This window comes from Paludifilum halophilum (assembly GCF_002245355.1).
GTDB lineage: Bacteria > Bacillota > Bacilli > Thermoactinomycetales > DSM-45169 > Paludifilum > Paludifilum halophilum.
The window spans coordinates 1-57,671 of record NZ_NOWF01000013.1 but is presented as its reverse complement, the minus strand read 5'-3'; the positions used below and the strand labels follow the sequence as shown (position 1 = coordinate 57,671).

Sequence of the window (57,671 nt, the reverse complement as noted above, 5' to 3'; positions counted from 1 at the left end):
ACGACAAAAAGTACGACAAAGCGGCGGATAAAGCGCTGAAGGACTTCGAAGAGCAATTGAAACAGGCTCCCGCCCAAGAGGGAGAAGAGAAGAAGGATCCTGAAGAGGTTTTGAAGGAGAGCGGGATTAAAAAGGACGAGCTTCGAACCTTTTTGAAGAATAACAACAAAGTATCCGATTACTTTGAAGATAAAGTGAAGGAAAAGGATCTCAAAAAGGAATATGAGAAATCGGACGCTTACCAATCGATCACTCTGAACCACGTGCTGATTTCCACGAAGGATCCTCAAACTCAAGAGGAAAAACGATCGGACAAAGAAGCGAAAAAGCGAGCCGAAAAGGTGCAGCAACAGCTGGAGGACGGGGCTAAATTCAAGGAAGTGGCCAAAAAATATTCCGATGACCCCGGATCCAAGGACGGGGCCGGAGAGATCGAGGGAAGCCCGGACCAGTGGGATCCGGCTTTCGCCGAAGCCGCTCAGGACCTTCCTTTGGATGAGATCAGCGATCCGATCAAGTCCCAGTTTGGTTACCATGTGATGAAAGTGAAGGAACGGGGCAAACAGCCGTACGATGAAGTAAAGGATCAAATCAAAGAGAAAAAGATTCAGGAGATGTATCAGAAATTTATCGAAGACGAAGTTGAAGTGAAAAAGATGGACCTCCCCGGAGACGAGGATGAAAAGAAATCCGAGGAAAAATAGGGAGGGATGGGCAGGGGAAAACCCCTGCCCTTTTGTTTTTGAGAGAGGGCCTTCGGAATAATTAAATGGAAGTGGATGAATACTATGGGCGTACCATCGGCAGACATGAATATCGGCCTGATCCGACGAGGAAAACATCTTGAAAGAGAGGCATCAAGACCTATGAAAGCAACGGGAATCGTCCGCCGCATCGACGATCTCGGACGGGTCGTTATTCCCAAGGAGATTCGCCGAACGCTCCGCATCCGGGAAGGAGACCCTCTGGAGATATTCGTCGATCGCGATGGTGAAGTCATTTTAAAGAAGTATTCGCCTATTGGTGAATTGGGCGATTTTGCGAAGGAATACGCTGAATCCCTATATGAGAGTTTGCAACACGTCACGATGATCTGTGATCGGGATACGGTGATCGCGGTAGCCGGCGCTTCCAAGAGGGAGTATCTGGACAAACCCGTGGGCGGGATCGTGGAAACCTGTATGGATCAACGAAAGCCTCATCAGGAGACTTCTCCCACTCGAGCGGAATTGATCCGGGATATGGCTGAACCCTATGAGTCCTTTATTATCGTTCCCATTAACGCCGGCGGAGACCCGATCGGGGCCGTCATCCTTCTCTCCAAAAAAGAAGGCACCAAAATGGGGGATCTGGAACTGAAAATGGCGAACACAGCCGCCGCCTTTTTGGGTAAACAGATGGAGCAGTGATGGGCCTAGTCAAAATGGATCATGGTTCTGAAGGATCAAGCAGGCATGAAAGCCTGCTTTTTTCCGTGGCGATAGTCAAGATGCGGTTGGCAGTGTATACTAGAAACGTTGATCGGCTCCTTTTTCCTCAGGGACGATGCGAAACCGGGAGGCATCCGATCCCGTTGGCCAAAAAAGGAGTCGAATGGTTTTCATCCGGAGAAAGGAGCGCGTGATGACCGAAGGAAAACAATCCTTTGTCAAAGGGGCCGCAATCCTGGGGGCGGCGGCATTTTTCACCAAGCTCCTGGGTGCGGTCTATAAAATTCCCTACCAAAATATCACGGGGAACGAAGGAATGTTTGTTTATCAGCAGGTGTATCCGTTGTACAGCACGCTCCTAACGGTGGCCACGGCGGGTTTTCCCGTCGCCGTTTCCAAATTGGTTTCCGAAAAGTTAGCGGGAGGGGATATCCAGGGAGCCCGGCGGTTGTTTCGGGTAACGGCGTTGAGCCTGAGCCTTACCGGATTTCTCTTTTTTATTCTTCTGTTTTTTGGGGCTCCCATTCTCGCCGAGTGGATGGGAAACCGGGAGTTGTTGACTCTTCCGATCCGGGCGGTTTCCTTTGCCTTGTTGATCGTACCTCTGATATCAGCCATCCGGGGATACTTCCAGGGGCATCAAAATATGACTCCAACGGCGGTGTCCCAGGTCGCCGAACAAGGAATTCGGGTGGCGACCATCCTTTTCCTGGCCTGGTGGTTGATGAGTTCCGGGGCTGGGGTGGTTTATGCCGGGACCGGAGCGGTTTTCGGCGCTTTCACCGGAGCCGCGGGGGGACTGGCGGTTTTGCTGTTTTACTGGAGGAGGAACCGGGAAGCCCGTCAACAGTGGATGAACCGGGTTCCCTCCGGGCATGCCTCTTCCGAACCGGAATCTGTCCGCCGGATCCTTCGCCAACTGGCGGCTTTATCGATCCCGATCGGCCTCGGCTCTTTGGTTTTACCCTTATTGTCCCTGGCGGACTCTTTTACAGTGGCCAACTTGTTGGAAGCGAGCGGATGGTCTCAATCGGCGGCGGTAGAGGGAAAAGGGGTGTATGACCGAGGACAGCCCTTGATCCAGTTTGCTTCCTTTTTTGCCACCGCCTTGTCTCTGTCGATCGTTCCCGCTGTCGCAGAAGCACAATTCCGGCGGAATGAACGGGTGACGGTGGACCGGTCCTCGCTGGCGCTTCGGTTGACGCTATTGCTGGGGTTGCCGGCCTCCCTCGGTTTGGCGATCATCGCTTTACCGACGAATGTCATGCTGTACAAGGATAGCTCCGGTTCTGTCGCTTTGGCCATTCTGGCGTTTACTTCCTTGTTTTCCACTCTGGGTATGACATCTTCCGGCATCCTGCAGGGAATCGGGCAAGTGGTCCTTCCCGCCCGCAATCTACTGATCGGGGTCGGGGTCAAGCTGGGACTTAACGCGATCCTGATTCCCCTGATGGATATCCGGGGAGCGGCTTTGGCGACTGTAGGGGGATATGCCATCGCAACTCTGCTTAACCTGATCGCCCTCCGGTCCCGAATGGGCATGTTGTTCAACATTCGGCGGACAGGCCTTCCCTTGCTGGGGGCTAATCTTTTGATGGCGGGAGGGGTTGCTATCACGCTTCGGGGGATTTTTTGGATCACCGAAGATTGGGAGTCCCTGCGGGCGGCGATGACTGTCGCCTCTTTGGCCGGTGTAGCGGCAGGTGCGGCGATCTATTCCGTCGCCTTGTTCCGTATGGGGGTGCTTACCCGGTCGGAACTGGAGAAGGTGCCTAAAGTGGGGGAGAAGTTGATTCCGGTATTGGATAAACTTCATTTGTTGAAAGGATAAGGTGCCGGCACAAGCTTGTATCGAGGAGGGAGACCATGACGGCCACCATTACTGTCGTCGGGCTTGGTCCCGGCAGGGAGGAAAATTTGTCTCTGGGAACTTACCGTCTGTTGACGGGAGGGTCCCGAATTTGGATGCGAACGGAGAAACATCCGGTCGTCCAATGGTTGAAAAGGGAAGGAGTGGATTTTGAAACCTTTGACGCTTTTTATGAAAAACATACCGACTTTCCCGCCGTCTACCGGGAAATCACGGATACTCTACTGGCGGAAGCGGAACGGGGCGGGGATCTCATCTATGCGGTTCCCGGTCATCCTTCAGTGGCGGAAGAGACGGTCCGCCGGTTGCTTGTAGACGCCGGAGAACGGGGGATCGATGTTCAAATCCAGGGCGGGGGCAGTTTTCTCGATCCTTTGTTCGCCAGTCTGGGGGTCGACCCTATCGAAGGGTTTCTTCTCCTGGACGGAACCGGGTTGGACTCCGCACAGATCGACCCCCGGTACCATCTGGTCATCGCTCAGGTATACGATCGGATGGTGGCCTCCGAGGTGAAACTTTCCCTGATGGAGGTTTTTCCCGATGATTATCCGGTTACGGTGATGACGGCGGCGGGGGTGCCGGGGCAGGAGCGGACGGAATCCCTTCCCCTGTACGAATTGGATCGGGAGGAGCGGTTCACCGACTTAAGCTCGGTTTATGTTTCCCCGGCGAAAGAGGACCGTCTGTTGCGCCGCCGCTTTGAGACGCTGAAAGCGATTATCGCTCGCTTGCGGGCTCCCGACGGCTGTCCTTGGGACCGGAAGCAGACGCACAATACCCTGCGTCCCTATCTGCTGGAGGAGTCCTACGAATTCCTGGAGGCCGTGGCGGAGGGTGATCCTGAGGCGATGGCGGACGAGCTGGGGGATGTCCTCCTTCAAGTGTTGCTCCATTCCCAGATCGGAAAAGAGCAAGGGGAATTCGACATCTCCGATGTGATCGGTCATTTGTCGGATAAGTTGATCCGCCGCCATCCCCATGTTTTCGGTGAGGAGGTTATTAAAAACGCGGCTGAAGTCGCGCAAAAGTGGGAAGAAGTGAAGCAGCGGGAACGAAAGAGGGATTCCCGGGAAGCGGATTCTCTTTTGGATGGGGTTCCCTCGGAATTCCCGGCGCTTTTGCGTTCCCATAAACTCCAAAAAAAGGCGGCCAAAGCCGGCTTTGACTGGGAGAACCCCGATGGAGCCCGACGCAAATTGCAAGAGGAACTGGGGGAATTGTTTGCCGCCTCCCGAGAGGAACGGGAAGGGGAGATGGGGGATCTTCTCTTTTCGGCAGTCAACCTGGCCCGCCTGTTCGATGTGGATCCGGAACAGGCTCTACTCGCCGCTTGCCGCAAGTTTACGCGCCGATTCCGGGGAGTGGAGGAATCGGCCCGGAAAGCGGGCGGGCAAGTACAGGACTTCCCCCTGGAACAGCTGGACCGATGGTGGGAAGAGGCTAAGAGGGAGGAGGCCGAGGGATAAATTGTTTGTCCAAGAAGGATTTTGATCTTCCGCCCAGAAAAGTATCTCCACACAGGAATGAAGGAGGCGATCTGAACATGAATAAAAACGATCTGATTACCCGTGTTTCCAAGAATAGCGGGATGACCAAAAAAGATGTGGAAAAAGTGGTGAACGGTTTTTTGGATGAAGTGACCACGGCCTTGGGGTCCGGCGAAAAAGTCCAGTTGATCGGGTTTGGCACCTTTGAAACCCGCAGGCGTTCCAGCCGAAGCGGGCGCAACCCTCAGACCGGGGCTACCATCGAAATTCCGGCTTCCAACGTGCCTGCCTTTAAAGCGGGAAGCCGACTCAAAGAAGCGGTCAAATAAATGCGTCTGGATAAGTTTTTAAAAAGTTCCCGGCTGGTGAAGCGCCGAACGTTGGCCAAAGAAGTATGCGACCAGGGCCGGGTTCAGGTGAATGGCCGAACCGCCAAGGCAGGCACTGTGGTTTCGGTGGGTGACGAACTGACGGTCCGGTTTGGCCAGAACACCGTAACGGCGCGGGTGGAGTCCCTCAAAGAGACGACCCGGAAAGCCGATGCCGGCCAGATGTATACGCTGCTGAATGAAGGCGGCGGCGACCGAACCGACGATGTTCTTCCTTAGAAGCATTGTGAAAAAAAGTCTCCTGTTCGGGAGGATGGGGTTCCACACGGAGTGCCTTTGGCTCGTCAGAACAACGAAACGGAGTGTGGAACCCCACCCCGACCCACCAAGGATGTGCTAAAATCACAACGCCTCTAGGGCGTGTGGTGGTAGGCCGGCGCAGATCCTATGCGTTTTTTGCAAGAGATCGGAGACGGTCTACCAGCCCGATCACCCCTATCGAGGGACAGAGTTTCCCGAAGGGGCATCTGTACCGCTCCGGCGGTTCTAAATCTTGTCCTCCGTCATATCATGTACCGAAAGGGGGTACATGCACCATGGTGGAGGATGTGGTTCAGTCGGGCGGGAGCCACGAAGTGGTCATGGTTGGTCGCAACGCCCTGGACGTGACGGGTGTGATCGGTGTGGAGAGCTTTGACAGCGAAGAATTCCTGTTGCAGACGGAATGCGGTTTTCTGGGGATACGGGGGAATAACTTACACCTGAAAAGTCTGGATTTGGAGCAGGGGCGCGTGGCGATCGAGGGTGAGCTCTATGAGATGAGCTACCTGGATGACGGGGCGCCCCGCGGGGAGAAGTCGAAAAACTTTTTCGGCCGGTTGTTCCGTTGACCCTGCATACCCAGTGGGTAACGATGGGCTTGATGCTCGGTTCCGGATGGCTGATGGGCTTTCTCTTGGATACTTATCGGGTGTTTCGCCACCGCTTTCGCCTCAGGGGGTGGGTCGTTTCTTTTGTCGACCTCCTCTACTGGACAGTGGCGGCGGGGTTGGTGTTCGGCCTGTTGATGTGGAGTAACTGGGGAGAGCTCCGTTTCTACATCTTCGTTGCCGTTCTTCTGGGACTCCTCGCTTACTACGCGTGGTTCAGCCGGGGGATGATCCGGGGGATCCAATGGCTGCTTCAGGTGGTGGAGCAGATTCTCCAGCTCGTATGGCGCGTGTTTTATGTGGTATTATGGGTTCCTGTCGCCGGAATCGTTTCCCTGCTCCGTCAGCTGCTTCTTTTTTTCCTCCGTATCTTGCGGTCGTTACTCCGTTTTCCCCTCCGACTGCTGTCTCCTTTGGGCCGGCTTTTCCAACCGATTGTGCGGCGGGTAGCCGATTGGTTCCGACCTGTCACCCGTCCCTTGCGCCGCATGGTCGTCCGCATTCGCCGCTGGTTTCACAGCGATAAGTAACGTTTGGCTTCAGTCGTTGACAAAAGAAAGAGATCAAAGGATGATGGGAATGGTTGACAGAGGAGTACCCACCAATGTTGTGGAAATCCGTCCGTCCTCCCCCTCGTCTCAATCGGGTCAAGATTCATCACACCGCCCCTTGCCTCCGCATGTCAAACGCCGCCGCCGGATCTGGCTGATCATGATGATCGCTTTTTTTGTCTGGGGCGGCTCCGAGTTGTGGACCCAAGCCCAGAGGATCGAGGCCGAAGAAGCGGCGTTGAAGGAGCAAAAAGAAGAGGTAGCTTCCTTAAAGGCGAAGCAGGATTCGCTGAAAAAGGAAATCAATCGGTTGCACGACGAACAGTATCTGATGGATCTGGCCCGGAAGATGGGTTACCAGAAGCCGGGAGAAGAGGTATACCATACTCCTTAAAAAAGGCGGTGTCCGGCTGTGGAAGACAGCCCGGACATCGCCTTTTTCGGATACCAACCGAGCCTCCCCGGGAACCTGTGTAGCTTCGTACGGTCCTGTATTCATAAGGTTTATCAATGTTTGACAGGGACTTTTCATCCGATGATCACCTGTTCCCGCGGATACCGGAAATTTTCCGGAGGGCGATCCGGCCGAAGAAGGAAGAGAAGGGAAAGAATTCCGATCCGGCCGATAAACATCAATAAAATGATCATCAGTTTCCCCGGTGCGGTCAAATCGCCGGTGATACCCATGGATAGTCCCGTCGTCCCAAAAGCGGAAGAGACTTCGAAGATCAGTTCCATCAGGGTGTGGCGGGGGCCTTCCATAGTCAAGAGTAATAGCAGGGAGGTGGAAACGAGCAAGATGGCCGTGACAAACACCACGGAAGCCTTTTGGACGTCCTCTTGGATCAGCTCCCGCCGGAAGAGGCGAATGTGTTTCTGTCCCCGGGCGTAAGAAAACAGCGACAGCACGATTACAGCCAGTGTAGTGGTGCGGATTCCTCCTCCCACGCTGGAGGGACTGGCACCGACGAACATCAAAAAGGACAGGGCCAGTTGCGTCGGTGTGGTATACTCTCCGACATCCATGGTAGACAGTCCTGCGCTGCGGGTGGTGGCAGAGTTGAAGAAGGAATAAAAAAAAGATTGGTGCCAGCTCATATCCGCATAAAAATGTTGCCGTTCCAGAAGCCAGATCATAACAAGCCCCAGGAGCATCAGGGTGAAGAAAGTCGTAACCGTGATTTTCGTGAACAGAGAAAAGCGGAAGCGGGAGCGGTTTTGACTGCGGATCCATTCTCGGGCCTCGATCAGTACCGGAAATCCGATTGCTCCGGCGGTCATCAGGATCATATGAAGAATCTGGACAAAATAATCGTCGGCAAAGTCGGCCAAAGAATTGCCGAAGATGTCGAAGCCGGCGTTCGTGAAGGCGGACAACGAGGCAAAGGCTCCGTAGTAAAAGGCATCCCATCCGTAATCTTCTGTGATGTAGAAATAAGTACCCAACAGTAGAGCCCCTACCATTTCAATTAACAAGGTGAGGAGCAGAATATCCCGTGCCAGTCGTACCAGTCCGGCCAAGTCGGACCGGTTTTGATCGATCATGATCATTCGCCGCCGCTGGATCCCGATGCGTCTGCCGGTGGCCATCCAGAGGAAGGTGCCCAGACTCATAAACCCGATTCCGCCAAACTGAATCATGGCCATCAGCATCACTACTCCGAAGGGGCTGTAGGTTTCCGCGGTATTAACGGTAGTCAACCCGGTGACACTGATCGCACTGACCGCTGTGAACAGGGAATCCAGATAGCTGAGCTCCACGCCGGGCCGATGGGCGGCGGGAATCATGAGCAGGAAACTGGAGACCAGGCAGGCGATCAAATAGGTGAGTACAATCAATTGCACCGGGGTTATTTTCCATAGGTTGAACTTCATATTCACTCGACGGCTCCCTTGATAAAATCAACCTATATTGTAATACAGGTTCGGCGGAATAAAAATAGGAAGGAATCGGTTGTACCCTGACGAATGGAATGGGAAAGGAATCCTTTCTTATCATTGGCGGCTTTGGCTTGGTTTCCGGTCTCGGTGTTCGCCTGACACTCCCGATTCAGATGCCGGCGCTTAGAAGACTGGTGATTGATCACATCCTTGGTGAGTCGGGGTGGGGTTCCACACTCCGTTTCGTTCGAGCCAAAGGCACTCCGTGTGGAATCCCACCCTCCCGAACAGGGGATTTTTTTACCGGACTTCTAGTTTTTCCGGAGAGTAGCCAATCATCCCGAGCCGGATGTTTACTGTAGGGTCGCGGGAATCGTAAAACGCCGGGGAGGTTGTACAGATGCTGAAACGGGTGCTGGGTATGGGTTTAGTCTGTGTGTTGACCTTTAGTCTCATCGGATCAGGGAGTGTGGATGGTTCGGACAAAAAGGCGAAAAAGCCCAAGGTGCAAACGGGTTTGGAAGTGTTGCTGGAGCATCCGGAGCGATTGGATGGGAAAAAAGTGGGGTTGATTACGAATCCCACCGGGATGACTCGGGATTACCGTCACGGTTTGGACGCCATGCTGGATGCGGGAATCGATGTTACCGAAGTATACGGCCCGGAGCACGGCGTCCGGGGGACGGAGCAGGCTGGGGAAACTCCGGGTTCCTACGTGGATCCCCGCACCGGGCTTCCCTTTGTCAACCTGTACGGGAAAAAACCCGAGGAGATGGTTCCCCTCTTTGACGGGGTGGATGTTCTGGTCTTCGATATCCAGGATGTCGGAACCCGGTTTTATACCTATATCTATACCATGGCTTACGCGATGGAAGCGGCGGCGGAAGCGAACAAGCCCTTCATCGTGCTGGATCGACCCAATCCCCTCGGCGGGGAGAAAGTGGAGGGACCGGTGCTGAATCCCGATTATGTCTCCTTTGTCGGTCTGTATCCCATTCCCCAGCGGCACGGGATGACGGTCGGTGAGTTGGCAACCATGTTTAACGGGGAATTCCTGGCGGGGGACGGCGGGGAACAGGCGGATTTGCAGGTCATTCGCATGAAGGGATGGAAACGGCACGATTTATATGAAGAAACCGGGTTGCCCTGGGTCCTTCCTTCCCCCAACATGCCCACCCCGCAGACGGCCCGAGTCTATCCGGGAACCGGAATGATTGAGGGGACGAACCTGTCCGAAGGCAGAGGCACGACGAAGCCCTTTGAGCTGATCGGGGCTCCATACATCCGGGGTTGGGAATTGATGGAGGCCCTTAATGAAGCCGGACTTCCGGGTGTTTCCTTCCGGGAAGCCTATTTCAATCCCACTTTTTCCAAGTACGAGGGGGAGAATGTCGGAGGGGTTCAATTGCACATCGAGGATCCCGAGCGCTTTTCCCCCATTCTGACGGGAATCACCATCATTCAGGAAGTGAAGAGGCTGTATCCGGAGGACTTCGCCTGGCGGAAAGACGGAGATTCCTACTGGATCGACAAGTTAACCGGCTCGGACCGGATCCGCACTCAGATCGACGAGGGGATTCCGGCCCGGGAAATCACCGCGGGATGGCAAAAGGAGCTTAAGGATTTCCGCCAAGTGCGGAAAGAATATCTGCTTTACCAGGGAAAACGGTCAAAATAAAATCTCGCAAAAAAATCTCGATCGATTCCTTGACACAGCCGCAAATAGTTTTGTATAATTTATCTTGTGGCTGACGCGGGGTGGAGCAGTTCGGTAGCTCGTCGGGCTCATAACCCGAAGGTCACAGGTTCGAATCCTGTCCCCGCAACCAAAAACAAGTGAGGGTAAGGGTTCCTCATTGACGGGAACATCCCCCCGTTTTCTACGGACTCTTACCCTTTTAAATTGTGGCGGCGTAGCTCAACTGGTTAGAGCGTACGGTTCATACCCGTGAGGTTGGGGGTTCGAGACCCTCCGCCGCTACCAGAGTGAAGGCGAGGTTAAGACCCTTATCGACAAGGGAATTCCATTCGCCTTTTTTCTTTTTCGGGGTGGGGAATCGGGCGGACTTGAGCGACCGGGTTTGGGGAATCCTAACCTGGGATCAGGGAATGGGGCGTGGGAGTGGTTTTGTGGACGTGACCATAAAGAAAATCAAATTTACGACGATCAATAAGACGTACACGGAAAAGGTACGGGACTGGCACGGACGTCATTGTTTCGCCACTCAGTATCCCAACCCGGACGGCAAGCGCATTTTCCTGACCTATTATTTCGTCAAGAAAGGATATACAATCTCCAAGGTTTTTCACCGGAACGGAGATTTTTTATACTACTACTGCGACGTGATGGAAATGCGCCAAGTCGGCCGCCTGCGCTATGTAATGGTGGACTTGCTGTTGGATCTGATCGTCTATCCCGACGGTCGCTATCACCTGATCGACGTGGATGAGTTTGCCGCGGCGATTGAAAAAGGACAGTTGAAAAAAAAGCAGCAGGTTTACACCCTGCGCACCTTGGATAAGATGATCCGTCTGGTAATGAACCGTTCTTTCATTCCCAAGTATCTGCAGGAAGCGACGATGTTCCCCCTGACGGATTCCTCCCGACGCAAACCGTGATTCCCGGTCGGGGCATCCAGTCGAAGGTGCGGAGGCCGGTTCTTCACTGCCTGATGTCTTAACTACCGCCGTCGTTCGGCGGTCTTTTTTTGTCTCTCCAAGAGAGGGTTTCGTGTATTCTTTTCAAAAGTTTTGTCGAAGGGAGATCCGATTCATGGCCAGTCGACAAAGAGGGACATGGTTTTGCCGGTGGGAAAAGGTGGTAATTGGCGAACGTTTGTTTGTATTTTCTGGCGAAAAAAATTTTTTATACATACTATAGGCCGAAAGGTCATTTTTCCGCGGTAAATTGTCGGAAAGTTTTTCTCGATCACCAGCAATTGTGACAAACTTATCGGCACCTCCCCGTTATAATGAACCCCACATGATGGACAAGGGGTGGTTGCAAGATGAACATGCGGATGTCTCAGTTGGGTTCAGCGCTTTATCGGCCTTTTGGAAAGCTCCTTCCCGATCGTTCCGAACAACGACGCTGGTTGAACCGGATGGTGAACTACTGGAATCTGCCCGTGTTGGTCATGGGCTTTCTCCTGGGACGGGCGATGATTTTGGATACTCTCGCCCCCTTTGCCGTGGCGTATATGGGGGTGGTTCTCCATTTGTACCGCAGGCAGTGGCCGGCGACGATGCTCGCACTGGTGCTGGGTGCGGCTACTTTGGGGCTAAACCATGCCGCATGGGTGAGCGGATCGCTCATTCTTCTGTTACTGGTTCAAAAAAGTTTTTTCTGGATAGGAAAGGGACAGCTCAATTTTGTCCCTTTCGTGGTGGCGGTCACCAGCGCAGGGGTCCGCCTGATCCGGCTATATCTGGAAGGTTGGTCGGCCTATTCGGGAGTGATGGCCGGTGTAGAGGTTCTCCTTTCTTTCATCTTAACCTTGATCTTCGTCCAGTCCCTTCCCCTGTTTACGGTGCGCCGAAAGCAGTTTTCACTCCGCCATGAGGAGATCATCTGTCTGGTGATCTTGGCCGGATCTGTGGTGACCGGGACCCTGGGATGGACCGTGGCCGATTTGTCGGTGGTTCATATTGTTTCCCGCTACCTGATCATGGTGCTGGCGTTGGCGGGAGGCGGGATGCTGGGGGCCTCTGTCGGAGTCGTCACAGGAATGATCCTCAGCTTGTCCGATCCGAAGGCGGTTCTGCAGATCAGTCTGCTCGCCTTTGCCGGACTCCTGGCGGGGCTGTTTCGGGAAGGGAAGCGCTGGGGAGTAGCCATCGGGTTTGTATTGGGAACCTGTATCCTTTCCTTGTATGGCGGAGGTACGATGGAGGTATGGACATCGCTTCGGGAGTCCATCTTAGCGATGCTCCTCTTCCTGCTGACGCCGGCTTCCCTGATCAAAACAGTGGGGCGATTTATTCCGGGGGCGGCGGAGAATGATTCGGCCCAACAGGAATACGTCCGTCGACTCCGGGATGCCACTGCGGCCAAAGTGGATCAGTTTACCGAACTGTTCGCCGAACTGGCAAAGAGTTTTCGGGAAGACTCCACTCGGAATCAACAAAGCGATGAAAGCCATATGAGTCATTTTATCGGGGGAGTCATGGAGAAGACCTGCAAAACTTGTCCGCTGTACAGGCAGTGCTGGGAGAAGAATTTTGTCTCCACTTACAGTGGAATGACTGACCTGATGGCGTTGGTGGAGATGAAGGGGACACAGGGGCCGTTGAAAGTACCCAAGGATTGGTCGGATCACTGTATTCGAGCGGAGAAAGTACTCTCGCTGATCCGGGAAGGGTATGATTCTTATGAACAAGACCTCGTCTGGAGGGAACGGCTTAAGGAGTCGCGGCGACTAGTATCGGAGCAGCTGGATGGGGTTTCCGAAGTCATGGACGACTTGGCCAGGGAGATCCGCAACGAAACCCAAGTGATGGCGGCCCAAGAGGGGCAGATCCATCAGGCCTTGGAGGATCTGGGGCTGTCTATTCAGCGGGTGGAAGTGATGAACCTGGAAGAGGGCAAAGTGGAGATTGAGGTGACCATGCCCCACAGCGATGCGATGGATGAGTGCAATAAGCTGGTGGCACCGCTGTTGACGGAGATCGTAGGGGAACCGATCGCCGTTCATCGCAAAATGGTTCAGGGGAGAGCCTCTGGAGCAGTGGTTACCCTGGGGTCGGCCCAGCGGTTTGAGATTAAAACGGGGGTCGCCGGTGCCGCCAAGGGGGGACAATGGCTGTCGGGTGACAGTTATTGCTATATGAATCTGGGGACCGGAAAATACGCCATTGCTGTCAGCGATGGAATGGGAAACGGAACCCGGGCCCAAGAGGAGTCCAATGCAGCATTGTCCCTCTTGCGGCGGCTTTTGATCGCCGGCATGAATGAGGAGAAGGCGGTGCAGACGATTAATTCCATTCTCAGTCTGCGGTCGACAGACGAAATGTTCGCCACGATCGATCTGGCGATGGTGGATCTGAATTCCGCCCATTCCCGCTTTCTTAAAATCGGATCCACCCCGGGATTTGTCAAGCGGGGAAGACGGGTGGAGATGGTATCCGCCGGCAATCCGCCTCTGGGCATTTTAAGGGATATCGATGTGGAAACCGTGGACTTGCAGTTGCAACCCGGTGATCTGTTGGTGATGGTAACCGACGGAATCTATGACGCACCGCGCCACGCCTCCAACAAAGAGGCCTGCATGAAACGGCTCATCTCCGAGATCGATACCCGGGATCCCCAAGGGTTCGCCGATTGCCTGCTGGAAAAGGTGATTCGGCATCACGACGGAGAGATTAGCGATGACATGACGGTCGTAGTGGCTAAAGTGGAACGGCATGTTCCGGAATGGGCCACGATTCGCGTACCGGGGATGGCCCGGGTGTCCCGGGAGCGTGTGGCGGGTTTGTGACAAATTCGAACTTCCGGAGACTGCCGTGTGCTAACGCTCGGACGAGCATCCGAAAGCGGTGCGGTCGTTGATGCCTTTGAAGGAAAATTGATTTTAAAAAAGAAACAGGCTAAAATACCCATTGAATGCATGTCGTTTTATATAAATGAAATGAACGTGAAATGCTTTGAAAAAAGGGCGAGCGGGGTATATTACCCGGGGAGGGGTCCCCCGGGTTTTATGCTGTGGGGATTGCCTCCCATCCGGAGATCCACCCCGTTACCCGTTGACAGGGGGCCCGATATGCTGGATCGAGTGCGTCATTCGATAGAAAAATACTCTCTGCTTCCCCGGGGTGTGACGGTTTTGACCGGGGTGTCCGGAGGGCCGGATTCCATGGCTCTCCTTCACGCGTTGTGGAAGTTGGCCCCGGAGCAGGATTGGCGGGTGGTCGCCATCCATGTCAATCACCTTCTCCGGGGAAAAGAGAGCGAGGAGGATGAGCGCTATGTCCGGTCACGGTGCCGGGAATGGGGGATCCCTTGTCAGGTGGAACGGGTGGATGTAACGGCCCGGGTGCGGGAGAAGGGCGGGAACCGGCAGGCGGTGGCCCGTGATCTCCGCTATGAAGCATTCCGCCGGGCGGTCATGAGCTATCGAGCGAAGCATCTGGCATTGGCCCACCAGGCCGACGACCAAGTGGAAACGATACTGATGCGCTTGATCCGGGGAGCGGCTCCCATGTCGATGGCGGGGATCCCCCGGAGCCGAAGCTGGAGAGGGATTCGGATCGTTCGCCCTCTCCTCGATGTCTTTCGGGAGGAGGTGGAGTCCTACTGTGACGAACACCGCCTCTCCCCCCGCTTGGACCAGAGCAATCGGAGCCGGCGATATACCCGCAATCGTGTCCGCCTGGATCTGATCCCCCAATTGCTGCAGTACAATCCCCGCGCCAAGGAGGCTTTGCTTCAGTTTACCCGGATCGCCGAAGACGAAGAGTCATTCTGGAAAGAGGTGGTTGGGGAAACGGCCGTTAAGGTGATTCTTTCCCGGAGTGAAGAGGAGATTGTACTGGATGCGGAAGCTTTGACCGCTCTGGATATTGCTTTACAAAGAAGGTTGATTAAACTAATATTAAATTGTCTTGTGGAAAATGAAACAACCGAAGCGAATCTCCATGCAGTCGAACAGGTTCGGCGATTGGCCGGGCAGTCGGACCCCTCCGCCCGGGTGAATCTTCCGGGAGGGGCGGGTGCTGAGCGGGAATACCGGTTGCTCAGGGTGTTTCGCACTTTTCCCGATCCCCCGGATCCTGTCCGTATTTCTCCCGGCTCTTATCCTCTCGCCGTCCCGGGGGAAACCGGAGATTTTCCCTTTTCGGGCTGCTTCCGCGCCCGAATCGAATCCCGTCCCATTCCGCCAGAGGAGTTCAACGGGCGGTATGCCGTTTTTGACGCCGACGTTTTGCGATTTCCGTTGCACATTCGATCTCGTCAGCCCGGTGACCGCTTACAGCCGAAGGGATTGGGCGGAACCAAAAAAGTAAAAGATATTCTCATCGACGCGAAGGTTCCCCGGCGGCTGAGGGAGGAGTTGCCTTTGGTGCTCTCCGGAGAGGAGATTGTTTGGATTCCCGGGGTTGTCCGGTCGGAAGCGGCATTAGTGACGAAGGACACCCGGCGTTTTTTGTATTTGGAGTGGAAAGCGGATTCCCCGAAGGAATCGGTTTTTCCGATTCCTCCTCCCTCTCAGAGCGGAGAACCGTGAGTGCCGCTTCATCGGATCGACGATACATAATACCCGTGTTCAGGAGGTACCCCATGCACGAAGACATCCAAGAGGTTCTGATATCCGAAACGGAAATCCAAACGAAAGTGAAGGAGTTGGGTACCCGCCTTACACAGGATTATCGGGATCTCAACCCGCTGTGCATCTGTGTTTTGAAAGGGGCCGCTCCCTTCATGGCCGACTTGGTCCGCCGGATCGATATTCCGCTGGAGATGGACTTCATGGCGGTGTCCAGTTACGGCGCCTCCACCCGTTCCTCGGGTGTGGTACGGATTATAAAGGATTTGGATGCCTCGGTGGAGGGACGCCATGTACTGGTGGTGGAGGACATCATCGACTCCGGGCTTACGCTGAATTACCTGTTGGAGCTGTTGCGGCAACGGAATGCCGCATCGACCAAAGTGGTTACACTGTTGGATAAGCCCAATCGGCGAACGACCGGCTTGAAGCCCGATTACAGCGGTTTTACTGTTCCGGATGCTTTTGTCGTCGGTTATGGTTTGGATTATGCGGAGAAGTACCGAAACCTTCCCTATATCGGAGTTTTGAAGAAAGAAGTGTACGCGGATCCGAATCAGTTGTGACCCCTTACGGCCTGTGGTAAAATGATGAAAGTGGTATTTTTGAGAGGAGGTCAAGGATGAAAAGCATTTTCCGGAATTCCGGATTGTATATAATTCTCATCCTTGTCACCGTCGGGATTGTAAATGTTTTATACAACCAAGGGACGGAGACGGAGCAGATAAACTATACCCAATACCAGCAACAGCTGGCGAAGGGGAATATCGAATCGGTGACGGTACGCCCCGAGGGAAATACGTATTACATCGAAGGGACATATAAAGGAAAAGAAGACAAGACCTTCGTCACCCACGGTCCTTACGCGGAGGGCAGCACTGTCGTGCAGGATTTGCAGAAGGCGGGTGTGAAGACGACGTTTGAGAAAGCCAAAGGGGATTCGCTCTGGCTTACCTTTTTGACGTCGATCATACCCCTGGTGCTGATCGTGTTCCTCTTCTTCATCTTGCTCAATCAAGCACAAGGCGGCGGCAGCCGTGTCATGAACTTCGGCAAGAACAAAGCCAAGATGTACAACGAAGAGAAGAAAAAGGTCACCTTTGACGAGGTGGCCGGGGCGGATGAAGAGAAGGCGGAACTGGTGGAAGTGGTGGACTTCCTCAAGGATCCCCGCAAGTTCTCCGCGGTCGGTGCCCGGATCCCGAAGGGGGTCCTGCTCGTCGGACCTCCGGGAACGGGTAAAACCCTCCTGGGTCGAGCGGTTGCCGGGGAAGCAGGCGTTCCTTTCTTCAGTATCAGCGGTTCTGACTTCGTGGAGATGTTTGTCGGGGTCGGCGCTTCCCGGGTGCGTGATTTGTTTGAACAGGCGAAGAAAAACGCTCCCTGCATTATTTTCATCGATGAGATCGACGCCGTGGGACGGCAGCGGGGTGCCGGTCTGGGCGGCGGCCATGACGAAAGAGAGCAGACGCTTAACCAGCTCCTGGTGGAGATGGACGGCTTTGGGGCCAATGAGGGGATTATTATCATGGCGGCGACCAACCGCCCCGACATTCTCGACCCGGCGCTGTTGCGTCCCGGCCGTTTCGACCGGCAGATCACCGTCAATCGCCCCGACGTAAAGGGGCGGGAAGCGGTGCTGAAGGTTCATTCCCGCAACAAGCCTCTGTCTGACGATGTCAAGATGAGAGTCATCGCCCAGCGAACCACTGGGTTCACCGGGGCCGATCTTGAAAATCTCCTGAATGAAGCGGCCCTGTTGGCGGCCCGGCGGAACAAAAAGCGGATTTCCATGGCGGAGGTCGAAGAAGCGATTGATCGCGTCATCGCCGGACCGGAGAAGAAAAGCCGTGTCATCAGCGAGAAAGAAAAGAAAACGATCGCCTACCACGAGGGTGGACACACGATTGTTGGTTACTATCTGAAACACGCCGACAAAGTGCATAAAGTGACGGTCGTCCCCCGGGGGCAGGCCGGCGGCTATGTCGTCATGCTGCCCCAGGAAGATCGCTTCCTGATGACCAAAAACGAACTCATCGATCGGATCACCGGCCTCCTCGGCGGCCGGGCGGCGGAGGAAGTCGTTTTCGGAGAGATCAGCACCGGTGCTCACAACGACTTTGAAAAGGCGACGGAAATCGTGCGTCGCATGATCACCGAATTCGGCATGAGCAAGAAGCTCGCCCCGATGCAGTTCGGACGCAGCCAAGGTCAGGTCTTCCTCGGCCGGGATCTGGGTCACGAGCAGAACTACTCCGATGCCATCGCCTATGAGATCGATCAGGAGATGCAGGAAATCATCAATGCCTGCTACGATAAGGCGAAACAGTTGCTGACGGAGAAGCGGGAACACCTGGAACTGGTGGCCCAGACATTGCTCACCAAGGAAACACTGGACGCTGATGAGATCAAACAGCTGTTGGAAAAGGGTAAGTTGGATGACCCTGCCGAGAACCGGGTTTCCGTCAATATCCAGGGCAAAGAGGAAGAACGGAAAGAAGATCCTCCCCAGGACCCGGATACAAATGTCGACGAGAAAACCGAGAAGGAAGAACGCGATCTTCCCGACGATGATTCTGCCGACAAGAAAGATGATGAATCCCGCTGATACAGCGGATAAAAGGGATGCCGATCGCGGCATCCCTTTTTTTGAGATGGGAGGGATTCACTTGACCGCGAAGACGATTCCCAGCGATATTGAAATTGCACAGAAGGCCCGGAAAAAGCCGATCACGGAGATCGCCGGCCAACTGGGACTGAAGGAAGAGGATTTGGAGCTGTACGGCCGCTATAAAGCGAAAATCAATCTGAACAGCTGGGACTGCTTGAAAAAGCGCCCGGATGGGAAATTGGTCCTGGTGACGGCGATCAATCCGACCCCGGCGGGAGAGGGAAAGTCCACGGTGACGGTCGGGTTGGGTCAGGCCCTGAATCGGTTGGGTCAAAAAGCTTCTGTCGCCCTGCGAGAGCCCTCTCTGGGGCCCAATATGGGGATCAAAGGGGGCGCTGCCGGAGGCGGTTACTCCCAAGTGGTCCCGATGGAGGATATCAATCTTCATTTCACCGGTGATTTTCATGCCATCACCTCGGCTCACAATGCCATTGCCGCCCTGATCGACAATCACATCCACCGGGAAAACGAGTTGAATATCGATCCCCGCCGGATCGTCTGGAAACGGGTGATCGACCTGAACGACCGGGCTCTGCGGCATATCACGGTCGGTTTAGGTGGTCTCGCTCACGGGATGCCCCGGGAGGACGGCTTCGACATCACGGTCGCTTCGGAATTGATGGCGATTCTCTGTCTGGCCAAGGATCTGGACGACCTGAAGGAGCGGATCGGGCGTATCGTCGTCGCTTACCGGTTTGACCGTTCGCCGGTCACCGTCGCCGATCTCAGGGCTCAGGGAGCGGCCGCACTTCTTCTGAAGGATGCGATTCAGCCCAACCTGGTTCAGACCCTGGAGAATACCCCGGCTTTGATTCACGGCGGCCCCTTCGCCAATATCGCCCACGGGTGCAATACTCTGACCGCGACCCGCTTGGCCCTGAAACTGTCTGATTACACCGTAACCGAGGCGGGTTTCGGAGCCGACTTGGGGGCGGAGAAATTTATCCACATCAAAAGCCGCGTTGGAGAATTGAAACCGGATATGGCGGTGATCGTGGCTACCGTCCGCGCGTTGAAAATGCACGGAGGCGTCCCCAAAGATGAGCTGAAACAGCCTAACACGACAGCCCTCCGTCAGGGAATCGCCAACCTGGAGCACCACCTGGAAACGATGAAGAAATTCGGGTTGCCCCATGTGGTCGCTGTCAACCGTTTCCCTACGGATACGGAAGAAGAGTTGGAGCTTTTGCAGTCCTGGTGCGAAGAGAAAGGCGTCCCCTGCGCTCTGACGGAAGTCTGGGGAGAAGGGGGCGCCGGAGGCGAGGACCTGGCGGAGGAAGTCGTCCGCTTGGCGGAATCAAAAACCCCTGAGCACCGTTTTCTCTATGAACGGGACCAACCGATCCGGGCCAAGATAGCGGCGATTGCGGAAAAGGTGTATGGCGCCGACCGGGTGGCCTACTCCGCCAAGGCGGAAAAACAGATCGCCGAATGCGAGGCCAACGGCTGGGATGAACTGCCGATCTGCATAGCCAAAACCCAGTACTCCCTCTCCGACGACCCCGCCCTGTTGGGCCGTCCCGAGGGATTTACCCTCCATGTCCGGGAGATCCACCCCTCCATCGGCGCCGGCTTCCTGGTCGCCCTCACCGGCGATGTCATGACCATGCCCGGCCTGCCCCGCCACCCCGCCGCTCTCGATATGGACGTCGACGCCGAGGGACAGGTGTACGGGCTGTTTTAGCGATGGGATAGGGTCACCCCTGGCCACCACTCCAAAGACGGCGGATTGCTGTATGCAGTCCGCCGTCTTTTTTATGGGTCTAATTCGCGGAAGGAAAATGATGATGATCGGAGTACGGATGTCATCGTTTTTTGGCGGATAAATGGACCATTAGTACTAATTTTTATCCTCTTTTACTGTTTTCCGTATTCAAGGCAACAGTATGTCCTCTACGGGGTAATCACCCATTAGAAGCGTTTTTGATTTCGTGGTGAGGACCCTTTTTTCTCATGGATCCGGGGAGACCCGGGGAATGATCCACCACAGGCGGAGGAGATGGTTTTCCGAGGTGGCATCTACCAACTCCGTATATTAAAAACACTCTTTTACAAATTGACTTGTCGAAACACGGTTTCTCCTCCGTCGCTTTTGTTTTTTCATTCAAGGTCTTTAACACAAGAAGACAGAAATCCGGCTGGAAATAATGACTTTTCCATAATGCTTTTGGGAGGTAGGAATCGATGAAAGTTCATGTTGATGGTTTGGTTCAATACGAGCTTTTATTTCATTGCTTAGATCTCGAAGAGCCGTTGATCCAAGGTTTGTCCTCCATTTTGGAATTGGATATAGATATAGAGGAATTCCAACAGTTAAAAAGACAGGGCTGGAAAGAAGGGGGATATTATTTAACTCGTCATCCGGAAAATCCTGATCAATTTTTTCTAGTTGATTTTGGTAATAATAGTGAATTTGATTATGTCGTTGTCCGTTGTGAAGAACAGTATGGAGAGGCAGTGAAGAGGTTGATGTTAGATATTTATAATCAAGGAGAAGGTCCTGATTGGGATTTTGGTCGGAAGAAAAAGGATTTGAAAGATAAAATAGCAGGTCCATTTAGTTCTCTTCCTGAGCTTGTTCGGGAATATCAACTGAGGATTGATTATGTAAAAATATATGCCCCTATTAAGGGCGAGACTCGTTAAAATGTAGTTGAAAATGTAACAGCACTTGCACCTTGTGCATCCTGAAGGCCCAACCCGTTCAGTTGCATCAGAAACGGGAGACTGGCCCCGTACCATGCATCCATCGTCACCGTGACATCGGCTGTGGGTAGCCGGGTTCGGAGTTCTTGTAGCATTTCCAGCACGAGGTCATACTTTGTCTGGGAACTTTCGGGATCGACATACCGAAACGCAATTATTGCTGGGGATGTTTTCGTTTTTGTGGCTGGTGGATTTGGTTTTGAATGTTTGGTTTTATATCATCTTATCCAAGGCGTTGGGAGAAATCCATCAATTTTCTTCCTGGATGGGCTTTCTATCCTTATTGATGATCCTGTTCGCATTTCTTTTCTTAGCCGTCTTTTTCATGGTGTTTTTTTAGGAGGTGTTATCAGCGTTGAATGATGGAGAAGAGCGTATTCACCCTGCATTGTCTTTTTGGATCCGACCCAAGTTTACCATGGACATCCGATGTCGGAGAAACGATTGGAAAAATATAAAAAGGATTTCAAAAAAGGTGATGGTAATAAATGAAATTTAAAAAATCTTTACCCGTAGTTCGTTTGCAATTTTTGATAATTTACCCAGGATGGACAGTAACTTACAATAAATTTATTGAATTGAATCCACTTCAACTGAGCCCAGACGATGAAAATTGGTTACTTTTTACTCAAGATTTATTGCAGCTACACTGTGGAGAAGATTTACTATTAGATTTAGGCTGGTATCCCGAAGCAGATCCAAGTGGCCAATATCGTCTTGAATTAATAAAAAACACAAATTGGGAAAAACCACTCTTATCTTTTTCTTCAAGAGATAAAAGTGAGATTACAGAGCTAATCGAAAGAATTACTTGGGAATATTAGCAACGGGGTTACCAGAAGCGACCTGAAACGTTGTGATCTGGTCAGATTTCAGTCGTTGGAAAAAAGAATAAGCGAGAGACTGCCCGATCATCGAGCTGTGGCGGTGCAGAAAATGGGCCATCCGCTTAAAGTTCTGGGTAATGGCCGTCATTCGAATCTGGATCTGCATACGCCAAAGACGCCGACCTCGGGCACAGTCTAACCCATGCCATTCTTTCGCTTGGGCATAGAGATTCTCGACTCGTTTTAGTAAGTGATTCACATACACTGTCACCGGCTTCCAGTTCAGCTGCCGGACATAAATTGCGTGTTCTTCCGCCCACTGCCCGCCATCCGGAAAACCCCGATCAATTCCTTTTTGGATCCTACTCCAAAGACGACGGATTGCTGTATGCAGTCCGCCGTCTTTTTTAACGTCTGTTTGTTTCATGATATTTATTAATTCTATCATTAATAATTATTATGAATATTATCTTTAATACAATAGTTCAGATATGATAGAATCCTAGACAAGGAGGTGAATAGGATGAAAACACGTAAAATGTCCCGTATTCACATGAAAAAAGGGAAGGAAGGCGTTGTTCAGGCTGTAGTGGGAGCTGCTCACACTGTGCGCAATAAGTGATCTTTCAAAAGAGGGCGGTCTTGTTTTGGGACTGCCCTTTTTCTTCAACGATGCGATCGAATGGAATAAAGAAAAAAGGGAGTTGCTTTATGATTCAAATCCCTTATCAAGTAAACGATGGCGGTATCGTGGCCTTACTCCCCGATGGTCGGGTCGAATTTTTAAAGCCGGATATTCAGGAGACACTGGATACCATTAATGAGGGAAAGATCAACCCGTTTGACGTAAACTTTGACATTTCCATCATCGATGATCCGCTAGTCGATCTGGAACGCTTTCACTTAAGTGCACCTGCGATTGCCTTTATTGAAACCACAAACCTTTGCAATCTTCGCTGTAAACATTGCTATGCCGATTCCGCCGTGAAACGCCCCAATGAGATGTCTACCGAAATGATCCTGAAGCTCATCGATGAATTGGCCGATATGGGTGTATTGCAGGTGTTTTTAACCGGGGGCGAACTGTTTTCTCACCGGGATGCGACCACCATTATCCGACACGCTATGAGTAAACCCTTTTTGACTCAAATATTTACCAATGGTTTGTTGATTACGGAAGAAAAATTGGCGTCGATCCCCCCCGGAGCCTCTTTCTTTATCAGTTTTGACACCGCCGATCCCGAACGGACCATCCGGGGAGGGATGGATTTTCCCAAACTCCGGGAACGGTTCCACTGGATGAAAAAGTACGGCCACAGCCTTCGGACCGCGATCTCTGTTCATCGGTACAACATCCACGATGTGGAGGAAATTTTTGAATGGTGTGTTGAAAATGATTTTCCCCGCCCGCAGTGGCTGGAGACCCACCCCGTGGGGCGAGCTTTGTTGCATCCCGACCTGCTCCTCCAACCGAAAGATATTGATGAAGTTTTCGAGGTATACAAGCGCTGTATGGAACGCTTCAGTCAGGGGCCGGACGATGTAGACGAAATGGCCCCGAAAAACCAAGAGGATCAAGAGATGTATACGGTGCAGACCATCAATTTCACTCAACGGCTGGAACAAGCTACGAATCAGGAAAAATGCGGCCGTTCCTTTGTCTATATCAACAGTTCCGGCAATGTCTATCCCTGCAGTAACTGTATGAGTAACGGGATGTACAAAGCGGGAAATCTGCGGGAAGATTCCTTCCGAAACATCTGGAAGGACGGATTTGATGATTTCCGGTCCATTACTTTCGATGAGTTTGAAGTTTGCCAATCCTGTGAGGTATATCAATCGGATATTTGGTGTCAATTTCGGTGTCCGCCCCTGGCCCGGAATGTTTCCAAGGACTTGCGGGGTTGTGGGGCTACGGACTACATTCGGCAGTTCTTATTGAAAACCGACGCTTATTGGAAAGAACGGAAAGAAAAAAATATCAAATTAACGCTTGCCGGAAGAAAGGTGTGAACAGAATGCAAAAGAGCACCTTCCTACCTGATGTGGAGCTCAACTTGGGAAAACTGTTGGAACAGCATCCCGAGTTGCAGATTGACCGGGATGATTACAATATCAACGTTACCGCGAATTATGGGGATAAACTGGCGGCAGGGGAACTGTTCCGGCGTTATATCAATCATGATGGAGCCGGGAAACCTGCGCACCTCTACTTTCATGTTCCTTTGTGTTCTTACATTTGTCATTTTTGCAATTATGTCAAAAAACTTATCCCGAACGGCGACAATACCGATGCCGTTTTGGATCAATGGACGGACCTGCTGATCGAAGAGTCCAATCGGTATCTGAAGCACGTTTCCTGGTTGCCTCAGGCCCGGATCGAATCTTTTTACATAGGGGGTGGAACGGCTTCTCTGTTGCAAAGCCGTCATTTGGCTCGAATTCTGGATCACATTCGGGAGCATTATCGATTGACGGATGATTGCGAATTGTCGTTGGAGGGAAACCCGGACAACTATCAGGAGGATGAGCTGGAACAAGCGGTTGAGCTGGGATTCAACCGGTTCAGTATGGGTGTTCAATCCTTGCAGGATGAAGTCAATCAATTTGTGGGTCGCAAACACGACAGTGAAATGTCTTTACAGGCGATTCACAAGCTGTTGGATACCGAGAAACCCTTCAATGTGGACATTATGTTCGGTCTCCCTTATCAGACCCCCGAAACCGTCGAACGAGATCTCCGGACGCTTTGCAAACTCGGGGTCCCGACGATTACGATTTACCGGTTGCGGAATGCCGATCGGCAGAGCATGGGTATTGGAAACCGCGCCGTCTGGAATATCCCGAAGGTACGCAACCGTTTGGAACGCGAAGGATTCTTTCCGTCTTTAAATGAAACGTATCAAATGCGGGAAGCGGCTTTAAGGGTTTTATTGGAATTTGGCTATCATCCCAGTCCCTGCGGGTGGTGGAGTAAACCGGGAACGTATTCGGACGGTAACATACCGCAGGTTTCCCGTAACAAATGGCAGCGTTATGACACCATGATCGCTTACGGACCCGGCGCCTATGGATGGTTGACAGGCGGACGGGAGGAAGTGGTTCAAACCCATAACATTTCGGATATCGCGGCATATGTCAAACACATGGAAGAAAGCGATGAAGTCCCGTTATCCTTTGGCCGTCTGTTGACCGGACATGAAGCAGTGGCCTCCGCCCTCGGATTTAACTTCAAGTCCAATCAGCCGATCGAGCTGACACGCTATCGGGAACAATTCGGTATTGACCTGCTGGAGGATGCTCCGTATCAGGATGTGTTCACGGAGTTGCTGGACAAAGGCCTGATCGAAAAAACGGATGATGCCTTGATTCCCACTTTGGATGGGGAGGCGCTTCATGAGGAAATCATCAGTGTGTACATTCATCAGCGCGCGGGTTCATTTTCGGAGCCTTTGTGCCGGAGGTTTTAAATGAAGGAAGCATGGTTTTCCTTTGAAGTCGACCGAGTGAAGTATCGGGGCCGCTACCGGGGTCCCGAAGAGCCCACCGTTAGTTGTGTGATTGTTCCCTCGGGACAGATGGGGCGATTGGATGAAGATGGAGCGGCGGGAGAGACGACTCTCTACAGCCGCCTTTCTGTTCTTTTGACGGAAAAAAATATCGGTGTTGTTCAATTTGACTGCCCTTTGCGGGAAGATAACGGTGAACCGGCCGATGAAGAGCATGTAAGGCTTCGGAGTTGTTGCCTCAAGCAAGCCCTTCAAACCCTTCATCCCGAAGGGCCCCTTATTTACATCGGGATGTCGTTGGGAGCTGAAGTGCTTGTCCATGATCCGCCGAGTCCGGCCCTGGGGAGGGTGCTGATCGGATACGTGCTGGAGGAGCCATTTGAAACCCGCGAACCCGGCGGTTATACTCATTTGGTTTACGGATCCGAGGATTATATCGGATATGGGGAGGATTTATCCACGATCGTCTCAATCGCTCCGGAACAGTATGCACCTGAGACAGCCCGGCATTTCGAAGAATCCGGATTTTCGGGAACGGAAATCCATATCCTTCAGGGATACGGACATACCCTGGAGGAGGAAGAGGCTGTGGATATCCGTGCTGAACAATATATTCAACAACTTATTCTTGATATGTTAAAATAAACAATATTCGACCGATTGGGGGTTTTGAAATGCAGGGAAAAAGCGCCCAACGATTCAATCAAATGGCCTCGAACTTTCTCAACAGCGAAGTTCATCGTATGAGTCCGACGATCCGATTACTTCATGAATTCACCGGTGAATATACCGTTGATTCGGTCTGTGATGTTGCCTGCGGTGCAGGCCATTTGGCGATTTCTTTCCATGAACGGGCCCAGCGTCTGGTGGGAGTGGATCCTTCCCCCAATATGCTTTCCGCCTTTATCAATCAGGCCCGGGAAAAAGGGGTGGAGGCCGAAAGAATCGAGTCAAGTGCTGAACGAATTCCTTTACCCGACGATTCTTTTGATCTTGTCGTTTCCCGATTGGCTCCCCATCATTTCGAAGATATCGGACGAGCCGTGAAAGAGATGGGGCGATTGGCAAGACCCGGCGGGCGGGTCGCCGTTATTGATCTTGAAGGATATGAGAACCCGGACATCGATGAATTCAATCACACCTTGGAAGTTCTGCATGACCCGACTCATGTCCGCAGCTATCGGGCTTCCCAATGGAAACAATTCTTTGTGGATGCCGGCTTGGATATCCTTAAGGTTCAAAGCGGGCTCTACGAACGCCCCTCGGGGGTATCTGTCCGGCGGTGGTGTGAAATCGCTTCTTCCGGTGAAGAGGCGGAAAGGAAAATTCAGGAGGAGTTGCGGAAAGCTCCGAAACATTTTCTTGACGCCATGGGAATCGACGAGCGGGACGGGACGTTTTATATGCCGATCCGTACCGTCCTGATCATGGGACAGAAGTTGGGGAATTGACGATGCCGGTGATCCATATATACAGTCCGAAATCGAAAGCCCCCCAAGGTTTGTTGGCGAGGTTGTCCAACGAGATCTTGGACGAGCTTCAATTGCCTCCCAACCACGCGTGGATGCTCTGGCATCCAGTTTCGCCGGAAAATGCTTTTAAGCCGGGATGGGAAGGGGATCAACCGGCGCCGATTGTTGTGATGTATTGCAAAAGCCGATATACAGAAGAACAGGTGGTTCGAGTCATGAATATCGTCCAAAAGGTGCTTTCGGAGAAATGCTCTTGCGACCCCGATGAGATATTTATGACGGTCCAACGAGTTCATCCTTATCATCTTTTGGCTCGAGGGACCATCTGGAAAGGTTAAACGGAGGAGAAAAACGGGATGGAAACCATAACTGTATATCCCGTGGGAACCGTTGAGTCGCCACGGAAAGAGATGACTGATGATTACTGGGGAGACATCGTTTCTGTCATTCATATGGACTCAAAACAGTATACGGAAGAAGCGACGGCCGGTCTTGAATCCTTTTCCCATTTGGAAGTTGTGTTTTATATGAATCAGGTCTCTGAAAATCGGATACAGACGGGGGCCCGTCATCCCCGTAACCGAACCGACTGGCCCAAAACGGGAATTTTTGCTCAGCGGGCCAAGGCACGACCCAACCGCATCGGGGTGTCCCGTTGTCAACTGTTGCGGGTGGAAGGGCTTGCGTTAACCGTTAAGGCTTTGGATGCCATTCACGGAACCCCGGTTCTGGATGTCAAGCCGTATATGAAGGAGTTTGGTCCGGAAGGGCCCGTTCGGCAACCGGAGTGGTCCACCGAAGTGATGAAGCACTATTATCTGAAAGGCTCGAAGTCATGAGTGCTTCCACGTGGGCGGAACGGAAAGAAGTATTAAAGATCCCCTCTTATTTTCTGTATTTTGTCGGTACCAGCATCTCCTTTTTGGGGATGGGCATGCAGTTTATCGCGAACAGTTGGCTTGTTCTGGAAATGACGAATGCGAATATATCCGTAGCGATCCTTTTGATTTGTTCCTCGTTGCCTGGAATTGTGCTCTCTCCTTTATCTGGGGTTTTTATTGATCGTCTGGATCGGAGAGTTTTGGCTTCTTCCATGGATCTATTTCGGGCAATCGTGTTATTGGCGATTCCGATCATTTATTGGGCGGGTTTTCTGGAAGTCATACACCTGTACTTCATGGCCTTTTTTGTGGCGATCGGGGATCTGATCTTTCAGCCGACGGTGGTGGCCTTGATCCGGGAGGTTGTACCCAAGCGCCTCTTAATGACAGCAAACACGACCACACAAGTGACTGCCCAAGTCGGTTCCTTAGTCGGAACCGGTCTGGGTGGATTAATCGTCGCCTTTTCCTCTCCCATTTGGGTGATGGTGATCAATGCGGCCACTTTTCTTGTTTCAGCCGTCTGTATCATAAACATGCGTAAAACCCATCGCAGACGGTTAACCAAGGATCAGACCGCGAAACAAGCCTGGCTCCGTTATCGGGAAGACCTTTTGGACGGGATCCGATATATTCGAAACCATCGGTACATAGCCCTTCTGTATATTTTGTTGCTCACGTTCCCCCTTACCCTTCGTCTGATCAATGTGCTTCTTCCCTCTTTCACCAAAGAGGTTTTAAAAGTGGGAGCGGATGGATTCGGGTATATTGATGCGGCCTTTGCGACCGGGGCGGTGATCGGGGGCCTGTATCTGTCATCGGTGACACAAAAATGGGGAAAACGATTCACCATGCTTTTCGGAATGGGGGCTCTTGCGGGAAGCCTGATTATTTTTTCGATTTCCACCAATCTCATTGTAGCGATAGTCGGGTATCTGTTGATCGGGATCACTTTTCAGGTTCGCATCCTGTATTTAACCACGATTCAGCACCTGGTGGATCTCGATTTTCAGGGACGGGTTCATTCCGTATTTACGACCCTCGTCACTTTTTTCTCGTTGGGTGTCTATCTGTTGATGGGGGTTCTGAGTGAAGTGGTTTCTCAGCGTTGGCTTTATGCCTCCCAGGGGATCTTCATTTTGATTGTGACTCTCTTCAGTGTGGTTTCTTTGAAAACGGAATCACCGGAGGAGGAAGCGTCGGATGCCGAACAAGCCTAAACGCGTTCTTGTGATCGGTTTACGGAAGAATGTCCTGGAACAGGCGAAAGCCTTGGATTTGTATGTGATCCTGATCCACAAAAAAGAACGTCTGAAAGAACATCATCGATGGTTGGCGGATGAAGCGTACCCGTTGGATATCGAGGATGAAAAAACGCTCCTTTCCTTTGTGGAGACGATTCACCAAACCACCCCGGTTGAGGTTGTCCTTTCCTTTGCGGATGAAGCTCTTGTTTCGGCGGCCCGATGCCACGAACGGCTGGGCTTGAAGGGAAATTCGGTTCAAACCGTGGAGATATTAAAGGACAAGGGAAAGATGCGAACCCGACTCCGGCAAATCGGCTTCCCGTCTGTTCGGTTTCGGGTGGGTGGTACACAGGAGGACTTCTTTTCTTTTTTGAGGAGTCCTTTTCATCCCTTCATTGTAAAGCCGACGGACGGGGCAGGGAGTGATCAAGTCTACCAGGTCAGGGATGAAACCGAACGGAATGTCGTTTGGTCTCAGCTGGTCCGGAATGGCCGATCGGAGTTTCTGATGGAGGAATATTTGGACGGTCCGGAGATCAGTGTGGAGGCCTTTAGTTTTCACGGAAACCACCATATTTTGGCGATCACGGACAAAGTGATTTTTCCGAACTTTGTAGAACGAGGGCACGCCATGCCCAGTACGCTTTCTCCGAGGATGAAAAAAGAGGTGGTTCGGACCGTAACCTCCTTTTTAGACGGAGTGGATTTTATAGATGGGCCGTCCCACACTGAGTTAAAAATCACTTCCAAAGGATTGCGGATTCTGGAGTCTCATAATCGCATCGGAGGAGACAAGATCAATGAGTTGTATAAAATCGCGTATGGGGAGAACATGCTTGCCATGCTGTTCGCATGGGAAACAAGCCGGATGACTCCTTGGAAGACTCCCCCTCCTCCGGTGGGGGGAGCGGCGATTCGTTTTTTGTCGCCTCCGCCAGGGATCGTTCAAGAGATCCGGGGAGTTGAGAAGGTGAAAAAAGATCCGAATGTTTGTCTGGTGGAGATCAAAGTGGAGGAAGGGGAGGAAGTCCCGAGACTGAAGCATTCCTTTGACCGGATCGGCTGTGTGGTCGCCAAAGGAAAGGATACCGATGAAGCGGTTCAAAAGGCGGAAGAAATGGTCCGAAGCATCCAGATTCTTACTGCCGAACCATCACAGACTTCAAAAGAATCAAACCCCGGTTGAATTGAATTCCCACGGTCCCCCTGCTATGATGAAAGGGACTTGAGCATAAGCAGGTGGATATCCGATGTTGATGGTGATGGATGTCGGCAACACGCATATCGTGTTGGGACTGTACGAAGGGGAGGAGCTACTGTATCACTGGCGGGTCCATACCGACCGCAACTCGACGGAAGACGAATACGCGATGCGGTTGAAAAATCTGTTTCAACATGTGGGAATCGAGATGGCGGACATTGAGGGTCTGATCATCTGTTCTGTCGTGCCGCCGCTGACCCATGTGTTTAAACTGTTGGCCCGCAAGTATTTTCATGTGACTCCTCTGATTGTGGGTCCCGGAGTGAAAACGGGACTGAATATCCAGTATGAAAACCCGCGGGAAGTGGGGGCGGACCGAATCGCTAACGCCGTGGCGGCGATCGAGCGGTTCGGTCCTCCGGTGATCGTCGTCGACTTCGGAACGGCGACCACCTTTTGCTTTATCGATGAGAAGGGGCATTATCTGGGTGGGGCGATTACACCGGGGATCAGCATTTCCACCGAAGCGCTGTATCAACGGGCCTCCCAGTTAACCCGGATCGAAATCGTCAAACCGGAAAGCGTTGTCGGCCGCAATACCGTCAAATCCGTCCAGGCCGGGGTCTTCTACGGCTATGTCGGGGTGGTGGACGGAATTGTTTCCCGGATGAAGGAACAGATGTCCCAACCGCCGACGGTGGTAGCCACCGGCGGGCTGGCGGAACTGATCTGCGGCGAAGCCCGGACGATCGATGAAGTGGATCCGCTTTTGACACTGGCGGGGCTGAAATTGATTTATGAACGAAACCAAAAAGCGTGAGACAATCGTTAATGATCAAACACGCCCTAGAAGCGTTGTGACAAAGCTCCTGTTCGGGAGGGTGGGGTTCCACACGGAGTGCCTTTGGCTCGTCAGAACAACGAAACGGAGTGTGGAACCCCACCCCGACCCACCAAGGATGTGCTAAAAATCACAACGCTTCTAGGCTAGAAGCCTTGTCATTGAATGTTCGATTCGAGCGTTTACCCGAAATAGCGACTTTGCTGTCCGACTTTCACAATGCTTCTTAACGACCGATTGGCTCGTCTCGACAGAACCCCGACAAAGGGGTTCCTTTTTGTCGTTTCAGGGAAGAGTAGATAGGGAGGAAACAGGAGGGTTATCGGATGAGTCGAGATTATGCTGTACGTGCCACCGCCTTCGGTGGGAGCGTACTCGGGCTTGCCGCTGTCACAACGGATCTGGTGGGGGAGATGCAACAACGTCACCACACCTGGCCTGTGGTCAGCGCCGCCCTGGGACGCACCGCTTCCTTCGGGGCGATGATGGGAATGATGCTGAAAAATGAATCCGATCGATTGACGATCCAGGTTCAGGGGGACGGACCCATCGGTGAAATCCTGGTGGATGCCGATGCCCGCGGCGGTGTCCGGGGAACGGTCACCCATCCGGTCGTTGATTTACCCTTGAACGACCTGGGCAAGCTGGATGTGGCGAGAGCGGTGGGAGCCGGAACCCTGAATGTGGTCAAGGATCTCGGGATGCGGGAGCCTTACCGGGGCAGTGTCCGCCTCGTTTCCGGAGAGCTGGGGGATGATTTCACCTATTATCTGACGGTGTCGGAACAGGTTCCCTCCTCCGTCGGGGTGGGGGTATTGGTCGACCGGGATGCTTCCATACTTGCTTCCGGAGGTTTTATTATCCAAGTGATGCCCGGAACCGGAGATGAACGGATCGAAGAACTGGAAGAGCGGGTTCGGCGAGTTCCTTCCGTCACCCAGCAACTGAAGCGCGGGGCGACACCGGAAGATCTGTTGGAAAGGGTGCTCGGGGATGGAGAGCCTCAGGTTCTCGCCACTCAACCCCTCTCCTTCCAGTGCCAATGTTCCGAGGAGCGGACCCGCACCATGCTGAGAAGCCTGGGCCGGGAAGAGCTGAACAGCATCATCCGGGAGCAGGGCCGGGCCGAGGTGATCTGTCACTTTTGCAATCAGACCTACGAAATATCCCGGGAGGAGCTGGAACGACTGGCGGAGGAAGCCAAGAGTTGAGGGCGCCAGAAGACACGCGGTTCCCTTTCCTTCCACATCCCGGTGATTGACTTCCCGACAGGGGCTTGGTACGATAAAACCATAAATACCCATCGAACTGCTTGGTTTACTAGGAGGCACTCATGCGAGTAGCGGACAATATTTTACAATTAATCGGTCAAACCCCGATTGTCAAGTTGAATCGGATCGTCGGAAAGAGCGATGCAGACGTTTTTTTGAAGTTGGAATACTTTAATCCTGGCAGCAGTGTGAAAGACAGGATCGCTCTCGGTATGATCGAGGACGCCGAGGAACGGGGGCTGTTGAAACCGGGATCCACCATCGTAGAGCCCACCAGCGGCAATACCGGAATCGGATTGGCCATGGTGGCGGCGGCCAAGGGGTACCGGGCTCTCTTGGTCATGCCGGATACGATGAGTGAGGAACGGCGCAATTTGTTGCGGGCCTACGGGGCGGAACTGGTTCTCACCCCCGGGGCTGAAGGGATGAAAGGTTCCATCGCCAAGGCGGAAGCCATCGTCAAGGAACATCCGGACTACTTCATGCCACAGCAGTTCGATAATCCCGCCAACGTAGAAATTCACCGGGATACAACCGGCCCTGAACTGCTCAGGCAGATGGACGGCCGGATCGACGCTCTGGTGGCCGGGATCGGCACCGGGGGGACGATTACCGGGGCTGGCCGTGTGTTGAAAGAACAAATTCCTGACCTTCGGATCGTCGCGGTGGAACCGTCCGCCTCACCGGTTCTCTCCGGAGGCAAACCGGGCCCCCATAAGATTCAGGGGCTGGGTGCCGGCTTTGCTCCCTCGATTTTGGATCCGGATATCTATGATGAAGTGGTTCCTGTCGACAATGAGGAGGCCTTTCATTGGGCCCGCCGCATGGCTGAGGAAGAAGGGATCCTCGGCGGGATTTCCTCTGGGGCCGCCGTCGCCGTCGCCCTCAAGTGGGCCCGCCGCCTGGGGGAAGGAAAACGGATCGTCACAGTGATTCCCAGCAATGGAGAGCGGTATCTCACCACGGAGCTGTACCGGTTCGATCAGGAATGACACTGACGGCTGACCTCTAGAAGCATTGTGAAATCGAGAGCGGCGGCATTTACCCGCAACCGCTCCGTGATCCTTTCTTTCCATACACGGTGGCCTGATCTTTCGAAAGAGTCGGGTCAGCGTGTTTTCCTTTACACGGGGATTTCTCCCTGCGAAGGAGTAAACCTTTTATCCCAAATCGATTTGGTGTAAACTGATGTGAGGAACGGCATCCACTTGCCCTCTTTGCTCAATCCTTCACGAGAGAGGGTATGGGATGGCTAAACGGATGAGAAGAGCCGAGGAGAGAGGAGATGAGGTCCAATGATTCTTGTTATCGACAATTACGATTCTTTCACTTATAACTTGGTGCAGTACCTGGGAGAGTTAGGTGAGGAGCTGGAGGTATTCCGCAATAACCGGATCACCTTGGAGGCGATCGAGGAGAAAGACCCGCAAGCCCTCCTGCTCTCTCCGGGGCCCGGAACTCCCGATGAGGCGGGGATCAGCCTGGAAGCGGTGCGCCGGTATGCCGGCCGGATTCCCATTCTGGGCGTCTGCCTGGGTCACCAAACCATCGCCCAGGTCTTCGGCGGCCGGGTCGTACAGGCCCATCGACTGATGCACGGCAAAACATCACTGGTTTACCATGACGGCTGTACACTGTTTCATCAGGTGCCTTCCCCATTTGAGGCCAACCGGTATCACTCCCTGATCGTGGACCGGAACAGCCTGCCTGCGGTTTTGGAAGTGAGCGCGGAAACGGAGGAGGGGGAAGTGATGGCGATCCGCCATCGGGAGTTTCTCCTGGAAGGGGTGCAGTTTCACCCCGAATCCATCCTGACCGGGGAAGGAAAACGGTTGTTATCCAATTTTATGAATCTTTGCCGGGGATCAGACCCGGCACAGCCGACGATATGCGAATAAACGGCGAAAAGATAGATCGATTTCTTAAATCGAAGCGGCGGGAACCGCTTAACGGATACAGGAGGAGAAACGGCGATGACTCTTGGAACGGAAGCTGTAGCCGATACCCGCGGAAATACCCGTCCGATTCAAGCGGGTCCTTATACCTTGCCGATTCACCGACGAACGCTGGTGATGGGGATTTTGAACGTTACACCGGATTCCTTTTCGGACGGGGGAAAATATGACCGGATTGAAAGGGCGGTGGTCCGCGGTCAAAAAATGGTGGAAGAGGGTGCGGACCTGATCGATGTCGGCGGGGAGTCGACGCGCCCTCAGGCAACTCCCGTCTCCCTGGAGGACGAGCTGGAACGGGTACTGCCTGTGATCGAGGCATTGGCTCCGGTGGTGGATGTCCCGATTTCCGTGGATACCTACAAAGCGGAGGTGGCCCGCCGGGCGGTCCAGGCCGGGGCCTGTCTCATCAACGACGTTTGGGGGTTGAAGAAAGATCCGGAGATGGCCGCTGTGGCCAAGGAGATGGATGTTCCCGTCGTCCTCATGCACAATCGAAAACAGGCGCAATATGATCATTTGATCGAGGACATCTGCTCCGATCTGCTGGAGAGTGTCACCATCGCCCGCAACGCCGGTATCCGGGAGGAGAAAATCATCCTGGATCCGGGGATCGGTTTTGCCAAGTCCTACGAAGAGAACCTAATCGTCATGCATCACCTGGACCGAATCGTCGAGCTGGGCTATCCGGTGCTTCTGGGAACTTCCCGGAAATCCATCGTCGGACGCACGCTGGACCTGCCGGTGGACCAACGGGTGGAAGGAACCGGGGCCACGGTCACCTTGGGGGTTGCCAAGGGATGCCGGATCGTCCGCGTTCATGACGTCAAAGAGATGGTGCGTGTCACACGCATGACCGATGCGATGCTAAAACCCCCATCATAAGGAGGGAGCCGTGATGGATCATATTTTTTTCAATCGGATGGCTTTTTACGCTTATCACGGCGCCTTTGCCGAGGAGAACCGACTCGGACAGCGGTTTACCGTCGATCTGGAGCTGGGAGTGGATTTGGCCCCGGCGGCCCGAACCGACGATCTGAATCAGACGGTGGATTACGGACGGGTGTATGAAACGGTTAAAGATGAAGTGGAAACGAAGACCCACGCACTGGTGGAAACCCTCGCCGAGCGCATCGCCGCCGCGCTCTTGGCATCCTTCCCCGCTGTGGAAGAGGTGATGGTTCGGGTGACCAAACCGGACCCGCCCATCCCTGGATACTATGATTCGGTAGGCGTTGAAATCCGCCGGAGACGGTCATGAGCCGAGGTCAGACTGCTTACATCGGACTGGGGACCAACCTGGGACGACGCCTGAACAATCTGGAGGAAGCCCTCAACCGGTTGAACCGCCGGGAAGGGATCGCTGTGACCCGGTTTTCTTCCGTCTATGAAACGTCCCCCGTAGGATATACGGATCAGCCGGATTTTCTCAACATGGCGGCAGAGTTGGAGACGGACTTCTCGCCCCGGGAGTTGCTCCGAACGCTCTTGGAAGTGGAACAGGAGCTGCACCGGGTGCGGATGGTGCGCTGGGGGCCCCGAACGCTGGATCTGGATCTGTTGTTGTACGGAGATCTCACGATGACCGATGAAGAGCTGATCCTGCCCCACCCTCGGATGGTGGAACGGGCGTTTGTACTGATCCCTCTCCGGGAGATCGCTCCGGAGGTGGTCATTCCCGGAACCGGAAAAACGGTGGACGCATGGGTTCGAACGCTGGAGCCGGTGGAGGATGTATGGGCGACATCCCATTCATTGCGCCTGGAACAGCGATCCACCCCCTCCCGTACGCCATTGTCTTAAGGAGGTGTTTTCGGATGAAACTGAAGATCGGACCGGTGCAAACCGAGAACAACGTCGTGCTGGCTCCGATGGCCGGGGTTTGCAATCCCGCCTTCCGCCTGATCGCCAAGGAGTTCGGTTGCGGTCTCGTCTGTGCCGAAATGGTCAGCGACAAGGCGATTCTTCACGGAAACGCCCGAACGAAGAAAATGCTGTATGTCGATGAGCGGGAGAAGCCCCTGAGCCTGCAAATCTTCGGTGGCGATAAAGAAACCTTGGTCGAGGCGGCCAAGGTGGTGGACCAACAGACCAACGCCGATATCATCGATATCAACATGGGCTGTCCGGTGCCCAAAATAACCAAATGCGACGCCGGAGCCCGCTGGTTGCTGAACCCGGACAAAATCGAAGAGATGGTCTCCGCCGCGGTGGAAGCCGTGGAAAAGCCGGTGACAGTGAAGATGCGGACCGGCTGGGACGAAGACCATATTTATGCCGTGGAAAACGCTCAGGCCCTGGAACGGGCCGGGGCCCAGGCCGTCTCCCTGCACGGCCGGACCCGGGTGCAGATGTACGAGGGGAAGGCGGACTGGGATATCATCCGCCAGGTCAAACAGGCGGTAAGCATCCCGGTCATCGGCAACGGGGATGTCATGACTCCGGAGGACGCCCGCCGCATGCTGGACACTACCGGATGCGACGGTGTCATGATCGGCCGGGCCGCCCTGGGCAACCCTTGGATGTTGTACCGGACCATCCATTACCTGACTTCCGGTGAATGGTTCCCGGAACCGGATCCCCGGGAAAAAATCCGGATCGCCCTCTTGCACATGGACCGTCTCATCGCTCTGCGCGGGGAGGAAGTGGCCGTGCGCGAGATGCGAAAACACGCCTCCTGGTATTTGCGGGGAATACGGGGGGCGGCCCGGGTCAAGGACCGGGTAAATGAACAAACAACCCGGCAGGGAATGGCCCGGGTCCTGACGGAATACGTAGACCAGTTGGAACAACGGCGGAAAAAAGCGGACGTTCCCGCTTAACCCTTCCAGCGAGGACTCCCTTGCCGGGGAATGGTCGACGGCGGGAGCGGCAACATTCCTGCCGGCCTCGTACATGAAAAGAAGGAACGAAAACCTGCCGCCCAGAATGAGGAGTTGAAGCAGATGACCCAGGAAGAAGAGCGAAACGAATTGTTGCAGGTTCGCCGGGACAAGATGGACGGACTCCGGGAGCGGGGCATCGATCCCTTCGGGCGGAAGTATGAACGCACCCACCGCGCCGAGGACATCCTGGCCGCCTTTGACGATCAATCCAAAGAAGACTTGGAAGAGGAAAACGTCTCCGTGACGATTGCCGGACGTCTCGTGGCCAAACGGAAGCAGGGGAAGGCTTCCTTTGCTCACCTGCAGGACCAGACCGGGCGCATCCAGATCTACGTCCGGAAGGATCGGGTCGGAGAGGAGCAGTATGAAACCTTCGGCACCGCGGATCTCGGTGACTGGCTGGGTGTTTCCGGGACGGTGTTTAAAACCAACCGGGGAGAAACCAGTGTCAAAGCCGATTCCGTCACGTTTTTGAGTAAGTCCCTCCGTCCCCTCCCGGAAAAGTTTCACGGTCTTAAGGATGTGGAACTGCGTTACCGGAAGCGGTACCTGGACTTGATCATGAACCCGGAGGTCAAGGATACCTTTATCGTCCGCAGCCGGGTGATCAGTGCGATTCGCCGGTACTTGGACGGCCAGGGCTATCTGGAAGTGGAGACTCCGACACTGCATACGATTCCCGGCGGTGCCGCCGCCCGTCCCTTTATCACCCACCACAACGCCCTGGATATCGACCTCTATATGCGGATTGCCATCGAATTGCACTTGAAGCGTCTGATCGTCGGCGGGATGGAAAAAGTGTATGAAATCGGCCGGGTCTACCGGAATGAAGGGGTTTCCACCCGACACAATCCAGAGTTTACCATGCTGGAGCTGTATGAGGCCTTTGCCGATTTCCACGATATCATGGATGTGACGGAGAACATCATTAATCACGCCGCCCGGGAAGTGCTGGGTACGGATACGATCCAATACGCCGGAGAGACGATTCACTTGTCCAAGCCCTGGGCGCGCAAGTCAATGGTGGACTTGGTCCGGGAACACACCGGCGTCGATTTCAGTCGTTCCATGAGCGACGACGAGGCCCGTCGCCTGGCTGAGGAGCACGGTGTCCAGATTACCCCGGCGATGACTTTCGGCCACATCCTGAATGAATTTTTTGAGCAAAAGGTGGAGGAAAAGCTGATTCAGCCCACCTTTGTATACGGCCACCCCTTGGAGATTTCTCCTTTGGCCCGCAAAAATGCTGACGATCCCCGGTTCACCGACCGCTTTGAGCTGTTTATCGTCGGCCGGGAGCACGCCAACGCCTTTACTGAGCTGAACGACCCGGTCGACCAGCGGGAGCGCTTTGAAGCGCAAGTGAAGGAAAAAGCGCAAGGGAACGATGAGGCCCACCCCATGGATGAAGATTTCCTGGAAGCCCTGGAATACGGAATGCCTCCCACAGGCGGTCTGGGGATCGGGATCGACCGGCTGGTGATGTTGCTCACCGACAGCGCCTCCATCCGGGATGTCCTGCTTTTCCCGGCCATGCGGGATCAGGGATAAATGAAAAACGACTGCAGAATGCGATGAGCCCTATCCCCTCGGATAGGGCTCACCCTTTAGCCGGTTTTTTGCCCGGGGTCGGTCTGTTGCAGAACCTGGTGAAGCCGATCCGGGTAATTAGTACAGATTCCGTCCACCTTCCACCGCACCAACCGGCGCATCACCGGTTTCCGATTCACTGTATAAGCGAGAATCCGCAGACCGTGGCGGTGGGCGCGATGGATACGCTTCCGGTTGATCCGCCGGTAACTCAGTCCGATCCCGTCGGCATACTCCTTGGTCCTTTTCAGCCGGCGATGGGAAAGAGAGCCGATGTTTTTGAAGTGAATCAGCTGGATCAGGGGAAGATCCGGAGCTTTCCGGTGGATCCGCCGCAGGCTGTCGGAATCGAAGGACTGGATGAGGACGCGTTGGGATTCCGAAGTTTCCACTAAGCGGTGTTGTTTCAACAGTTGGAGCAGTTTCCGTTCCAGCTGGGGGCCGGCACTGCTTTTTTTGATTTCCAGGCAATAGCCGATCCGGTTTCCCAACCGTTGGAACACTTCCTCCAGGGTGGGGACGGTGGCTCCCCGGAAGCTCGATTTCCAGCGCCGGGGATGTTTTTGACCGAACCAGGCGGCGGCATCCAGCTTTTTCAGTTGGGACAGAGTGTACCGGTGTATCGGTCCCCGTCCGTCCGTTGTTCGGTCCACCTGTTTGTCATGCAGGGCGACGAGATGGCCGTCCCGGGTCATCTGCACATCCAATTCGATGAAATCGGAGCCCATGCGGGCCCCCCATTCAAAGGCGGGGAGCGTGGATTCCGGGGCGTAGGCGGAAGCTCCCCGGTGAGCGATATTCCAAGTGGATACAGGTTCAGGGGGAGGCCTCGATTCTCCAGTCGCCGCCTGGCTGTCGACGGTTCCGCCCCATAACCCCGCTATTCCCCCTCCCAGACAAATCGCCAGTATACCGTAAACCCACCCTTTCATCCGGTTTTCCACCCTTCCTTTCACTCTTCAAGTCACTTTGATCGGTTTGATCCCTTGCCGGGGATGGTCGGTCTGGCAGGCCGTCTCCGATCTCTTGCAAAAAACGCATAGGGAGACCGGAGCAGAGCGACCTTGGCGAGATTTGTGCTCCCCTGAGTGCAAAGGATCTACGCTGGCCTACCCTCCCCTTCCATCTCGATTATTAGAAGAGACCCTTTTTACGGATCAGTCGGTTCCAAAGGGTTACCGTCCTTGTCTGGTTAGCATGCGACAAGGAAAGGGGCGGAATACAAAAAGGCCGTATCCCCCTTATCCGGGCGGGATACGGCCTGAAATCAGGCGTACGGCAGAACACGACCATTCCTTATTGCATCTAGAGGCGTTGTGATTTTAGCACATCCTTGGTGGGTCGGGGTGGGGTTCCACACTCCGTTTCGTTGTTCTGACGAGCCAAAGGCACTCCGTGTGGAACCCCACCCTCCCGAACAGGAGCTTTTTCACAACGCTTCTAGTTCGTGGTGAATCAAGCGGTTATTTATCTTTCAATACTTCCCGGAGGCGGTCCGGGTGGTTGGTAAACAGGCCGGTTACGCCCCAGTCGATCAGTTTTTTCATGTCTTCCTGGGAGTTGACGGTGTAGGGATGAATCTCCAGCCTGTGCTCGCGCACTTTTTCTACATAGGAGCGGTCGATCTGCTCATGATTGGGACCGACGCCGACCGCGTACTCCCGGATTCCCTCCAGCTCTTCATCCGAGATTTGGGCGGGAGTCTCATACCACAACAGTTGAATCAAGGGAATATCCGGGTTTAATTGCTGGATCTTCATCAGACTTTCTTGACTGAAAGATTGGATCAGCACCCGGTTTTTCTTAAAGGCTTGTTTGTCCGTCAGTCCGTAACGGTCCAGGATCTCAAGGAGTTTTTCTTCCATTCCGGGATAGACATCCGGAGCTTTTGTTTCAATATAATACTTTCGATTTTTGCCGAAATGCTCAATGACTTCTTCCAGGGTAGGGACCTCTAAACCTTCGTATTCCGATTTGGCGTATTGGGGATTCTCTTTGTTAAACCAGGAGCCGGCATCCAGTTTTTTGATCTCCGCCAGGGTATGATCCTTCACCAGTCCCGTACCGTCGGTGGTGCGGTCCAGCGTTTCGTCGTGCATGGCGATTAAGCGCCCGTCTTGGGTCATTTGCAAATCGATTTCGATATAGTCGCCTTTCATCCGATCCCCCATTTCATAGGAAGGAATCGTGTGCTCCGGGGCGTAGGCGGAAGCCCCGCGATGGGCGATATTCAATACCTCTTTGTGCTTCGGCTTCTCGGCTTGGGCGGCAGAGGCCCCCATGGAGAACGTCGACCCGAACAGGAGACCCGCCAAGGCCAATCCTGTCCCAATGGCGCGGAATCGAATGGACATCGTTAGCACCCTTTCTTTTACCCAGGTTTGTTGATGACCTTATAAGGAAAGGGGATCGTATTCTACCACGCTCCTATTGCCATCCAACGAGGAAGTTTAACCTGTCCGCTCCGAATTTTTCGGTCGGGCAAGGGCAAAGCCGTTCGGAAGTGTTATAAGGGAGAATCTTGCCCTTAGGCGCCCTCCCTCCAAACTCTCCGCTGAGTAGGATGGCAAATGTCGCTATGCCAGAATACGACCCCTTTTCAACCCACTATTCACTGGATCATCAACAGTCCTGCTTTCTTTCTATACATGATATCGATTTTAGTATGAAGGGTGGGTGGAGGGATTGTAAAGGAAAGATATTTTTTAGCCTTCCGTGGAAGGATTGTGAAACCGTGAGCGGCGGCATTGATCCAACGGCCGCTTCGGTTCCCGTTTCTACAGAGATGGAGAGACTGGCCGCTTAAAAATCATCCTGCTGCGGGCAAGGGCAAACGCCTTCGGATGCACTACAAAGTTAGTGGCCGCCAAACGCTCGGTCTTCCGAAAACTCCGCTTGGTTGTCGGGCATAGCGAGACCCGAGAGCGAAGCGAACGAGGCGAGACTAGTGCCCTTTGGGTGCATAGCGAGACTCGAGAGCGAAGCGAACGAGGCGAGACTTGTACTCCCCTGAGTGCAAAGGGCGCTACGCTGGAAATCGGCGGTCCGCTACTTTCGGCGATTGACCAGACACACCTTAGAGAAGGAAAACATAATTATATGAAGAATAGGAATAAATAGATAATAGATATAGCTGTTTCAAGATGGCGCGGAATGAATGGCTCTGAGTGCGGGTTAAGTCAGAGAGGGTCAAGGGATTCAGATTGAAGGAAAAGGAGCGATCCGATTGAAAAAACGGTGGCTGGTTTTATTTCTGGCGCTGTCGTTGGTTTTCGCCCCGTCGGCTCCCGGTGTTCAAGCCGGGATGTCCTCGTCGGATTCCGAAAAATCCAGACAAGTCGATGTCGGGACAAAAGGGATGGTGGTCACTTCCCATCCGCTGGCTTCCCAAGTCGGGGCCCGGGTCCTGCGGAGAGGGGGTAACGCCGTGGATGCCGCCGTGGCGATCCAGTTCGCTCTCAATGTGGCCGAGCCGATGATGTCCGGCATCGGCGGAGGCGGGTTTATGATGGTGTACAACCGGCGGACGGAAAAGATCTCGGTTGTGGACAGCCGCGAGCGTGCGCCGAAGGGAGCCCGCCCCGATATGTTCCTGGATGAGGACGGCCATGTGATTCCCTTTTCCGTCCGTTCCACCCACGGAAATGCCGTCGGTGTCCCCGGGACGCTGAAAGGGCTGGAGACTGCTCTGGACCGGTGGGGCACCCGTCCGATGTCGGTACTGATGCAACCGGCGATCCGCATGGCGAGCCGGGGGATTAAAGTGAACTGGGTCCTGGCGGACGCGATTGAAGACCACCGGGAGAAGCTGTCCAAAACCGCCGCCAAAGAGGTGTTTCTTCCTGACGGTGAGCCGTTAAAGGAAGGGGACCGCCTGGTGCAGAAAGACCTGGCCCGTACCCTGCGGATGATCCAGCTTTTTGGAACCGATGTCTTTTATCAAGGAAGAATCGGGCGGGCCATTGCCAAGACCGTCAGGGAGCATGGCGGGACGATGAAGGATAAGGACTTGAGACGGTACCGGCTTACCATCGACCGGCCCGTCCGCGGCGATTACAAGGGATATGAAGTCGCCTCCATGCCGCCGCCCAGTTCCGGGGGGATCACCGCCTTGCAGATCCTGAATCTGCTGGAACGGTTCGATATGGATGATGTCGATGTCCGCTCTCCGGAAAAATACCACCTGTTTGCCGAGGCCAGCCGTCTGGCCTACGCCGACCGGGGTGCCTACATCGGCGATCCGCAGTTCGTCGATGTACCAATGCAGGGCATGTTAAACGAGGAGTATCTGGAGGAGCGGGCGGAGGAGATCGACCGGTCACGGGCGAACCCCGATATCCAACCCGGCGATCCCTGGAGCTATCAGGAAGGCGGTGAGCCCGGTAACCGGGTGGAGCAGCCGGATGACCGCCAGATGGGGGAAACGACCCACTTTACCGTCGCGGATCGGTGGGGCAACCTCGTCTCTTACACCTCCACCATCGAACAACTTTTCGGCACCGGGATCATGGTTCCCGGATACGGAATCATGCTGAACAACGAACTGACCGATTTTGACGCCGTCCCCGGGGGTCCCAACGAAGTCCGTCCCGGCAAGCGGCCGATGAGCTCCATGACCCCCACCATCGTTCTGAAGGACGGCGACCCGGTCATGACGGTCGGCTCCCCCGGCGGCTCCACCATCATCGCCTCCGTCGCCCAAACCATCCTTCACGTCCTGGAATACGATCTGCCGTTGAAACAGGCGATCGAAGAACCCCGCATCTACACCAAGACATACCCCTCCATCCGCTGGGAGGAAGGGATTCCCGCCGATGTCCGCGATCAGTTGGAAGCGATGGGACACCGCTTCCAAAACAACCCCCGCGATATCGGCAATGTGAACGCCATCTGGATCGACCCCGACACCGGCCGCTACCACGGCGCCGGCGACTCCACAAGAGAGAGCACCGCTATCGGAGTCGGAGGGCGGAGGAAATAAAAAGACGGACGGATCTCTCATGCCCCCACCCGGAAAGGAGTCCGGGTGGGGGATCTTGTTTTTTTAAGACGAAAGTCGTACTCGACGGACCGGCAGGACAGCTTGTTCTTCTCTCCCTGGGCGCCGTTTGATGTAAAATAGAAAAATTCCGATTGATGAGGATATCCAGTCTTTTATATAACGGTTGGGAACTGATATAGATCAACAAGGGGAAAAATCGTATCATGAAAAACAGTCGGTAATAAAAAACGATTTATATAATTGGATCGATTCCTTTGATCTCTACATTTTTCATATAGGATTTTCGTCGTAAATTGCCATTTTCCTATTGTCATTTCCAAACGGTAGAGAATATAATAACCCTTGAACCGTTTTGGATACATCATCCATTTCTGTGACAATCAAAAGGATGGATCGCCATAATCGTTCACTTACGAAGAGATAACAGGAAAAGGGATGAGCATTCTTTTGACAATCCATTTGATTTTTGCTTCTTTAGTTATTCTTTTGATAGGTGCAACCTATACAGATTTGAAGGAGCGTTTAATTTATGATCGCATTATTTTGATTGGTCTTTTTTTCTCTTTGGGAGTTCATCTCTATGAGCGGTCTCTTCCTTGGTTGAATTACATATTGACAGGGATAGGAGCATTTTTGATTTTGGCGGTTATCGCTGTTTTAACCAAAGGGAGTGCCATCGGCGGGGGAGATATTAAACTTTTTGGAATGATTGGCTTTGCAGTGGGGTGGGAGTATTTTATAGTTATATTCATCAGTTCCCATGTGCTGGCCGCTCTATGGATTGTCGGGTTTAAATTATTCGCATCTGAAAAGCTTTCCCGCCATAGTGAATTGCCCTTTGCCCCTTATATTCTTGCGGGGATCACCGGAACTTATCTCCTTATCTTGCTCTAAATGTACAGGGAGGGGTCGATCTTATATAATGGTGTGATTTTTGGTAGTCTCGTCGCGTTGCATGGATCAATCAAACTATGAACGGGTGTTGGTATTCAAATGCAGGATGCGAAAAGAAGAGCCGTTATTTTTGCCGTGGTATCCATTATACTGGCAACATTGGCCGGCTTATTATTTTTGCAGGAATCCAATCAATTGTATGCCGGTTTAGGTGCTGAGCAGACGGTTTTGGTTGCGAAGAAGGATATTTCTTCACGGGAGCCTTTACGTCCTGATCTCTTCAAAACCGTTTCCGTTCCGGAAAAATTCATCAACGATTCCATGGTGACGAATGTAGCCGAGGTTGAAGGCCAGGTCTCCGTCGTTCCCTTGGGTAAAGGGGATCAATTGAGTAAGAACATGCTTCGTCCGGCATCTCAGCTAAGTGATCCCAAGAAGCGGATGGTGTTGCTTCGGGCATCGGAGCGGGTACAGTTTGACGAATCCTTCAACTCCCGGGACCGGGTGGATATCTTTGTTTCCTACGAACATAACCCGAAGACTGGTAAAGGACAACCTCAGACCCGAGTTTTTATGAAAGATAAGCTGGTCCATGGTGTCTCCAAGGGGAACAAAGCCATTGGATTAGAACTGTCATTGAAAGAAGCACGTGAGCTGATCTACGCTGAAAACTTCGCCCATTCTATCCGAGTAGTCAAAGCCCCGCAAAAAAGGAAATAAATCAGAAAAAGGATAACCAAAATTCAAATCAGGAGGATCAGAATGGAAATGCCGGGAGTGGAAATGGACAAGCCTCATCCGGCCAATAAAGCTGATATCCAGGGGGTGAAATCCGGTGAGTGAAGAAGTTCGACTGTTGATTGTGGATGAGGATGAAGGACACGCACAGGACATGTACGGACGGGTGGCCAACACATTACCGCAATATTTGCATATCACACCTCCGGAAGTCCGGCGCGAAATTGCTCGGTTGGAGCCCGATATCGTTTTACTGCAGGAACCCAGCGATGAATCGGGTCTTCAGTTACTTCACTATATTTCCAATGAATTGCCTGACGCAGTGGTTATCTATTTAACCAACCATCGTGATCCTATTAAGACCAGGGACTTGAACCGGGCGGGTGCGTTTGACATTTTATTTGTACCCGAAGAAATTACAGCCTTGGGTGATGTCTTGAACCGAGCGGTCAAGGCTTTGAAAGTGCAACAAAAGGTGAAAGCGGAGGTTTCCGCCGGATTCACCTGGGGGCGTGGACAGGTGGGTACCTTCTACAGTGGCAAAGGCGGTTGCGGTTGTAGTCTGGTCTCAGCGACCTTGGCTCAAACGTTGCAGTTAGATTCCAACAGCAGTGTTTTGCTGGTGGATTTAAATCTGCAGTACGGCGGTGTGGAAACTTATTTGGATGTGAACCATGAGCGTTCAATCTATGATCTGACTCCGGTTTTGAAGGAGTTGAATGACAACCATATTCGAAATGTAACAGCGATCGAGAAGGAATCTCATATGGAAGTCCTCGTTAGTCCGCGAGACGCTGAAATTGCGGAACAGATTACTGAGGAGCATGTCCAACGTTTGTTGCGGACGGCACGTCTTTACTATGATTATATCCTGGTGGATTTACCCACGGAGATGAATCCGATTGTATATGCCGCTTTGGAAGAGGCGGACAAGATGTTTTACCTCATGACTCCGGATGCTCCGTCCATACGGACTTTTGGACAGGTAATGGATTTGTACTCCAAGATTAATGTCGATCCTACCGATCGTTTGGAGCTGATTTTGAATCGCATCAGTAAAGAGACAGAACTTCGGGAAAAAGATGTTAAACAGCATTTTGATTTCCCGATTTTAGCGGAATTGCGGGAAGATGCTAAACGCGTACAGCAAGCGATCAATCAAGGGAAGCCTCTGCGGACGGGTTACAAGGGGAAGAGTTCTGTTTTTCTCAAAGACATAAAGAAGCTTGCCGACTCTCTCTTGGAGCGGCATTCCAATCGTTCCGCTTCATAAAGGAGGGGTGAAAGGTGTCCCTTTTCGATCGAACCAAACCCGCAACAAAAAAACTCAGTCGTTATCAAAAACAAGAGCAGACCCAACCCGTCGCACCGTCCGCCAGTAACGCCCGGCTGGATCAATTGACCCGGCATTTTAAAGCGAGGTTATTGCGGGAGACGGATTTGGAGAAATTGACGAAAATGCCGTCTGTTGAACTCCGGGTCACCTTGGATCGTTTGATCAGCCGGTATCTCGCCGACGAACAGGTTGTAATCTCCCGGCAGGATCGGGATCGTTTGATCACACAGATTATTGACGAATCAGTGGGATATGGTCCTCTGGAGCCCCTGTTGGAAGACCCGGATATTACCGAGGTGATGGTAAATGGACCCGATGAAGTCCACTACGAAAAGAAGGGGCAGATTCACAAGACCGATATCCACTTTCGGGATGAGGAGGCCCTGCGGCATGTGATTGACCGGATCGTGGCCCCCTTGGGCCGCCGGGTGGATGTCAGCTCGCCTATGGTGGACGCACGTCTCCCCGACGGAAGCCGGGTAAACGCAGTGATTCCTCCCATCAGTCTGAAGGGATCACTCTTATCCATCCGGAAGTTCCGAAAAGATCCGATTCGAATGGATGATCTGGTTGGTTTTAAAAGCCTGACCTCGGATATGGCCACCTTCTTGACCCATTTGGTCAAAGCCAAACTGAATATTATCATCTCCGGAGGAACCGGGAGCGGGAAGACGACCCTGCTCAACGCTTTAGCCAATTTCATCCCCGAAAGCGAGCGGATCGTTACGATCGAAGATATGGCTGAACTTCGTATTCCTCACGGGCATGTAGCGGGAATGGAAGCTCGCCCTGCCAATGTGGAGGGAAAAGGGGAAGTCACGATCCGTCAATTGGTTCGTAACGCTCTGCGGATGCGGCCGGACCGAATTATCGTAGGAGAGGTTCGGGGTGCGGAAGCCTTTGATATGCTGCAGGCGATGAACACGGGTCATGAGGGTTCACTGACCACGGTTCACTCCAACTCCCCCGATGACGCCATGCGTCGTCTGGAAGCCATGGTGATGATGTCCAGTTCGGATTTACCTTCTTCGATTATTCGGGAATACCTGGTCGGGGCTATTGATTTTATCGTCCAGATCGCTCGTCTTCCCGACGGTCAACGTAAGATGATGTCCATCACCGAGATGCAACAGAAGGAAGATGGTGCTGTTAAACTGGTGGAGCTGTTTCGCTATGAACAGACCGGTATGACGGAAGGTGGGGAGGTAGTGGGTCACTTTACGCCTACGGGTGTCATTCCGCGGTGTTTCAAGCGCCTTCAGGCATACGGTGTTCCCGTTGATGATTCCATGTTTACTCCGGTTGAGGAAGGAGGGGCTTAATGTGGCCGCTCTGCTGGCAGCCGGGGCCGCTGCCTCCATGGTTTGGACCCTTTATTATTACTTGGAGTTTAATAACGAACGGAAGAAAACCCATGAGAAGTTGAACGACTGGATGTATCAGGGGGTCGAAAAAACCAGTTGGTCCGATTCTCTTTCCGACAAAATCGACAATACTTCCTGGGCGAAAAAAATGCGTCCCAGGCTGGGGCAGGCCAGTCTGGACATGAAGCCTTCCGAATACGGGTCAATCTTGTTTTTAGCGGTTGTTCTCCTGTTTATTGTCTTGAAAATATTTGCGGGTATTGAGTCGACACTGATCAGTGGTGTTTTGTCTCTCGTCCTGGTACCTCTGGGTTCTCATCTTTTCCTCCGTTCCCGCAAACACATTTATGCTCAGCGTGTCGATAATCAGCTGTCGGAGACCTGTCGGTTGTTGAGCAGTGCCGCCCGAGCCGGTTTATCGATTCCCCAGGGGCTTCGATTGGTGGTACAGGAGATGCCGTCCCCGATCAAGAATGAGTTGGGCCGCGTAGTTCGTGAAATCGAACTGGGACGTGATCTGGAAGGGGCCCTCAATGACTTTTTGGATCGCCTCAACACCAAGGATGTCAAGGTTTTTGTCAACGCCCTCATCATTCAACGTCGGGCGGGCGGGGATTTGGCCAAAGTTATGAACGAAATGGCGGCAACGATGGAGGAACGTAAGATCATCCATCAAACGATTAGTGCTGTGACGGCCCAGGCCAGAACATCGGCTTATGCCCTTCCTATGATCTCCCTACTCATCGCCTTAATGCTCAGCAAGATGATCGAAGGGTTTTACGACTTGTTTACCAGCATTCCCGGTATGATCGTATTGCTTCTGTTTGTTTCCTTGCAAGCGTTAGGGGTCGTATTGGTTCGCAAATTCTCTAATATCAAAGTGTGACGAAGGGGGGGTATCATGTCATCTATCATTATAATGACTGTTGCGGCTTGGCTCTGTATCGTCATGGCGGCTTATATGTATATCCAGTACAGAGAGCAGCAAGGGCTGGTCAAACAAAAGCTGGAACAGCAGATCAACGTACCACTGTCTTCAAAGGATCAATCGTCCGGCGGGTGGAAACAAGATCTGGCGCGTTGGTGTGACAAGTTTTCATCCACCGGAAAAAACATTCAGCTGTTGAGCGATCCGGAGGAACTGAAGGAATATTTGGTGAAGGCGGGTCATCCTTACGGGTTGACAGTCAGTCGTTTGCAGGGGGCGAAAGTGGTATTCGCCCTTGGCGGAACTTTCTTTGGATTGATCTACTTTCTACTGGGGTTACCTCTTGCTCCCTTTGCCATTTCCTTTGGTCCGTTGTTGGGTTATCTGTTTCCCATCTATGCCGTCAAAACCATGGCCAAGAAAAGGCAGGAAGAAATTCAATACGAGCTGCCCGACTTTATGGACATGATGAGCATTACATTAGGAGCAGGGATGCCTTTGGATATCGCTCTTAACTACTATACCACCACCAATAAAGGTCCTCTAAGCGAAGAAATTTCACGGATGAACCAGGAGCTGTCATTCGGAGTTCAGCGGGAAACCGCTTATCGTTCTCTGATCGAGCGGACGGACTCCTCTGAATTGGAGGCTTTGGTTCAATCTATGATACAAGCTCATAATCTGGGAACCCCTATTTCGGAAACCTTTGCACAGCAGGCCAGCGAAATGCGCAATATGCGTGCGGAAAAAGCGAAGGAGCAAGCGGGCAAGTCGGAGCCGAAAATTTCGGCAGTTGCCGGACTCGTGATCACACCATCCATTATGATCCTGGTATTCGGGGCCTTTGTATTGAAGTTTGTCTTTTCCGATGACAGTCCGTTTGGTGGTTTATTTTAAAGGGGGTGATGTGAGGAAAAGCGATAACTATCTATCCGTTTTTACTAATCTTAGATATTTTTAAAATCCAGGGAGGTAAAATGATGCGGGAGAAAAGCATTAAAGCTTATGTACGTGGCAGCATCTTTATGAAGGAGGCCGTACGCAAAGTTTTGGTTGAACGTAAAGGTGCCTCTACGGTTGAATATGTAGCAGTGCTTGCTGGTGCAGCGCTTTTGGGTGGAGCTGTTATGGCTGCTGTTAAGGGTGAAGACGGCGCTGCTGCGAAAATAAAAAAGAAAATAACAGATATTGTAAGTGATATCTAAATAAGTTTTCAGGCATATGATTAACAGTCATATGCCTGAATCCTACTATTTTCAGGGAGTGTTATTATGAAGCTTCTTAAAACTACAATAATACTTTTATGTATTTTGACAATAATCGGCTGCAGTTCTAAAGATGTTGATACTGGGAGCTCCCATCAAAAAGAAGAGGAGAAAGCGGAGATCCCTGAAAAGGTAGAAGATATGATTGCCCAAGGACCTGGTAAATATGCGGGGGACAACTATAACGAAGAAAAAGTAAAGGCAGAACTTGATAAGATTGACCCTGAGGCCAGTAAAGAAGAGATATATAGTACGGTGATGGATTTATTAGCGGAGGATTTTTCATCTGTTCAAAAATCATTTGAACAAGTAGACACCAGTTTTACAATCGATTCAGTATCGCCGGGAACAGATGTAGAAAAACCATCACTAGATCAATACAATGTCAGCATCCTACTGGATGCAAGTGGTAGCATGGAAGCCCAAGTGAACGGTGGACAAAAGATGGATGTGGCCAAAGAGGCCGTTGAAACCTTTGTTTCCAACTTTCCGAAAGAGGCCAATGTGTCTTTAATTGTATATGGCCACAAAGGAAGCAACAGTGAAGAAGACAAACAACTGTCTTGCTCTAAGATTGAAGAAATATATCCTTTAAGTACATATGATGAGTCTACCTTCAGCAAAGCGATAAAACAAGTGGATGCAACCGGATGGACCCCGTTGGCCGACGCTATCAAAAAATCAGGAGAAACACTGAAAGACAATAGTGATAAAAATAGCAAAAATGTTGTTTATATTGTCAGTGATGGACTGGAGACATGTGGAGGAAACCCGGCAAAGGAAGCGGAAGCACTGCAAAAGGACGGGATATCCGCCACTGTCAACATCGTTGGTTTTGATGTAAACAACACGGAGCAACGAGCATTAAAAGAAGTAGCTGAAGCAGGTGGAGGGACATTTACTTCAGCGAGTTCGAAGTCAGATCTTAAATCTTACTTTGAAGGTCAGTATAACAAACTGGAATTAGAATGGATGCAGTATGAAATTCTAGTAGGGGGAAACATTACTGATGAAAGGGAGGATAGAATTAATGATTTAGTGGCAATTAGAGATGAGTTTCTTGAAAAAAAAGAGAGAGAGCAAGAGAACGTTGAGAAAGTTATGGACTACTTAAAAACGAAAGGAATAGAGGAAAGTATAAAAACAGATTACAAGAATAGAAAAAGGAAAATTCACAGGTATTTATGGGATATGTATAAGAAGTTAGATAAAGAACTTCAGAAAAATAGTATGGATCTAAAAAAGAAACTTAAAGATAATGTGCAAAAGAAGAGAGACGAACTGGAGAAAAAGAAAGAGGATTCCTTGGACAACAATTAACTTTTATAGGAGGTAACCGATTTGGACGCCATCCGGCGTGTGATGAACAAAAAAGGGAATGTGGCCATCCTCTGGGTGGCCAGCCTTCCCATCTTCGCTCTTTTATTTTGCTTTATCGGGACGTTAGCAGTGGTTTGGATGACCCATTCTTCCTCACAAGTGGCAGCCGATGCCGCTAGTCTGGCCGCTACCAAGAAAATGGACGGTTGGGTTCAGCAGGACTTGGAGGCCAAGATTCGGGCCGTGAAAGAGGCCAATGGAGACTTATCCCCAGATGATCCCGGCTACCAAAATCCCTACATGGTGGTTCTGGGCACCGATGAAAAAAAGAAAGCCTTTATGAATGGGGTGATTCACAATCATCAAGGGGAGCTGAAGAAAATCGTGCAGGCGTATGCGAAAAAAAATGGAGGCGGGGATGAAGGGATGCTCACATTGGGCAAAAGCGGACGAATCAAAGTGAGCGTCGAAACCCCGTTTCGTTCCCTTTTTTTTGAAGAATACTTCAAGGATCAGACCGTCGAAGGGTCGGGAACTGGCCCCTCTCGCTACTATTTGGAATGGTTGTCCGATGAAGAACGAACCATCGAATATTAACCCTATAGAGGGTGGATCGATTTGAAAACCATGAAAAATACCGGGTTTAGCCGTCTCTTTCGAGAAAAAAAAGGCGGAATCACTGTTGAATTTGTCGCTATTCTCCCTTTGATTTTACTTATCGCTTTATTTACTTGGCAGATCGCTGTCAGCGGGATGGCGATTATGGAAACGGAAAACATCCTGCGAGATGAGGCGCGATATGCCGCAACAACTGGAAAACTGAAGCAAGCGGAGCAGAGTGGGAAGGATTCCTTTGAATCGACGGACTATTATCATCTGGAATCCTTCCAAGTGAAAAAGGAGAAAAAAGAGAATCGAATCACGGCCTCGGCAGTTACCCAAATCCAACTCGTTTTTCTGCCTTCTCAAGCCTTTAACTACGAGAGCGAAAAAAAGACCGTCATCATCCATTAATTGAATGGACACGTCTTAGATTTAGATTTACGGAGGATCTCCGATGAGGACTTATATCAAAAGATGGTTGTCATCGATCGTTTTTAATCGTCAAGGGGCCGCTTCCGTTGAATTTGTATCGATTCTACCCTTGGCTGTATTGATTGCTATGGCTTTGTGGCAACTGGTGCTGGTGGGGACAGCCGTTATGGATACCCATGCTTCCATCCGGGATGCGGTGAAGATTGCATCGACTACCGGCGATGCCGAGTTGGCCGAAGAGGAAGGAATCACTGCTTTCGGGGACTCTCAGGTGTATGAGCTGAAATCCCTGAAAGTGGAGATCGAAAAGGGGGAAGCGAAGGCGACCGCTGAAACCAGTATTCCGATTTTATTCATGGAAAGCTCCCCCTTCTCCTATTCCACCTCCTCCGAAGCGCCGATGTTGAGCCAGACACCGCAATTAACGGCTTTTGGAGGGGAAGGAGCGGGATTGCCCGGTGGTCAGTTGGCTGCACCGACACCATTATCTCCTGGTTGTGGGATCAACTGTTATTCCGGCCATACAGGCCAGGATTTCCCCGGCCCGGTCGGAACCCCTGTATACGCAGCGGAAGACGGTATGGTGACCACCGTTCGAAACCTAGGTGATCGAAGCTACGGTACATATATCGTGATTAACCACGGAAACGGCATGCAGACGCTGTATGCCCACATGTATCCCGATCAACCGCTGGTCCGGCCTGGTGACCGTGTGCAAAAAGGCCAACCCATCGGTGCCGTTGGAAACCATGGCAACTCCAGTGGTCCCCATCTTCACTTTGAAGTGAAGGTCGGCGGGAGGCCCGTGGACCCACTACCGCTCTTAAAATAAGGGATCGATACAGAAAGGAGATTTTCGTCATAAAGGAGCGTACAAATGAATAAGTCGTACGGGATAAGGAATCCGTTTAGCAATCGCCGGGGCTCGTCCACGGTGGAGTATATAGCGATCCTGGTAGGAATCCTAGCTCTCGCCTCTCTTCTCTACGCTTTCATGGCCAATGATGGACAGTCGATGATCAAAGATAAGATTATGGCCATTATTAATGGGGAAATCACAGGAGGGAATCGTGAAGAGACGGGGAATTTCGGTTTTGGGGATGGAAAGCCGAGTAGCCTGGATAGTCAAACAAATTCGTCGGATAAATTTCAACGACTATCTAATTCAAAGGAATCGTCTAACCCTTCAAAAGGTAAAAAAAGAAAAGAACGGCCTTACGGGACGACAGCTGATGTGGATCTAAATGATAGGCAGTTGATGGCAGCAACTGAACTCGCATATGATTATGATGATGTAGATAAAGAAGAGTTGCTGAATGATTTAGGCCCCGGATGGGATGAAGATGATACATTGTATATGGATGTTGAAGAAAATGGTTTTTCAGGAAGGGTATTTATTAATAAAGAAACGAAGCAGGTTATTATTGCTTATAGAGGAACTGATCCCGACACGGAATATACTGATATTAAATCTGACCTCGGATTGGGTTTAGGTTTTGATATAAATCAATATAAGTCGGCAAGGAAATTTTATCAAAGAGTCTTATCAAAATATGAGGATAAAGGGTATAGTTTTGCTCAAGTGGGGCACTCGCTAGGAGGGCATCTAGCGCAAAAAATGGCATTGGAAAATAAAATTCCTACATTTTCATTTAATGGGCCTGGTTTTGTAGGGGGATTAACAAAAAAACAAATGAGGAAAGACTACCAAGGGAAATACGATGATCTTGTTATAAACTATGTTGATAGTAGTGATCAAATTGGAACATATGGATTTCATGTAGGAAAAACTTATGCTTTTGATGAAAATGGTTCGAATAAAGTGGATGAGCATGGTACTGGGCAGAGGTTTAAGAAGTCATTTCCCGCTAAAATACCAATGTTGTTGTGGGACTCTATAACAGGGCTAGAGCACCATGGTGTAAAAAATATTAGAGATCATATGGAGGAAGATGGGAGTACAGATGTAAAGCGATAATATATACCAGATTAGGAGTGTTGATACCTATTAGCTGGAGAGATCGTGTACCGCCACGGCTCCCGTTACCATCCTGCGAGGAAGTAGGGATGGCCGCTGTGAACCTTTCGGTTGGACAGGAGCAAAGCCGTTCGGAAGCGTCACAAGGAAGAATGTTTTCCTAAACGCTCTCCCTCCAGATTCTCCACTGTGAGGATGGAAAAAGTTGCTTAGGAGGTGGACGACTCTCTTTATATGCTCATATTCGGGTTCATCAACAGCTCTGATACCAGATGAGAAATTTTGGAGGGCCGATTATGATACACGTGGTTTTAGCAACGTTATTGTCTATTATCTACCCTGGAGTGGGACAAATATATAATAGACAAAGAATGAAAGGAATCGTTATTATTCTTGTTTATTCGATATTGGGATATATATCTATTGGTAATATATATCTTATGTCATTTTTTATGATTATTTGGGTTCTGGCAATCCTTGATTCACTTTGGACAGCTGTTCGTATGGTTAGGAAAAAAGTAAATCGTGGCTTTTTGCAAGGTAAACGGGCAGTAATTGAAGTTGGTATTGCTTTAACTATTGCTTTATTATACGTTTGGTTTTCTGTGGACATTTCACAACCATTATGGACAAAAGAAAGCCATCAGCCACCACAAAAGGTGACAAGTGTGCAAAAAGAAGCTAAAAACTATTTAAAGGATAAATATGGTGATTCCTTCAAGGTGGAAAAGCCGCAGTATATTACCGAGTTTAATAAGTATAGGATGAAAGCTTATCCGCAAGACGATCCAAAATTAAGATTTACAGTGACTAAAAGGGGTTCGCAACCATTTGAAGACACCTACGTGATTGCTGCCTTATCTAAGCAATCCCAAGAAGAAATGCAACCGCTAATTGATAAACTTTATCCAGATGTATGGGTATATGAATCGCATGTTGGTATTGAGAATGAAGCTGAAAAAGATATGATTAGTAAGAACATGCTAGATTATCAAGAGGTTCGCAATCAATATCCTGGTCAATATACACAACATGTGGATCTTAAACTTATTAAGGATTTAGAGGGAAAACAAAAGGAAGTAGAAATGAGGAAGATACTGAAAACCATACAGTTTTTTAAAGAGAATCGGGTTCAAAAAGTGAACCTAAATGTTACGTATTACTCAGAGTCTTTGCCTGAAAAGGCAAGGGATCAAAAAATAAAATTAGGAAATTATTATGAATACCTTACATTCGAATTTGATATGAATCCACAAGATATTAATAAAATCAATAAACTTGAGGATGTGAAAGAACGCTTTCAAAAATTGAATTAGTTTCCTTCTAAACTTTATGTGAACAGAGGGGTATTTGGTTATTCAGCCCTCTATTACAAAAGCGGCGATAGCAACAACTGTTATTCCGGCCATACAGGCCAGGATTTCCCCGACCCGGTCGGAACCCCTGTATACGCAGCGGAAGACGGTACGGTGACCACCGTTCGAAACCTAGGTGATCGAAGCTATGGTACATATATCGTGATTAACCACGGAAACGGCATGCAGACGCTGTATGCCCACATGTATCCCGATCAACCGCTGGTCCGGCCTGGTGACCGTGTGCAAAAAGGCCAACCCATCGGTGCCGTTGGAAACCATGGCAACTCCAGCGGTCCCCATCTTCACTTTGAAGTGAAGGTCGGCGGGAGGCCCGTGGACCCACTACCGCTTTTAAAATAAGGGATCGATACAGAAAGGAGATTTTCGTCATAAAGGAGCGTACAAATGAATAAGTCGTACGGGATAAGGAATCCGTTTAGCAATCGCCGGGGCTCGTCCACGGTGGAGTATATAGCGATCCTGGTAGGAATCCTAGCTCTCGCCTCTCTTCTCTACGCTTTCATGGCCAATGATGGACAGTCGATGATCAAGGATAAGATTATGGCCATTATTAATGGGGAAATCACAGGAGGCAAGAGTGAGAAAGCAGGAGGTTCTGGTTCCGGGGATGGACCGGGTACAGAATCTGATAATGAAAAAGACGAGAAACAGGCACCAAAACGCTCTCAGGCCAAAAATTTAGAAGATGTGAAGATGACCGATCAGCAATTGAAACAGATGACGGATATGTCATACGAAGATATCGATAAATTAACCGACAAAGATTTCAATAAAATATTTGGGAAAACAAATGGTAAACCCAATGCAAAAATTATTGATCGTGAGGATTTAGGTAACGGATTTCAAGCGATTGCAGTCAAAAATAAGAAAACGGGTGAAGTTGTTATTGCCTTTCGCGGGTCGGATGTTGAGGATAAAGGGGTCGATTGGTGGGGGCAGAACTCAAGTATTTATATGCAAACCAAAGGTGTGCAGGTAGACAGTGCAAAGCAATTTGTGGAGAGGGTAAAAAACTCTAAAAAAGCTCAGGATTCATCAATCACTCTGACGGGTCATTCTCTGGGCGGGTTTCATGCTCAAAATATGGCGAAAGAATACGATCTTCCTGCTGTGACATTTAATGCTCCGGGTTTAAAACCCCATCCGTTACATGGTGCTGGTACTGTAAGCGGAGGATGGGATGCATTGAAAGGTGCATTCAATCCCAATATGAATGGTCTTGAAGATCCGGCTAATGCCGTGGGCGCTCATGATAATCAAGTGGTGAATTACGTAAATGATGCAGATGCCGTGGGGAATTATGGAGTTCATTATGGTAAAGTAATCGTAACGGAAAAAGGAAAAGCTCCGAGAGAGCGTAACGATTACCTTAACCCTATTAAAGATAAGGAAATCCTGGGTGTACTGCCGAAAGCGATCCAAGGTACCGTACAAGGTGGGTTTTTGGAGAATCATAGTTCGGACTCCTTCAATAGCCAGTTCGGTGATGATGGAAATATCGCTAGATAGCGGCATTGCCCATAGGGGGGTTTTTGGTTGAGACTCTTTTTTGCTATTTTGTTATCATTTTTGGTTCCAGGAACAGGCCAATTTGTCAATGGGCAGCGTTGGAAAGGAATCTTGTTTGTCGGGTTAGACCT

General features: G+C 51.7%; 56 protein-coding genes and 2 tRNA genes (1 of these 58 running past the window's edge). 54 read left to right on the top strand and 4 right to left on the bottom strand.

What is annotated here, in order from left to right:
• From CHM34_RS16780 to CHM34_RS16735, 9 genes are all read left to right on the top strand, one after another.
• Window positions 1-704 carry the 3' portion of a peptidylprolyl isomerase gene (locus CHM34_RS16780; RefSeq protein WP_169713796.1) on the top strand. It extends 328 nt beyond the left edge of the window, so only the last 704 of its 1,032 coding nucleotides appear in the window; its start codon lies beyond the left edge, outside the window; the stop codon is at window positions 702-704.
• A gap of 162 nt (window positions 705-866) precedes the next feature.
• The gene (gene spoVT / locus CHM34_RS16775; RefSeq protein ID WP_094265764.1) at window positions 867-1,409 is read left to right on the top strand and encodes a stage V sporulation protein T; all 543 of its coding nucleotides are present in this window, start codon (window positions 867-869) and stop codon (window positions 1,407-1,409) included.
• A 214-nt stretch (window positions 1,410-1,623) separates the two neighbouring features.
• On the top strand, window positions 1,624-3,261 hold the full coding sequence (locus tag CHM34_RS16770) for a putative polysaccharide biosynthesis protein (protein ID WP_094265800.1): 1,638 nt from the start codon (window positions 1,624-1,626) through the stop codon (window positions 3,259-3,261).
• Window positions 3,262-3,296: 35 nt separating this feature from the next.
• The gene (gene yabN / locus CHM34_RS16765) at window positions 3,297-4,766 is read left to right on the top strand and encodes a bifunctional methyltransferase/pyrophosphohydrolase YabN (protein ID WP_094265763.1); all 1,470 of its coding nucleotides are present in this window, start codon (window positions 3,297-3,299) and stop codon (window positions 4,764-4,766) included.
• Between the two features lie 77 nt (window positions 4,767-4,843).
• Window positions 4,844-5,116, top strand: a complete 273-nt coding sequence (locus tag CHM34_RS16760) for an HU family DNA-binding protein (RefSeq protein ID WP_094265762.1) — start codon at window positions 4,844-4,846, stop codon at window positions 5,114-5,116.
• Window positions 5,117-5,395 (top strand): RNA-binding S4 domain-containing protein, encoded by a 279-nt coding sequence (locus CHM34_RS16755; RefSeq protein WP_094265761.1) that lies wholly within the window; start codon window positions 5,117-5,119, stop codon window positions 5,393-5,395.
• 317 nt (window positions 5,396-5,712) lie between these two features.
• On the top strand, window positions 5,713-6,006 hold the full coding sequence (gene yabP, locus CHM34_RS16745) for a sporulation protein YabP (RefSeq protein ID WP_094265759.1): 294 nt from the start codon (window positions 5,713-5,715) through the stop codon (window positions 6,004-6,006).
• Entirely contained in the window at window positions 6,003-6,575 is a 573-nt protein-coding gene (gene yabQ, locus CHM34_RS16740) for a spore cortex biosynthesis protein YabQ (protein ID WP_094265758.1), read from the top strand. Before yabP ends, yabQ begins: the two co-directional genes overlap by 4 nt.
• A 49-nt stretch (window positions 6,576-6,624) precedes the next feature.
• The gene (locus CHM34_RS16735; RefSeq protein WP_169713795.1) at window positions 6,625-6,990 is read left to right on the top strand and encodes an FtsB family cell division protein; all 366 of its coding nucleotides are present in this window, start codon (window positions 6,625-6,627) and stop codon (window positions 6,988-6,990) included.
• Between the two features lie 134 nt (window positions 6,991-7,124).
• Here CHM34_RS16735 and CHM34_RS16730 read toward each other — a convergent pair whose 3' ends face one another.
• Window positions 7,125-8,471 (bottom strand): TrkH family potassium uptake protein, encoded by a 1,347-nt coding sequence (locus CHM34_RS16730; RefSeq protein WP_094265799.1) that lies wholly within the window; start codon window positions 8,469-8,471, stop codon window positions 7,125-7,127.
• Window positions 8,472-8,880: 409 nt separating this feature from the next.
• On the opposite strand from CHM34_RS16730, the gene CHM34_RS16725 reads away from it, so the two are divergent.
• The 12 genes from CHM34_RS16725 (at window position 8,881) to CHM34_RS16670 (ending at window position 21,940) form a co-directional block, all read left to right on the top strand.
• Window positions 8,881-10,155, top strand: coding sequence for an exo-beta-N-acetylmuramidase NamZ family protein (locus CHM34_RS16725; RefSeq protein WP_439116342.1), 1,275 nt, complete (start codon window positions 8,881-8,883; stop codon window positions 10,153-10,155).
• Between the two features lie 74 nt (window positions 10,156-10,229).
• A tRNA-Met gene (locus CHM34_RS16720) sits at window positions 10,230-10,306 on the top strand.
• A 78-nt stretch (window positions 10,307-10,384) separates the two neighbouring features.
• A tRNA-Met gene (locus CHM34_RS16715) sits at window positions 10,385-10,461 on the top strand.
• A gap of 146 nt (window positions 10,462-10,607) precedes the next feature.
• A complete protein-coding gene (locus CHM34_RS16710) occupies window positions 10,608-11,096 on the top strand; it encodes a ribonuclease FAU-1 family protein (protein ID WP_169713794.1) in 489 nt (162 codons plus the stop codon).
• 389 nt (window positions 11,097-11,485) lie between these two features.
• Window positions 11,486-13,954: a stage II sporulation protein E gene (gene spoIIE, locus CHM34_RS16705; protein WP_094265754.1), complete on the top strand. Its 2,469-nt coding sequence runs from the start codon at window positions 11,486-11,488 to the stop codon at window positions 13,952-13,954.
• 282 nt (window positions 13,955-14,236) lie between these two features.
• On the top strand, window positions 14,237-15,700 hold the full coding sequence (tilS, locus tag CHM34_RS16700) for a tRNA lysidine(34) synthetase TilS (protein ID WP_169713793.1): 1,464 nt from the start codon (window positions 14,237-14,239) through the stop codon (window positions 15,698-15,700).
• 53 nt (window positions 15,701-15,753) lie between these two features.
• Window positions 15,754-16,305: a hypoxanthine phosphoribosyltransferase gene (gene hpt / locus CHM34_RS16695; RefSeq protein ID WP_094265752.1), complete on the top strand. Its 552-nt coding sequence runs from the start codon at window positions 15,754-15,756 to the stop codon at window positions 16,303-16,305.
• A 56-nt stretch (window positions 16,306-16,361) separates the two neighbouring features.
• Window positions 16,362-18,347: an ATP-dependent zinc metalloprotease FtsH gene (gene ftsH, locus CHM34_RS16690; protein ID WP_094265751.1), complete on the top strand. Its 1,986-nt coding sequence runs from the start codon at window positions 16,362-16,364 to the stop codon at window positions 18,345-18,347.
• Between the two features lie 46 nt (window positions 18,348-18,393).
• Window positions 18,394-20,094 (top strand): formate--tetrahydrofolate ligase, encoded by a 1,701-nt coding sequence (locus CHM34_RS16685; protein ID WP_439116341.1) that lies wholly within the window; start codon window positions 18,394-18,396, stop codon window positions 20,092-20,094.
• 500 nt (window positions 20,095-20,594) lie between these two features.
• Complete coding sequence (locus CHM34_RS16680; protein WP_094265750.1) at window positions 20,595-21,056, top strand: hypothetical protein; 462 nt, start codon at window positions 20,595-20,597, stop codon at window positions 21,054-21,056.
• A gap of 240 nt (window positions 21,057-21,296) precedes the next feature.
• Window positions 21,297-21,479: a hypothetical protein gene (locus CHM34_RS16675; RefSeq protein ID WP_141201750.1), complete on the top strand. Its 183-nt coding sequence runs from the start codon at window positions 21,297-21,299 to the stop codon at window positions 21,477-21,479.
• Window positions 21,480-21,604: 125 nt separating this feature from the next.
• Window positions 21,605-21,940, top strand: a complete 336-nt coding sequence (locus CHM34_RS16670; protein ID WP_094265748.1) for a hypothetical protein — start codon at window positions 21,605-21,607, stop codon at window positions 21,938-21,940.
• Here the strand turns inward: CHM34_RS16670 and CHM34_RS16665 are convergent.
• Window positions 21,924-22,370 (bottom strand): hypothetical protein, encoded by a 447-nt coding sequence (locus CHM34_RS16665; protein ID WP_141201749.1) that lies wholly within the window; start codon window positions 22,368-22,370, stop codon window positions 21,924-21,926. The genes CHM34_RS16670 and CHM34_RS16665 overlap by 17 nt on opposite strands.
• Window positions 22,371-22,654: 284 nt before the next feature.
• Here CHM34_RS16665 and CHM34_RS16660 point away from each other — a divergent pair, with 284 nt between their 5' ends.
• The 17 genes from CHM34_RS16660 (at window position 22,655) to lysS (ending at window position 38,753) form a co-directional block, all read left to right on the top strand.
• Entirely contained in the window at window positions 22,655-23,956 is a 1,302-nt protein-coding gene (locus CHM34_RS16660; RefSeq protein WP_094265746.1) for a radical SAM/SPASM domain-containing protein, read from the top strand.
• Window positions 23,957-23,961: 5 nt separating this feature from the next.
• A complete protein-coding gene (locus tag CHM34_RS16655) occupies window positions 23,962-25,413 on the top strand; it encodes a coproporphyrinogen-III oxidase family protein (protein ID WP_094265745.1) in 1,452 nt (483 codons plus the stop codon).
• Window positions 25,414-26,097 carry a hypothetical protein gene (locus CHM34_RS16650; protein WP_094265744.1) on the top strand — a complete coding sequence of 228 codons (684 nt, stop codon included), beginning with the start codon at window positions 25,414-25,416 and terminating at the stop codon, window positions 26,095-26,097.
• Window positions 26,098-26,126: 29 nt separating this feature from the next.
• A complete protein-coding gene (locus tag CHM34_RS16645; protein WP_206093832.1) occupies window positions 26,127-26,903 on the top strand; it encodes a class I SAM-dependent methyltransferase in 777 nt (258 codons plus the stop codon).
• A 2-nt stretch (window positions 26,904-26,905) separates the two neighbouring features.
• Complete coding sequence (locus CHM34_RS16640) at window positions 26,906-27,262, top strand: hypothetical protein (RefSeq protein WP_141201748.1); 357 nt, start codon at window positions 26,906-26,908, stop codon at window positions 27,260-27,262.
• An 18-nt stretch (window positions 27,263-27,280) separates the two neighbouring features.
• Window positions 27,281-27,763 (top strand): SAM-dependent methyltransferase, encoded by a 483-nt coding sequence (locus tag CHM34_RS16635; RefSeq protein ID WP_094265742.1) that lies wholly within the window; start codon window positions 27,281-27,283, stop codon window positions 27,761-27,763.
• Window positions 27,760-29,025 carry an MFS transporter gene (locus CHM34_RS16630; RefSeq protein ID WP_094265741.1) on the top strand — a complete coding sequence of 422 codons (1,266 nt, stop codon included), beginning with the start codon at window positions 27,760-27,762 and terminating at the stop codon, window positions 29,023-29,025. Before CHM34_RS16635 ends, CHM34_RS16630 begins: the two co-directional genes overlap by 4 nt.
• Window positions 29,009-30,238, top strand: coding sequence for an ATP-grasp domain-containing protein (locus tag CHM34_RS16625; RefSeq protein ID WP_094265740.1), 1,230 nt, complete (start codon window positions 29,009-29,011; stop codon window positions 30,236-30,238). The genes CHM34_RS16630 and CHM34_RS16625 overlap by 17 nt, the downstream gene beginning before the upstream one ends.
• A gap of 64 nt (window positions 30,239-30,302) precedes the next feature.
• Window positions 30,303-31,073 carry a type III pantothenate kinase gene (locus tag CHM34_RS16620; RefSeq protein WP_094265739.1) on the top strand — a complete coding sequence of 257 codons (771 nt, stop codon included), beginning with the start codon at window positions 30,303-30,305 and terminating at the stop codon, window positions 31,071-31,073.
• A 347-nt stretch (window positions 31,074-31,420) separates the two neighbouring features.
• Window positions 31,421-32,305 (top strand): Hsp33 family molecular chaperone HslO, encoded by an 885-nt coding sequence (gene hslO, locus CHM34_RS16615; RefSeq protein ID WP_094265738.1) that lies wholly within the window; start codon window positions 31,421-31,423, stop codon window positions 32,303-32,305.
• 122 nt (window positions 32,306-32,427) lie between these two features.
• Complete coding sequence (gene cysK, locus CHM34_RS16610; RefSeq protein WP_094265737.1) at window positions 32,428-33,357, top strand: cysteine synthase A; 930 nt, start codon at window positions 32,428-32,430, stop codon at window positions 33,355-33,357.
• A gap of 303 nt (window positions 33,358-33,660) precedes the next feature.
• Window positions 33,661-34,263 (top strand): anthranilate synthase component II, encoded by a 603-nt coding sequence (locus tag CHM34_RS16605; protein WP_094265736.1) that lies wholly within the window; start codon window positions 33,661-33,663, stop codon window positions 34,261-34,263.
• 75 nt (window positions 34,264-34,338) lie between these two features.
• A complete protein-coding gene (gene folP, locus CHM34_RS16600) occupies window positions 34,339-35,202 on the top strand; it encodes a dihydropteroate synthase (protein WP_094265735.1) in 864 nt (287 codons plus the stop codon).
• A 13-nt stretch (window positions 35,203-35,215) separates the two neighbouring features.
• Window positions 35,216-35,578, top strand: coding sequence for a dihydroneopterin aldolase (folB, locus tag CHM34_RS16595; RefSeq protein ID WP_094265734.1), 363 nt, complete (start codon window positions 35,216-35,218; stop codon window positions 35,576-35,578).
• The gene (folK, locus tag CHM34_RS16590; RefSeq protein ID WP_094265733.1) at window positions 35,575-36,120 is read left to right on the top strand and encodes a 2-amino-4-hydroxy-6-hydroxymethyldihydropteridine diphosphokinase; all 546 of its coding nucleotides are present in this window, start codon (window positions 35,575-35,577) and stop codon (window positions 36,118-36,120) included. Before folB ends, folK begins: the two co-directional genes overlap by 4 nt.
• Before the next feature lie 14 nt (window positions 36,121-36,134).
• Entirely contained in the window at window positions 36,135-37,139 is a 1,005-nt protein-coding gene (gene dusB / locus CHM34_RS16585; protein WP_094265732.1) for a tRNA dihydrouridine synthase DusB, read from the top strand.
• 123 nt (window positions 37,140-37,262) lie between these two features.
• On the top strand, window positions 37,263-38,753 hold the full coding sequence (lysS, locus tag CHM34_RS16580; protein WP_094265796.1) for a lysine--tRNA ligase: 1,491 nt from the start codon (window positions 37,263-37,265) through the stop codon (window positions 38,751-38,753).
• Window positions 38,754-38,809: 56 nt separating this feature from the next.
• On the opposite strand, the gene CHM34_RS16575 is transcribed toward lysS, so the two are convergent.
• Together CHM34_RS16575 and CHM34_RS16570 are read right to left on the bottom strand one after the other, a co-directional pair.
• The gene (locus tag CHM34_RS16575; RefSeq protein WP_141201747.1) at window positions 38,810-39,724 is read right to left on the bottom strand and encodes a glycerophosphodiester phosphodiesterase; all 915 of its coding nucleotides are present in this window, start codon (window positions 39,722-39,724) and stop codon (window positions 38,810-38,812) included.
• A gap of 531 nt (window positions 39,725-40,255) precedes the next feature.
• Complete coding sequence (locus tag CHM34_RS16570) at window positions 40,256-41,146, bottom strand: glycerophosphodiester phosphodiesterase (protein ID WP_439116340.1); 891 nt, start codon at window positions 41,144-41,146, stop codon at window positions 40,256-40,258.
• Between the two features lie 872 nt (window positions 41,147-42,018).
• Here CHM34_RS16570 and ggt point away from each other — a divergent pair.
• The 16 genes from ggt (at window position 42,019) to CHM34_RS16490 (ending at window position 57,540) form a co-directional block, all read left to right on the top strand.
• The gene (gene ggt, locus CHM34_RS16565; RefSeq protein ID WP_439116339.1) at window positions 42,019-43,773 is read left to right on the top strand and encodes a gamma-glutamyltransferase; all 1,755 of its coding nucleotides are present in this window, start codon (window positions 42,019-42,021) and stop codon (window positions 43,771-43,773) included.
• 456 nt (window positions 43,774-44,229) lie between these two features.
• Window positions 44,230-44,688, top strand: coding sequence for a prepilin peptidase (locus CHM34_RS16560; protein WP_094265730.1), 459 nt, complete (start codon window positions 44,230-44,232; stop codon window positions 44,686-44,688).
• 99 nt (window positions 44,689-44,787) lie between these two features.
• Window positions 44,788-45,408 (top strand): Flp pilus assembly protein CpaB, encoded by a 621-nt coding sequence (cpaB, locus tag CHM34_RS16555; RefSeq protein WP_094265729.1) that lies wholly within the window; start codon window positions 44,788-44,790, stop codon window positions 45,406-45,408.
• Between the two features lie 115 nt (window positions 45,409-45,523).
• A complete protein-coding gene (locus CHM34_RS16550; protein WP_094265728.1) occupies window positions 45,524-46,699 on the top strand; it encodes a CpaE/TadZ family protein in 1,176 nt (391 codons plus the stop codon).
• A gap of 14 nt (window positions 46,700-46,713) precedes the next feature.
• Window positions 46,714-48,084 carry a TadA family conjugal transfer-associated ATPase gene (locus CHM34_RS16545; protein ID WP_094265727.1) on the top strand — a complete coding sequence of 457 codons (1,371 nt, stop codon included), beginning with the start codon at window positions 46,714-46,716 and terminating at the stop codon, window positions 48,082-48,084.
• Between the two features lies 1 nt (window position 48,085).
• Window positions 48,086-49,012: a type II secretion system F family protein gene (locus CHM34_RS16540; RefSeq protein WP_169713792.1), complete on the top strand. Its 927-nt coding sequence runs from the start codon at window positions 48,086-48,088 to the stop codon at window positions 49,010-49,012.
• Window positions 49,013-49,027: 15 nt separating this feature from the next.
• Window positions 49,028-49,951 (top strand): type II secretion system F family protein, encoded by a 924-nt coding sequence (locus tag CHM34_RS16535; RefSeq protein ID WP_094265725.1) that lies wholly within the window; start codon window positions 49,028-49,030, stop codon window positions 49,949-49,951.
• Window positions 49,952-50,034: 83 nt separating this feature from the next.
• Window positions 50,035-50,259 carry a hypothetical protein gene (locus CHM34_RS16530; protein WP_094265724.1) on the top strand — a complete coding sequence of 75 codons (225 nt, stop codon included), beginning with the start codon at window positions 50,035-50,037 and terminating at the stop codon, window positions 50,257-50,259.
• A 66-nt stretch (window positions 50,260-50,325) separates the two neighbouring features.
• A complete protein-coding gene (locus CHM34_RS16525) occupies window positions 50,326-51,639 on the top strand; it encodes a vWA domain-containing protein (protein ID WP_094265723.1) in 1,314 nt (437 codons plus the stop codon).
• A gap of 21 nt (window positions 51,640-51,660) precedes the next feature.
• Window positions 51,661-52,236 carry a pilus assembly protein TadG-related protein gene (locus CHM34_RS16520; protein ID WP_094265722.1) on the top strand — a complete coding sequence of 192 codons (576 nt, stop codon included), beginning with the start codon at window positions 51,661-51,663 and terminating at the stop codon, window positions 52,234-52,236.
• A gap of 21 nt (window positions 52,237-52,257) precedes the next feature.
• A complete protein-coding gene (locus tag CHM34_RS16515) occupies window positions 52,258-52,653 on the top strand; it encodes a hypothetical protein (protein ID WP_094265721.1) in 396 nt (131 codons plus the stop codon).
• Between the two features lie 43 nt (window positions 52,654-52,696).
• The gene (locus CHM34_RS16510; RefSeq protein ID WP_094265720.1) at window positions 52,697-53,506 is read left to right on the top strand and encodes a M23 family metallopeptidase; all 810 of its coding nucleotides are present in this window, start codon (window positions 52,697-52,699) and stop codon (window positions 53,504-53,506) included.
• A gap of 183 nt (window positions 53,507-53,689) precedes the next feature.
• Window positions 53,690-54,652, top strand: coding sequence for a Tle-like phospholipase domain-containing protein (locus CHM34_RS16505; RefSeq protein ID WP_169713791.1), 963 nt, complete (start codon window positions 53,690-53,692; stop codon window positions 54,650-54,652).
• 296 nt (window positions 54,653-54,948) lie between these two features.
• Window positions 54,949-55,968 (top strand): DUF5683 domain-containing protein, encoded by a 1,020-nt coding sequence (locus CHM34_RS16500; RefSeq protein ID WP_094265718.1) that lies wholly within the window; start codon window positions 54,949-54,951, stop codon window positions 55,966-55,968.
• Window positions 55,969-55,986: 18 nt separating this feature from the next.
• Window positions 55,987-56,370, top strand: a complete 384-nt coding sequence (locus tag CHM34_RS16495; protein ID WP_094265717.1) for a M23 family metallopeptidase — start codon at window positions 55,987-55,989, stop codon at window positions 56,368-56,370.
• Between the two features lie 183 nt (window positions 56,371-56,553).
• Window positions 56,554-57,540, top strand: coding sequence for a YqiA/YcfP family alpha/beta fold hydrolase (locus tag CHM34_RS16490; RefSeq protein WP_169713790.1), 987 nt, complete (start codon window positions 56,554-56,556; stop codon window positions 57,538-57,540).
• Window positions 57,541-57,671: the final 131 nt, after the last annotated feature.

What these genes read in the sequence shown, in the direction of transcription:
- CHM34_RS16650 (WP_094265744.1), top strand. Translation starts at nt 25,414, where the DNA reads ATGAAGGAAGCATGGTTTTCCTTTGAAGTCGACCGAGTGAAGTATCGG.
- CHM34_RS16685 (WP_439116341.1), top strand. Translation starts at nt 18,394, where the DNA reads ATGGGAGGGATTCACTTGACCGCGAAGACGATTCCCAGCGATATTGAA.
- CHM34_RS16655 (WP_094265745.1), top strand. Translation starts at nt 23,962, where the DNA reads ATGCAAAAGAGCACCTTCCTACCTGATGTGGAGCTCAACTTGGGAAAA.
- CHM34_RS16605 (WP_094265736.1), top strand. Translation starts at nt 33,661, where the DNA reads ATGATTCTTGTTATCGACAATTACGATTCTTTCACTTATAACTTGGTG.
- CHM34_RS16510 (WP_094265720.1), top strand. Translation starts at nt 52,697, where the DNA reads ATGAGGACTTATATCAAAAGATGGTTGTCATCGATCGTTTTTAATCGT.
- CHM34_RS16560 (WP_094265730.1), top strand. Translation starts at nt 44,230, where the DNA reads ATGAGCATTCTTTTGACAATCCATTTGATTTTTGCTTCTTTAGTTATT.
- CHM34_RS16570 (WP_439116340.1), bottom strand. Translation starts at nt 41,146, where the DNA reads ATGTCCATTCGATTCCGCGCCATTGGGACAGGATTGGCCTTGGCGGGT.
- cysK (WP_094265737.1), top strand. Translation starts at nt 32,428, where the DNA reads ATGCGAGTAGCGGACAATATTTTACAATTAATCGGTCAAACCCCGATT.
- CHM34_RS16525 (WP_094265723.1), top strand. Translation starts at nt 50,326, where the DNA reads ATGAAGCTTCTTAAAACTACAATAATACTTTTATGTATTTTGACAATA.
- CHM34_RS16575 (WP_141201747.1), bottom strand. Translation starts at nt 39,724, where the DNA reads ATGAAAGGGTGGGTTTACGGTATACTGGCGATTTGTCTGGGAGGGGGA.
- CHM34_RS16630 (WP_094265741.1), top strand. Translation starts at nt 27,760, where the DNA reads ATGAGTGCTTCCACGTGGGCGGAACGGAAAGAAGTATTAAAGATCCCC.
- CHM34_RS16730 (WP_094265799.1), bottom strand. Translation starts at nt 8,471, where the DNA reads ATGAAGTTCAACCTATGGAAAATAACCCCGGTGCAATTGATTGTACTC.
- CHM34_RS16625 (WP_094265740.1), top strand. Translation starts at nt 29,009, where the DNA reads ATGCCGAACAAGCCTAAACGCGTTCTTGTGATCGGTTTACGGAAGAAT.
- yabP (WP_094265759.1), top strand. Translation starts at nt 5,713, where the DNA reads ATGGTGGAGGATGTGGTTCAGTCGGGCGGGAGCCACGAAGTGGTCATG.
- dusB (WP_094265732.1), top strand. Translation starts at nt 36,135, where the DNA reads ATGAAACTGAAGATCGGACCGGTGCAAACCGAGAACAACGTCGTGCTG.
- cpaB (WP_094265729.1), top strand. Translation starts at nt 44,788, where the DNA reads ATGCAGGATGCGAAAAGAAGAGCCGTTATTTTTGCCGTGGTATCCATT.
- CHM34_RS16770 (WP_094265800.1), top strand. Translation starts at nt 1,624, where the DNA reads ATGACCGAAGGAAAACAATCCTTTGTCAAAGGGGCCGCAATCCTGGGG.
- CHM34_RS16535 (WP_094265725.1), top strand. Translation starts at nt 49,028, where the DNA reads ATGTCATCTATCATTATAATGACTGTTGCGGCTTGGCTCTGTATCGTC.
- folK (WP_094265733.1), top strand. Translation starts at nt 35,575, where the DNA reads ATGAGCCGAGGTCAGACTGCTTACATCGGACTGGGGACCAACCTGGGA.
- CHM34_RS16670 (WP_094265748.1), top strand. Translation starts at nt 21,605, where the DNA reads ATGAAATTTAAAAAATCTTTACCCGTAGTTCGTTTGCAATTTTTGATA.
- CHM34_RS16530 (WP_094265724.1), top strand. Translation starts at nt 50,035, where the DNA reads ATGCGGGAGAAAAGCATTAAAGCTTATGTACGTGGCAGCATCTTTATG.
- CHM34_RS16635 (WP_094265742.1), top strand. Translation starts at nt 27,281, where the DNA reads ATGGAAACCATAACTGTATATCCCGTGGGAACCGTTGAGTCGCCACGG.
- spoVT (WP_094265764.1), top strand. Translation starts at nt 867, where the DNA reads ATGAAAGCAACGGGAATCGTCCGCCGCATCGACGATCTCGGACGGGTC.
- CHM34_RS16735 (WP_169713795.1), top strand. Translation starts at nt 6,625, where the DNA reads ATGGTTGACAGAGGAGTACCCACCAATGTTGTGGAAATCCGTCCGTCC.
- hpt (WP_094265752.1), top strand. Translation starts at nt 15,754, where the DNA reads ATGCACGAAGACATCCAAGAGGTTCTGATATCCGAAACGGAAATCCAA.
- CHM34_RS16505 (WP_169713791.1), top strand. Translation starts at nt 53,690, where the DNA reads ATGATCAAAGATAAGATTATGGCCATTATTAATGGGGAAATCACAGGA.
- CHM34_RS16665 (WP_141201749.1), bottom strand. Translation starts at nt 22,370, where the DNA reads ATGAAACAAACAGACGTTAAAAAAGACGGCGGACTGCATACAGCAATC.
- CHM34_RS16645 (WP_206093832.1), top strand. Translation starts at nt 26,127, where the DNA reads ATGCAGGGAAAAAGCGCCCAACGATTCAATCAAATGGCCTCGAACTTT.
- tilS (WP_169713793.1), top strand. Translation starts at nt 14,237, where the DNA reads ATGCTGGATCGAGTGCGTCATTCGATAGAAAAATACTCTCTGCTTCCC.
- CHM34_RS16620 (WP_094265739.1), top strand. Translation starts at nt 30,303, where the DNA reads ATGTTGATGGTGATGGATGTCGGCAACACGCATATCGTGTTGGGACTG.
- CHM34_RS16490 (WP_169713790.1), top strand. Translation starts at nt 56,554, where the DNA reads ATGATCAAGGATAAGATTATGGCCATTATTAATGGGGAAATCACAGGA.
- hslO (WP_094265738.1), top strand. Translation starts at nt 31,421, where the DNA reads ATGAGTCGAGATTATGCTGTACGTGCCACCGCCTTCGGTGGGAGCGTA.
- lysS (WP_094265796.1), top strand. Translation starts at nt 37,263, where the DNA reads ATGACCCAGGAAGAAGAGCGAAACGAATTGTTGCAGGTTCGCCGGGAC.
- CHM34_RS16500 (WP_094265718.1), top strand. Translation starts at nt 54,949, where the DNA reads ATGATACACGTGGTTTTAGCAACGTTATTGTCTATTATCTACCCTGGA.
- CHM34_RS16660 (WP_094265746.1), top strand. Translation starts at nt 22,655, where the DNA reads ATGATTCAAATCCCTTATCAAGTAAACGATGGCGGTATCGTGGCCTTA.
- CHM34_RS16640 (WP_141201748.1), top strand. Translation starts at nt 26,906, where the DNA reads ATGCCGGTGATCCATATATACAGTCCGAAATCGAAAGCCCCCCAAGGT.
- spoIIE (WP_094265754.1), top strand. Translation starts at nt 11,486, where the DNA reads ATGAACATGCGGATGTCTCAGTTGGGTTCAGCGCTTTATCGGCCTTTT.
- CHM34_RS16760 (WP_094265762.1), top strand. Translation starts at nt 4,844, where the DNA reads ATGAATAAAAACGATCTGATTACCCGTGTTTCCAAGAATAGCGGGATG.
- folP (WP_094265735.1), top strand. Translation starts at nt 34,339, where the DNA reads ATGACTCTTGGAACGGAAGCTGTAGCCGATACCCGCGGAAATACCCGT.
- folB (WP_094265734.1), top strand. Translation starts at nt 35,216, where the DNA reads ATGGATCATATTTTTTTCAATCGGATGGCTTTTTACGCTTATCACGGC.
- yabN (WP_094265763.1), top strand. Translation starts at nt 3,297, where the DNA reads ATGACGGCCACCATTACTGTCGTCGGGCTTGGTCCCGGCAGGGAGGAA.
- CHM34_RS16680 (WP_094265750.1), top strand. Translation starts at nt 20,595, where the DNA reads ATGAAAGTTCATGTTGATGGTTTGGTTCAATACGAGCTTTTATTTCAT.
- CHM34_RS16755 (WP_094265761.1), top strand. Translation starts at nt 5,117, where the DNA reads ATGCGTCTGGATAAGTTTTTAAAAAGTTCCCGGCTGGTGAAGCGCCGA.
- ftsH (WP_094265751.1), top strand. Translation starts at nt 16,362, where the DNA reads ATGAAAAGCATTTTCCGGAATTCCGGATTGTATATAATTCTCATCCTT.